At 60.9% G+C, this 57671-nt stretch carries 50 protein-coding genes and 4 tRNA genes (1 of these 54 cut by a window edge); 25 read left to right on the top strand and 29 right to left on the bottom strand.

Translation table 11 applies throughout. The features are described 5' to 3' along the window. Window positions 1-437 precede the first annotated feature (437 nt). Window positions 438-1250: a transposase gene (locus tag PMX60_RS00985; RefSeq protein WP_138375175.1), complete on the bottom strand. Its 813-nt coding sequence runs from the start codon at window positions 1248-1250 to the stop codon at window positions 438-440. Between the two features lie 403 nt (window positions 1251-1653). On the opposite strand from PMX60_RS00985, the gene PMX60_RS00980 reads away from it, so the two are divergent. The 5 genes from PMX60_RS00980 (at window position 1654) to PMX60_RS00960 (ending at window position 6215) form a co-directional block, all read left to right on the top strand. Next, entirely contained in the window at window positions 1654-2388 is a 735-nt protein-coding gene (locus PMX60_RS00980) for an iron-sulfur cluster assembly scaffold protein (protein ID WP_006235554.1), read from the top strand. 18 nt (window positions 2389-2406) lie between these two features. After that, window positions 2407-3411, top strand: coding sequence for a GGGtGRT protein (locus tag PMX60_RS00975; protein WP_006235553.1), 1005 nt, complete (start codon window positions 2407-2409; stop codon window positions 3409-3411). A gap of 256 nt (window positions 3412-3667) precedes the next feature. Beyond that, the gene (locus PMX60_RS00970) at window positions 3668-5194 is read left to right on the top strand and encodes an FAD-binding protein (protein WP_271746570.1); all 1527 of its coding nucleotides are present in this window, start codon (window positions 3668-3670) and stop codon (window positions 5192-5194) included. 160 nt (window positions 5195-5354) lie between these two features. Continuing rightward, on the top strand, window positions 5355-5609 hold the full coding sequence (locus PMX60_RS00965) for a BRO family protein (protein WP_271746569.1): 255 nt from the start codon (window positions 5355-5357) through the stop codon (window positions 5607-5609). Between the two features lie 279 nt (window positions 5610-5888). Next, window positions 5889-6215 (top strand): hypothetical protein, encoded by a 327-nt coding sequence (locus PMX60_RS00960; protein ID WP_271746568.1) that lies wholly within the window; start codon window positions 5889-5891, stop codon window positions 6213-6215. A 264-nt stretch (window positions 6216-6479) separates the two neighbouring features. On the opposite strand, the gene PMX60_RS00955 is transcribed toward PMX60_RS00960, so the two are convergent. From PMX60_RS00955 to PMX60_RS00945, 3 genes are all read right to left on the bottom strand, one after another. Beyond that, window positions 6480-6552 (bottom strand) — tRNA-Lys (locus PMX60_RS00955). Window positions 6553-6595: 43 nt separating this feature from the next. Beyond that, window positions 6596-6671 (bottom strand) — tRNA-Lys (locus tag PMX60_RS00950). 22 nt (window positions 6672-6693) lie between these two features. Further along, a tRNA-His gene (locus PMX60_RS00945) sits at window positions 6694-6770 on the bottom strand. Between the two features lie 166 nt (window positions 6771-6936). On the opposite strand from PMX60_RS00945, the gene PMX60_RS00940 reads away from it, so the two are divergent. Both PMX60_RS00940 and PMX60_RS00935 read left to right on the top strand, forming a co-directional pair. Beyond that, a complete protein-coding gene (locus tag PMX60_RS00940; RefSeq protein WP_271746567.1) occupies window positions 6937-8118 on the top strand; it encodes a pyridoxal phosphate-dependent aminotransferase in 1182 nt (393 codons plus the stop codon). 141 nt (window positions 8119-8259) lie between these two features. Further along, a complete protein-coding gene (locus PMX60_RS00935) occupies window positions 8260-9150 on the top strand; it encodes an ROK family protein (protein ID WP_117770214.1) in 891 nt (296 codons plus the stop codon). A gap of 114 nt (window positions 9151-9264) precedes the next feature. Here PMX60_RS00935 and PMX60_RS00930 read toward each other — a convergent pair whose 3' ends face one another. The 4 genes from PMX60_RS00930 to argS form a co-directional block, all read right to left on the bottom strand. Beyond that, window positions 9265-9714 (bottom strand): VanZ family protein, encoded by a 450-nt coding sequence (locus tag PMX60_RS00930; protein WP_271746566.1) that lies wholly within the window; start codon window positions 9712-9714, stop codon window positions 9265-9267. Between the two features lie 7 nt (window positions 9715-9721). Beyond that, the gene (locus tag PMX60_RS00925) at window positions 9722-11122 is read right to left on the bottom strand and encodes a hypothetical protein (RefSeq protein WP_271746565.1); all 1401 of its coding nucleotides are present in this window, start codon (window positions 11120-11122) and stop codon (window positions 9722-9724) included. Window positions 11123-11435: 313 nt separating this feature from the next. Beyond that, window positions 11436-13991: a transcription termination factor Rho gene (gene rho, locus PMX60_RS00920; protein WP_271746564.1), complete on the bottom strand. Its 2556-nt coding sequence runs from the start codon at window positions 13989-13991 to the stop codon at window positions 11436-11438. A gap of 528 nt (window positions 13992-14519) precedes the next feature. Further along, window positions 14520-16373 carry an arginine--tRNA ligase gene (argS, locus tag PMX60_RS00915; protein WP_006235481.1) on the bottom strand — a complete coding sequence of 618 codons (1854 nt, stop codon included), beginning with the start codon at window positions 16371-16373 and terminating at the stop codon, window positions 14520-14522. 342 nt (window positions 16374-16715) lie between these two features. Between argS and PMX60_RS00910 the strand changes: the two genes are divergently transcribed. Together PMX60_RS00910 and PMX60_RS00905 are read left to right on the top strand one after the other, a co-directional pair. Continuing rightward, a complete protein-coding gene (locus tag PMX60_RS00910; RefSeq protein WP_006235480.1) occupies window positions 16716-17201 on the top strand; it encodes a CarD family transcriptional regulator in 486 nt (161 codons plus the stop codon). 356 nt (window positions 17202-17557) lie between these two features. Next, a complete protein-coding gene (locus tag PMX60_RS00905) occupies window positions 17558-18316 on the top strand; it encodes a transposase (RefSeq protein ID WP_271746563.1) in 759 nt (252 codons plus the stop codon). Between the two features lie 169 nt (window positions 18317-18485). Here PMX60_RS00905 and PMX60_RS00900 read toward each other — a convergent pair whose 3' ends face one another. Then, the gene (locus PMX60_RS00900; protein ID WP_271746562.1) at window positions 18486-19085 is read right to left on the bottom strand and encodes an HD domain-containing protein; all 600 of its coding nucleotides are present in this window, start codon (window positions 19083-19085) and stop codon (window positions 18486-18488) included. Window positions 19086-19256: 171 nt separating this feature from the next. After that, a complete protein-coding gene (locus tag PMX60_RS00895) occupies window positions 19257-20543 on the bottom strand; it encodes a glutamate-5-semialdehyde dehydrogenase (RefSeq protein ID WP_271746561.1) in 1287 nt (428 codons plus the stop codon). 112 nt (window positions 20544-20655) lie between these two features. On the opposite strand from PMX60_RS00895, the gene PMX60_RS00890 reads away from it, so the two are divergent. Then, complete coding sequence (locus PMX60_RS00890) at window positions 20656-22074, top strand: alpha/beta fold hydrolase (protein WP_271746560.1); 1419 nt, start codon at window positions 20656-20658, stop codon at window positions 22072-22074. Window positions 22075-22336: 262 nt separating this feature from the next. Here the strand turns inward: PMX60_RS00890 and proB are convergent, their stop codons facing one another. From proB to PMX60_RS00865, 5 genes are all read right to left on the bottom strand, one after another. Beyond that, complete coding sequence (proB, locus tag PMX60_RS00885) at window positions 22337-23464, bottom strand: glutamate 5-kinase (RefSeq protein WP_117766921.1); 1128 nt, start codon at window positions 23462-23464, stop codon at window positions 22337-22339. A gap of 79 nt (window positions 23465-23543) precedes the next feature. After that, window positions 23544-25049: a nicotinate phosphoribosyltransferase gene (locus PMX60_RS00880; RefSeq protein ID WP_006235474.1), complete on the bottom strand. Its 1506-nt coding sequence runs from the start codon at window positions 25047-25049 to the stop codon at window positions 23544-23546. Window positions 25050-25133: 84 nt separating this feature from the next. Next, window positions 25134-25592 carry a hypothetical protein gene (locus PMX60_RS00875; protein WP_195622502.1) on the bottom strand — a complete coding sequence of 153 codons (459 nt, stop codon included), beginning with the start codon at window positions 25590-25592 and terminating at the stop codon, window positions 25134-25136. Window positions 25593-25656: 64 nt separating this feature from the next. Next, window positions 25657-25729, bottom strand: a tRNA-Ala gene (locus PMX60_RS00870). 151 nt (window positions 25730-25880) lie between these two features. Continuing rightward, complete coding sequence (locus PMX60_RS00865; protein ID WP_117776140.1) at window positions 25881-26819, bottom strand: radical SAM protein; 939 nt, start codon at window positions 26817-26819, stop codon at window positions 25881-25883. Window positions 26820-27344: 525 nt separating this feature from the next. Between PMX60_RS00865 and PMX60_RS00860 the strand changes: the two genes are divergently transcribed. Then, window positions 27345-28544, top strand: coding sequence for an MraY family glycosyltransferase (locus PMX60_RS00860; protein ID WP_271746559.1), 1200 nt, complete (start codon window positions 27345-27347; stop codon window positions 28542-28544). A 159-nt stretch (window positions 28545-28703) separates the two neighbouring features. Further along, window positions 28704-29753, top strand: a complete 1050-nt coding sequence (gene trpS, locus PMX60_RS00855) for a tryptophan--tRNA ligase (RefSeq protein WP_117776139.1) — start codon at window positions 28704-28706, stop codon at window positions 29751-29753. Window positions 29754-30146: 393 nt separating this feature from the next. Here the strand turns inward: trpS and PMX60_RS00850 are convergent, their stop codons facing one another. From PMX60_RS00850 to PMX60_RS00825, 6 genes are all read right to left on the bottom strand, one after another. After that, entirely contained in the window at window positions 30147-30467 is a 321-nt protein-coding gene (locus PMX60_RS00850; protein ID WP_161115864.1) for an MGMT family protein, read from the bottom strand. Between the two features lie 79 nt (window positions 30468-30546). Beyond that, complete coding sequence (locus tag PMX60_RS00845) at window positions 30547-31401, bottom strand: DegV family protein (protein WP_271746558.1); 855 nt, start codon at window positions 31399-31401, stop codon at window positions 30547-30549. A gap of 119 nt (window positions 31402-31520) precedes the next feature. Further along, window positions 31521-31970 carry a MarR family winged helix-turn-helix transcriptional regulator gene (locus PMX60_RS00840; RefSeq protein ID WP_217751042.1) on the bottom strand — a complete coding sequence of 150 codons (450 nt, stop codon included), beginning with the start codon at window positions 31968-31970 and terminating at the stop codon, window positions 31521-31523. A 169-nt stretch (window positions 31971-32139) separates the two neighbouring features. Beyond that, on the bottom strand, window positions 32140-32859 hold the full coding sequence (locus PMX60_RS00835) for a B3/B4 domain-containing protein (protein WP_271746557.1): 720 nt from the start codon (window positions 32857-32859) through the stop codon (window positions 32140-32142). Window positions 32860-33099: 240 nt separating this feature from the next. Beyond that, window positions 33100-34770 carry a phosphoenolpyruvate carboxykinase (ATP) gene (gene pckA / locus PMX60_RS00830; protein WP_271746556.1) on the bottom strand — a complete coding sequence of 557 codons (1671 nt, stop codon included), beginning with the start codon at window positions 34768-34770 and terminating at the stop codon, window positions 33100-33102. A gap of 251 nt (window positions 34771-35021) precedes the next feature. Next, a complete protein-coding gene (locus PMX60_RS00825; protein ID WP_271746555.1) occupies window positions 35022-36593 on the bottom strand; it encodes an L-lactate permease in 1572 nt (523 codons plus the stop codon). 178 nt (window positions 36594-36771) lie between these two features. On the opposite strand from PMX60_RS00825, the gene PMX60_RS00820 reads away from it, so the two are divergent. Then, the gene (locus tag PMX60_RS00820; RefSeq protein ID WP_271746553.1) at window positions 36772-38346 is read left to right on the top strand and encodes a lipopolysaccharide biosynthesis protein; all 1575 of its coding nucleotides are present in this window, start codon (window positions 36772-36774) and stop codon (window positions 38344-38346) included. A gap of 383 nt (window positions 38347-38729) precedes the next feature. Here PMX60_RS00820 and PMX60_RS00815 read toward each other — a convergent pair whose 3' ends face one another. The 4 genes from PMX60_RS00815 to PMX60_RS00800 form a co-directional block, all read right to left on the bottom strand. Further along, window positions 38730-38927, bottom strand: a complete 198-nt coding sequence (locus PMX60_RS00815; RefSeq protein WP_117744010.1) for a type II toxin-antitoxin system RelB/DinJ family antitoxin — start codon at window positions 38925-38927, stop codon at window positions 38730-38732. A 46-nt stretch (window positions 38928-38973) separates the two neighbouring features. Then, entirely contained in the window at window positions 38974-39183 is a 210-nt protein-coding gene (locus PMX60_RS00810) for a hypothetical protein (protein ID WP_271746550.1), read from the bottom strand. Between the two features lie 167 nt (window positions 39184-39350). Then, window positions 39351-40028: an IS1/IS1595 family N-terminal zinc-binding domain-containing protein gene (locus PMX60_RS00805; RefSeq protein ID WP_271746548.1), complete on the bottom strand. Its 678-nt coding sequence runs from the start codon at window positions 40026-40028 to the stop codon at window positions 39351-39353. Between the two features lie 177 nt (window positions 40029-40205). Then, complete coding sequence (locus PMX60_RS00800) at window positions 40206-41045, bottom strand: metallophosphoesterase family protein (RefSeq protein WP_271746547.1); 840 nt, start codon at window positions 41043-41045, stop codon at window positions 40206-40208. Window positions 41046-41371: 326 nt separating this feature from the next. Between PMX60_RS00800 and PMX60_RS00795 the strand changes: the two genes are divergently transcribed. The 5 genes from PMX60_RS00795 to PMX60_RS00775 all read left to right on the top strand — a co-directional run bounded on the left by PMX60_RS00795 (window position 41372) and on the right by PMX60_RS00775 (window position 47677). After that, window positions 41372-42973, top strand: coding sequence for a potassium/proton antiporter (locus PMX60_RS00795; RefSeq protein ID WP_271746546.1), 1602 nt, complete (start codon window positions 41372-41374; stop codon window positions 42971-42973). Window positions 42974-43200: 227 nt separating this feature from the next. Beyond that, a complete protein-coding gene (serC, locus tag PMX60_RS00790) occupies window positions 43201-44325 on the top strand; it encodes a 3-phosphoserine/phosphohydroxythreonine transaminase (RefSeq protein ID WP_271746545.1) in 1125 nt (374 codons plus the stop codon). A gap of 72 nt (window positions 44326-44397) precedes the next feature. Beyond that, entirely contained in the window at window positions 44398-45561 is a 1164-nt protein-coding gene (locus PMX60_RS00785) for a phosphoglycerate dehydrogenase (RefSeq protein ID WP_271746544.1), read from the top strand. Window positions 45562-45736: 175 nt separating this feature from the next. Continuing rightward, window positions 45737-46957 (top strand): M20 family metallopeptidase, encoded by a 1221-nt coding sequence (locus tag PMX60_RS00780; protein ID WP_271746543.1) that lies wholly within the window; start codon window positions 45737-45739, stop codon window positions 46955-46957. A 39-nt stretch (window positions 46958-46996) separates the two neighbouring features. After that, on the top strand, window positions 46997-47677 hold the full coding sequence (locus tag PMX60_RS00775) for a DUF1015 family protein (RefSeq protein ID WP_271746542.1): 681 nt from the start codon (window positions 46997-46999) through the stop codon (window positions 47675-47677). A gap of 129 nt (window positions 47678-47806) precedes the next feature. On the opposite strand, the gene PMX60_RS00770 is transcribed toward PMX60_RS00775, so the two are convergent. The 3 genes from PMX60_RS00770 to PMX60_RS00760 form a co-directional block, all read right to left on the bottom strand. Continuing rightward, entirely contained in the window at window positions 47807-48442 is a 636-nt protein-coding gene (locus PMX60_RS00770) for a histidine phosphatase family protein (protein ID WP_271746541.1), read from the bottom strand. 17 nt (window positions 48443-48459) lie between these two features. Beyond that, window positions 48460-49002, bottom strand: coding sequence for a histidine phosphatase family protein (locus tag PMX60_RS00765; protein WP_271746540.1), 543 nt, complete (start codon window positions 49000-49002; stop codon window positions 48460-48462). An 82-nt stretch (window positions 49003-49084) separates the two neighbouring features. Beyond that, entirely contained in the window at window positions 49085-49756 is a 672-nt protein-coding gene (locus PMX60_RS00760; RefSeq protein WP_117746718.1) for a nitroreductase family protein, read from the bottom strand. A gap of 235 nt (window positions 49757-49991) precedes the next feature. On the opposite strand from PMX60_RS00760, the gene PMX60_RS00755 reads away from it, so the two are divergent. Further along, entirely contained in the window at window positions 49992-50594 is a 603-nt protein-coding gene (locus tag PMX60_RS00755) for an HdeD family acid-resistance protein (RefSeq protein ID WP_271746539.1), read from the top strand. Then, window positions 50595-51077 carry a YaiI/YqxD family protein gene (locus PMX60_RS00750; protein ID WP_271746538.1) on the top strand — a complete coding sequence of 161 codons (483 nt, stop codon included), beginning with the start codon at window positions 50595-50597 and terminating at the stop codon, window positions 51075-51077. Window positions 51078-51245: 168 nt separating this feature from the next. Here PMX60_RS00750 and PMX60_RS00745 read toward each other — a convergent pair whose 3' ends face one another. Further along, the gene (locus PMX60_RS00745) at window positions 51246-52346 is read right to left on the bottom strand and encodes a putative manganese transporter (RefSeq protein WP_271746537.1); all 1101 of its coding nucleotides are present in this window, start codon (window positions 52344-52346) and stop codon (window positions 51246-51248) included. A 172-nt stretch (window positions 52347-52518) separates the two neighbouring features. On the opposite strand from PMX60_RS00745, the gene PMX60_RS00740 reads away from it, so the two are divergent. The 5 genes from PMX60_RS00740 to PMX60_RS00720 form a co-directional block, all read left to right on the top strand. Continuing rightward, complete coding sequence (locus tag PMX60_RS00740) at window positions 52519-53487, top strand: 3'-5' exonuclease (protein WP_006235437.1); 969 nt, start codon at window positions 52519-52521, stop codon at window positions 53485-53487. A 638-nt stretch (window positions 53488-54125) separates the two neighbouring features. Further along, window positions 54126-55247 (top strand): hypothetical protein, encoded by a 1122-nt coding sequence (locus PMX60_RS00735; protein WP_271746536.1) that lies wholly within the window; start codon window positions 54126-54128, stop codon window positions 55245-55247. A gap of 389 nt (window positions 55248-55636) precedes the next feature. Then, window positions 55637-56002: an ArsR/SmtB family transcription factor gene (locus tag PMX60_RS00730; RefSeq protein WP_055285819.1), complete on the top strand. Its 366-nt coding sequence runs from the start codon at window positions 55637-55639 to the stop codon at window positions 56000-56002. Window positions 56003-56065: 63 nt separating this feature from the next. After that, window positions 56066-56284, top strand: coding sequence for a cation transporter (locus PMX60_RS00725; RefSeq protein ID WP_006235433.1), 219 nt, complete (start codon window positions 56066-56068; stop codon window positions 56282-56284). Window positions 56285-56384: 100 nt separating this feature from the next. Further along, window positions 56385-57671, top strand: partial view of a heavy metal translocating P-type ATPase gene (locus PMX60_RS00720; protein ID WP_271746535.1) — the 5' portion only. The gene runs 666 nt beyond the window's last position; only the first 1287 of its 1953 coding nucleotides appear in the window; the start codon lies at window positions 56385-56387; its stop codon lies off the right edge, out of view.

Raw genomic sequence — 57671 nt, 5'->3', positions numbered from 1 at the left:
CGGCTCGCTTCGCGCCTGCCGCAGACGGGTCCCATAGGGAGCGGCGTGCATTTTTGCGAGTATTCAGCACGCCAAGCTGTGTGTATACGCATCGAAAGCGTTAATCAACATCTTCAGGCGCATATATATTGTGTTTAGAACAAGCATCGCGGTCTGACGGGACGCAGACACGTGCTTCGGGGGCGCAACGGCAGGGATCAATAGCTTCGGGGTCCGCATGTTGCAAGATTGCGTCGGTGCCGACAGCACCACGATGCTGAAAACTCCGTTTTTTGCACGACGCAGACGGGGGTAGGCACGGGCAAACCCGGACTGAGCCGTTATTTTATGCAAGATGGCGATTGTTCTATGCATATTAAGAAGTGCAGTTACCTCACCAAGCTTTTGAACGCTGGTTGCGGCGTATGGACGACCCCAGCTGCGGTGAAAAGGCGACCTTACATCACGTTTCCGCCAGCCCGCATCGCCGTTCGCGCGCGGGCGCGCACGATACGAGAGACGGTACTTTTGCCAATCCCGGTATACCGCTCAATCTGGCGCACCGTAAAGCCGGCATTGTTCAATCCAACAATAACAGTATCGCGCTGCGCCGGCGGTGCAGTTTTAACCCCGTTGAGCGGAACCCCGAGACTCTTCGCCAACTTGCCGGCAAAGGCATTGCGTTCCCACTCTGTCTCTTTCATATCGCACAGCGCTGGCTTGCTGCCGTCGGGCGTCGAAAGCGAATAGGCAATAAAGCCCTCGGCAGAACCAAAAAGCTCAAGCACGCAAGAAGGATCAGAAAATCCCCTCGCGACATCAGCCGCGTCACCGTCGTAAGCGCACAAATGCTCCGCAAAGCTACTCCAGGGATAACGCTCGATTAGGCTAACGCCCGCCTCCTGCGGATCGGCGTGTACGGAGCGAATAGCCTCCATCACCTGCCAGTCGGTATCGAGCGAGCGCCGGTCAAAACGGTTCTGGAACAGATGGCCTGTGCGCCTCGTGCGTTTATTGAACCGCCGCGCGTACGTCAAAAGCAGCCGGTGCATCGCCGCGCTCATCCTGTCCTCGTAATCTGCAAGCACCAAATGCACGTGATTGCCCATAAGGCACCAAGCGATAACCGTCACACCCTCCTCGCGGCAGCACTCGCGCATCAGCTCCAAAAACTCCCACCGGTCCTCATCGCCCTCAAAGATGAGCTGCTTGCCCGTACCGCGGGCACAGACATGGTAAAAGCCGGTAACCGTTCTCCAAACGCGCTGCATGGCGCTCCCTTCGCCGGGATCTGCTTGCCATCCAATACAGCACGATTGAAGCGTGCCATCAAAACATTCACGCAAAACAATACACTCGCGCGGCCAAAGGCAGTAATCAGGCGGCGAACGGCATCGTTGCAACAGGTCAACCCCCGCAATGCTTACAAGAGCTGACCAATAGCTTGCCCAAGACGGACCCCCTCTACGGAAGTTCACGACCACAGAACATAGAGTTAAACCGTTTCAATTAAAACTTCCGGACTTCTCGCTACGAAAACTGAGCCGTTCGCCGAATATTCCGTGCATTTCGCGGTATTATAGGGGCTGCATGTCATGTCCCTTTCGAAGGGTCGCCCGGCAATCGCCAGCCACGACCCCCAGACGGGACGCCAACACGATAGAGAGGAGAGGCATGCAGTACTCACAGGAAGTGGAGAACATGTGCCCCGTTGCCAAGGGTGCATACCACGGCCCCGCACCCATCCCCGAGGAGGGCAAGTGGGTCCAGGCTAAGGAGATTTCCGACATCTCCGGTCTTACGCACGGTGTGGGTTGGTGCGCACCTCAGCAGGGCGCCTGCAAGCTCACGCTGAACGTCAAGGACGGCATCATCGAGGAGGCCCTCGTTGAGACCATCGGCTGCTCGGGCATGACCCACTCTGCCGCCATGGCTTCCGAGATCCTTCCCGGTAAGACCATCCTCGAGGCCCTCAACACCGACCTCGTCTGCGACGCCATCAACGTTGCTATGCGCGAGATCTTCCTGCAGATCGTTTACGGCCGCAGCCAGACCGCGTTCTCCGAGGGCGGCCTGCCCGTGGGCGCCTCCCTCGACGACCTCGGCAAGGGCCTTCGCTCTCAGGTCGGCACCATGTTCGGCACCAAGGCCAAGGGCGCTCGTTACCTCGAGCTCGCTCAGGGCTACGTCACCCGCATGGCTCTCAACGACAAGAACGAGATCATCGCATTCGAGTTCCTGAACCTCGGCAAGTTCACCGACGCCGTCAAGGCCGGCAAGACCCCCGAGGAGGCCATCGCTGGCGCTATGGGCCACTATGGTCAGTGGGAGAACGCTGCCAAGTACATCGACCCGCGCACCGACGAGGAGACTCACTCCGTCGCCAGCGTGTTCCCGGTTCACGAGTAGAAAGGGAGGGAAATAACTATGACTGTTACGTTCGAAGGTTACGAGCGCCGCGCTGACAAGATCAACAAGTGCCTCGCCGACAACGGCATCGCCTCCCTCGAGGAAGCTCTGCAGATCTGCACCGACAAGGGCTTCAACCCGCGTGAGATCGTCAACAACACCCAGTCCATCGCCTTCCAGAACGCCGAGTGGGCCTACACCCTCGGTTGCGCTCTCGCTGTCAAGCGTGGCGCCAAGTCCGCTTCTGAGGCTGCCGCCATCATCGGCGAGGGCATCCAGGCCTTCACCGTTCCCGGCTCCGTCGCCGAGGACCGCAAGGTCGGTCTGGGCCACGGCAACCTGGGCGCTATGCTGCTCTCCGACGACACCGAGTGCTTCGCCTTCCTGGCCGGTCACGAGTCCTTCGCTGCCGCTGAGGGCGCTATCGGCCTGGCTCTGAACGCCAACAAGGCTCGTAAGAAGCCGCTGCGCGTTATTCTCAACGGTCTGGGCAAGGACGCTGCTCAGATCATCGCCCGCATCAACGGCTTCACCTATGTGAAGACCCAGTTCGACTACTTCACGGGCGAGCTCAAGGTCGTCGAGACCATCCCCTACTCCGATGGTCCCCGCGCCGCCGTCAACTGCTACGGCGCCGACGACGTCCGCGAGGGCGTTGCCATCATGTGGCACGAGAACGTCGACATCTCGATCACCGGTAACTCCACCAACCCCACGCGCTTCCAGCACCCCGTCGCTGGCACCTACAAGAAGGAGCGCCTCGAGGCTGGCAAGAAGTACTTCTCCGTCGCTTCTGGTGGCGGCACTGGCCGTACCCTGCACCCGGACAACATGGGCGCCGGCCCTGCCTCTTACGGCATGACCGACACCATGGGCCGCATGCACTCCGACGCCCAGTTCGCCGGTTCTTCCTCCGTGCCTGCGCACGTCGACATGATGGGTCTCATCGGCATGGGCAACAACCCCATGGTCGGTGCCACCGTCGCCTGCGCTGTCGCCGTCGAGGAGGCCCTCAAGGCCTAATCGCGCCCGCGCGATGCTCATATAGTTGAGCTTTGGAGTCGCTACCTTTCGAGGTAGCGGCTCTTTTTGTTTGCGCTGGCGCAGGGTAGCTAATGCCGGTATATCAGCTGGGGCGAAATACGAGATGTGAAGAGATGGAGCGTCAGAGCGTCCATGACGCCCACCTGCCATATTTACCCTTTACCGATTTGCCGGGTCTTTGCGGCCCCATTGCCGATCACCCGTGCGACAATGCGCCGGACGAGAAAGGAATCCGATGGAATCGACTGATGTACTGGTAATTGGATCTGGCATTGCGGGCCTTTGTGCCGCCATCGAAGCGGCACGCACGGGCACAACCGTCGCTGTGGCAAGCGCCGGCAAGACTATGAGTGGATCGAGCTTCTTCCCGGGTACCTGGGGCCTCGGCCTCATCGGTCCCGTCGACGAAGACGACGAGCAGGACCTCATCGACACCATCCAGACCGTCGGTGGCGGCGTCGCCGACCCCGAGCTTGTCCAGACATTTGTCCACGGCATTCCCCAGGCAATTGAATGGCTCGAGCAAGACCTGGGCGTTGAGCTCCAGCGTCCGCAAAGCGCTGAGAGCGCTCAGCAAAAGCAGTTTATCCCCTGCTTTGACCACAAGACGCGCATGTGGCGCGGCCTCACCCGCAAGTCGCTTGAGGACGCTCTGACGACCCGGATCGAGTCGCTCGGTATTCGCCTGCTCCCCCGCCATGAGCTTATCGACCTTGTTGAGGACACGAACGGCAGAATCATCGGAACCGTGCTCTACGACCTCACCGAAGATCGAATCGTGCCCTTTGCTGCCAAGGCCACGATCATCGCAGCCGGTGGCACAGGCGGCCTGTTCGAGCGCAGCCTTACGTCGGCTGATGTACTCAGCTCCTCGCAGGCCATCGCACTGGCGCACGGCGCATCGCTTACCAATATAGAGTTCATGCAAATGATGCCCGGCTTCATCGAGCCCAAGCGCAACCTGGTCTTCAACGAGAAAACCTGGCGCTATGTCAAGTTCGACCAGCCGGCAGATATTGCCGATGACAAGCTAGACGACCTGCTCGAGCAACGCTCTGGATATGGTCCCTTCACGTCACGCTTAGCCTCCCGGGCTATCGATCTCGTCATCGATCAGGCTGGTGCCGAAGGCCTGGCACTCCACTACGACTTCCCCCGCGAGGATGTCCCAGAGTTTGTGCAGACCTTTGCCACCTGGCTGCAAGACGAGCACGGCATCGCCCCGACTGACGAGATGCGCGTTGCGATGTATGCCCACGCCGCTAACGGAGGCATCAAGATCGATAAGACCGCGCACACGGGCGTTGAGGGCCTCTACGCTTGCGGCGAGGCGACAGGCGGCATGCACGGCGCCGACCGCATTGGTGGCTTGTCAAGCGCCAACGGCATCGTATTCGGACGCATCGCGGGCGCATCGGCAGCCCTTGCAGCGCAGAAAGAGCCTGAGGCGGCCCTGAAGGCGGATATCACCCTCCCCCAGTACGGCATTGCCACAACAGACGCCGAACACCTGACACGCAGCCTTAAACACACGATGAGCACCTATTGCATGATCAACCGCACCGAGACGGGCCTATCCGAGGCACTACACGAGCTTGAGGGCTTGAAGACAGAGGCAACGACCTTGAGCACACAGAAAGCCCAGGACAGCGAAGTCGCAGCCCTCGCCCGCCTGCAATCGCAGATTCAACTAGCACAGGAAATGGTCAAAGCCATGCGTAAGCGAACCGAAAGTCTCGGATCGCACTATCGAGCGAATTAAACTGACACCCATCTAAAGCAGAACACAACTAATCGATATCTATGGGCCCCGCGAGCTCGAAGTGGCGCAGAGCCCATTCGTGTCCACACGGCAGCGTATCCTTATTCTGAATACAGAGTGGGCAAAGCCCGCATAGACAATAGACCAGCGAGGAGGCGATATGGACAGTAGAGATATCGAGAAGTGGCGTGTCGAACTTGATAGCTACGCCAATGTGGAAGACGGCGTTGAATATTGGCTCGCACGCGATTTAATGGAACCCATGGGGTACACTCGATGGGAGAACTTCGCCGAAGTTGTTAAGAGGGCAAAAGTCTCGTGCGAAACAAACAAAACTCCAGTTGATTCCCATTTTCGTGACACCACGAAAATGGTAACTGCCGGTGTCGCCGCTCGCGCGGTTAAAGACTACTAACTTACGCGCTACGCATGCTATTTAATCACCCAAAACGGAGATCCAAACAAGCCGGAGATCGCGCTCGCGCAGGCATACTTTGCCGTGCAGACGCGCCGCCAAGAGCTCATAGAGCAGCGCTTCGCAGAGATTCAGCGCTTGCAGGCGCGCCACTCGCTATCCGATTCAGAGAAACAGCTCTCGGGTAATGCGTTCAAACGCGGCGTAGACTCCAAAGGATTCGCGATCATCAAGTCGAAGGGCGATGAAGCGTTATTCGGCGGCAGAAGCACGGCGGAAATGAAGCAGCAGCTCGGCGTACCCAAGAGCGCGGCATTGGCGGACAGGTTAGCCGATGTCTTCATCAAAGCAAAGGACCTTACGAACTCGATGACGGCCTTCAACGCCGAGGAACACGACCTGTACGGTCTGGACCAGATCAAGCAAGAGCACGTCGAGAACAATACAAGCGTGCGTGGCAGCCTCATCGACCGCGGAATTGTCCCCGAGAACCTACCGCCTGCCGAGGATACAAAAAAGCTCGAGCGTCGTGTGAAGGCAGACGAGAAGAAACTCAAGGAGGGTACTGACGGTTTTACCGATCCCCAGGGTAGGTTCGATCTGTGAAAGCGGCCGCGCCCTTTCGGGTTCGACCCCATGCGTGGTCAACAAAAAAGACGGCCAACTTTCGTTGACCGTCTTAACTTGCTTTGGCGGGCCCTCAGGGGGTCAGCCTGCTTTGCAGGCGGCCGCTACGGCGCTTTGCGCCTTGCGCGCTACGCTGGTAAATGCTTACGCATTTCCTCAGCTCCGCGCCCCGACGGGTTCGACCCCATGCGAGGTTAACAAAAAAGCGACCAGCCTAAGCCAGTCGCTTTACCATGCTTTGGGTGGGCCGTCAGGGGGTCGAACCCTGGACCTTGGGATTAAGAGTCCCCTGCTCTACCAACTGAGCTAACGACCCAAAGCTAAAGTCCGTTATGGCGGACTTTAGAGGAGATATCGTGTGGTGGGCCGTCAGGGGGTCGAACCCTGGACCTTGGGATTAAGAGTCCCCTGCTCTACCAACTGAGCTAACGACCCGATATCAACACGAAGCAAGAACTGGGGTGGGTAAAGGGACTCGAACCCTCGACCTACGGGACCACAACCCGTCGCTCTAGCCAACTGAGCTACACCCACCGTGTCCTGTGCGCTTCGCGCTCGACTATTATTGCAAGGAACGCCACGCGATGCAAGCCCCAATTTTCAAGAATTTTGAAAAGAGTTTTTCGAGACCATTTCGAGCAAATCCCACCGGTTTCATAGGAGTAAACTTGCCCCACTGCAAATGCTCGAAAGGACCGGCATGAAAGAACTCTCCAACCGCACGGCAACGTTTACCGATTCCGTCATCCGCCGTATGACGCGCATCTCCAACAAGTATGGCGCCGTCAACCTGTCGCAGGGCTTCCCCGACTTCGATCCCCCGGCGCAGCTGCTCGATAGCCTGAGCACCGTTGCCGCCGACCCCAAGCCGCTCTATCACCAGTACTCCATCACCTGGGGCTCCCAGGCCATGCGCGAGGCGCTCGCCGCCAAACAGGAGCACTTTATGGGCATGCCGGTGAACCCCAACGAGAATATCGTAGTCACCTGCGGCTCCACCGAGGCCATGATGGCCGCCATGATGACGGTCACGAACCCCGGCGACAAGGTTGTCACTTTCTCGCCGTTCTACGAGAACTACGGCGCAGACACCATTCTCTCGGGGGCCGAGCCCATCTATGTGCCGCTCAACCCGCCCAACTTTGACTTCGACCGTGAGGTCCTCGAGGCGGCCTTCCGCGACAACGACCCCAAGGCAATCGTCCTGTGCAACCCTTCCAACCCCTGCGGCAAGGTCTTCACGCGCGAGGAGCTCACCTTTATCGCCGACCTCTGCAAAAAGTACGACACCTACTGCATCACCGACGAGGTCTACGAGCACATCGTCTACGCGCCCCACGAGCACGTCTATATGGCCACGCTGCCCGGCATGTTTGAGCGCACCATCAGCTGCAGCTCGCTGTCCAAGACCTACTCCATCACTGGCTGGCGTCTGGGCTACACTATCACCCCGGCCGAGATTACCGAGCGCATCAAGAAGGTCCACGACTTCCTCACCGTGGGCGCCGCCGCTCCCCTGCAAGAGGCCGTCGTTACCGCCCTTAATTTCGACGACAGCTATTACGATGAGGTCCTTGACCTCTATACCGCCAAACGCGACCTGTTCTGCCAGGGACTCGACAGCATCGGTCTTGAGCATAACGTGCCGCAGGGCGCCTACTACGTCATGCTGGACATCTCTGAGTTTGGCTATGACAGCGACCTCGAATTCTGCGAGGACCTCGCGTCTAAGGTGAGCGTGGGCGCTGTTCCCGGATCGAGCTTCTTCCGTGAGCCCGTCAACCATCTGATTCGTTTCCACTTTGCCAAGCGAGACGAGACGCTTAACGCGGCGCTGGAGAACCTCAAGTCGCTGCGTGATAAAATCAAGCCGCGCGGGTAAGGACGGCCGGGCAGCTAAAGTAACCAAAGAGGCCTCGCACCGCTCGCCGCGTTGCGAGGCCTCTTTTTATAGCGCTTTCTTAAATGGTTTAGAGCGCTATACTTTAGTCACGGAGTAACTCGTCCCAGAGAGAGGAACACTATGGCAGAGCAGCAGCTTATCGGAGCGCTCGAGGCCGGCGGCACCAAGATGGTCTGCGCCACGGGCTATGCAGACGGTACGGTCCTGGAACGTGAGCAGATCGCGACCACGACCCCGCAGGAGACCGTTGAGGCCGTCAACGCGTGGTTTGCGAACAAGGGCATCGCCGCGCTGGGCATCGGCGCGTTTGGCCCCACCGCAGTCAACCCCGCTTCGCCCCAATACGGCAAGATCCTAGAGACGCCCAAAACGGCATGGCGCTACTTTGACCTGCTGGGCACTATCCAAAACGAGCTCAATATCCCTTGCGGCTACGATACCGACGTCAACGTCGCCTGCCTGGGCGAGGTCACCTTTGGTTGCGCCCAGGGCCTCACTGACGTTGTGTATCTGACCATCGGTACCGGCGTGGGCGCCGGCGTGCTCTCGGGCGGTAAGCTCGTGCACGGCATGATGCATCCCGAGGCTGGCCACATCCTGGTCACGCGCGACCCGCGCGACACCATTGGCGAGCACAGCGCCTGCCCCTTCCACGACAACTGTCTCGAGGGCCTCATCGCCGGCCCCGGCGTAAAAAAGCGCTGGGATGGCAAGAGCGCCGGAGACATGGCCGATGACCCGGAGGCCATGGACCTGCTCGCCGGCTATCTGGCACAGGCACTCATGACCTACACGCTGTGCTACGCGCCGCAAAAGATCATCATCGGCGGCGGCGTGGCCGACCACACCCCCATCGTCCCGCTCGCACGCAAGAAGTGCGCCGAAATGCTCAACGGCTATATCGTCACGCCCGAGGTCAACGACATCGATAACTACATCGTCAACAACAGCCTCGAGGGCAAGCAGGGCATCATGGGCTGTCTGGCCCTGGGCGCACAGGCGCTTCAGTAGCAGACGCACCCACAGGGCGTGGCGCGCCCGGGAAATCTGACCTACGGAACGACGCCACCACACCTCATATAAGCCCTCAAATAAAAAAGGCCGCCTAGGACCAAACAGTACGTCCTAGGCGGCTTTTTTGGCGTACATCAGCGACCGTAAGAGATATCGGAGCACAACGCCCGTTGCCGCTCCACAGCAGTCGATCATCACATCGGTGATCATGCCGGCGCGTCCCGGCACAAAGAGCTGAATCGTCTCGTCAATCGAGGGAATCAGCAGCAGGAACACCGCCGTGGGCAGCAGCACGTCAAAGGTGCGCCGGCCCTCAAAATCAAAGGCGTGCGTTGCCAGGATGCCAAGCACCATATACTCGGTAAAATGCGCGCACTTGCGAACAACAAAATTGGTCACCCATTCATATGGAAGTCCCACGCCGTGCAGGAAACCGCGGATAGCTTCCATGACCGTTAGGCTCAGCGAGCCCGACCCCGAGCCGGGGACCAGCGAATTGCCCCAGATCAAGAGCGCCATCAGGCAGGTCGCGACCGCCCATTTTCGATTGATCTTAACCATGCAGAAGTTATGCCTCCGCGCGGAGCGGCGCAAAGCTGGCGGTACCGCCCTCGATAACGCTCAGATAGGCACGGCCCGTACGCTTGGCGGTAGAGGACTGCAGGCGCTCGATCTCTTCCTCGAGGATCTGATTGACGCGCTCGTGACGACGATTTTCCATAATACCGGCGGCAATAGCCTCGGCCCGCTCGATGCTCTCGCGCGAGATACGGGCGGTATCCTCGGGGAACACAGCGCTGTGACGGCCGACATAGGCGGGGGCAGCAGGCTGAGGGGCAGCGACGGGAGCGGGGGCTGCAACAGGAGCAGGCTCGTCAATCTCATCCAGAATCGCGGTGGCGGCGGCCCACATGTCCTCGTGGCCTGAGTAATCGGCCATGGGAACATCAACCTCGAGCGAGGCGTCCGGAAGGTCGCCGGTGTCGATGCGATCTTGGGCATCAATCGATGCGGTGATGGCTGCAGGCTCATCGAGGTCATCGAGATCGATGTCCGCGGCACCGGAGATGATAGGCATGCTGGCGAGGTTTGCATTGTACGGCGCAGCCTCAGCCGCCTGCTGCTGGGCAGTAGCGCCCCAAAGCGAGCTCTCGGCGGCACGGCGGGCGGCAACGGCCTCCTCGTCCGCGGTCATGGCTTCATCAACGTACGAATTGTCGACAGAAGCGTTCGCGTCCGCCGAGTTAGCGCTGTAGGCGTTATTGGATGCCGCGTTGGCAACGAGTGCCACGAAAGCCGCCGTGCTGCCCGCAGGGGCGGCCTGGGAGCCCGACACGGCACGCGCCGCGGCGGCGATGTCGTCGCGATTGAGGGAGCCGGTCTGCCCGCCGTTGGTGAGCTCGTCGATGGCGACTTGATAGACGTCGCGCGAGTGTGCAGGGTCGCAGCTCACCGGCGAATCGTCGTCGAGCATACTGTCGATCATGGACCAAGCCTCGTCCTCGTCCATAGCATCTGCGGCTCGAGCGATGGTAGGGACACCATCATCGGCATGACGGCGCTGGAACGCACCAGTCAGGCCGGAAAGGAATGCCGAGGTAGACTGCTCCGACTGAGTCTGAGAAGCAGAAGCCACAGTGTAAGGAGTCGCATCCTGCTGCTGGGCTGGAATCGAGGCTGTCTTGAACTCGCTTTGATGCTGATTGAGATTGGCGGCACCGCCCATGGCATCGGGCTGGAACAGACGCTCTTCACGCTGCGCACGGTACTCGGAAATACCCAGCGAGGCGGCATAGATACCCACGCCCGCCACCGCGCCCACGGCGAAGGGAACCGCACCCGCCACGACCGTCTCGTTCACCGACGAAAACGGCAGCGTCGCGGCATACATAACCACGGGAGCGGCAAGGCCTATCCCGCACGAAAGTCCGGCAAGGACTGCTCGTTGTGTTGCATCAGAAGAAGCCATGAGCTCTCCCCATCTTCCAGCACCCAAATCGCATCATTTAGTTGGCTGCGCGAGAGAAGATGAAGCGGGGCTATGCCCCAAAGCAACGGTATATGGTTCGTTTCATCTGCGTTTTCCGTCGCGAAGCTTAAAAGCTATTATGCGAAACCGCCCAGTCGATTGCAAGCGACGATGTCGGATTGAAACGGGAAACCTGCTGCTCGTCGGTCTTATGGTCAAAAAATGGTGACGAACGGCGATATGGAAAAGGGCCGAGGCTCAAAGCCCCGACCCTTTATTGCATTGATGACTATCGCTGCGTGTGGATGACAACCTAGAACGTCTGCTCGTAGTCGCTGTGTTTTTTGGCCGAACGCACCAGGAACTCCTGGTTGGTGTTGGTGCCCTTAAGACCCTTGATAAACGACGCGGCTGCGCGCTCGGTGTTGTTCATGCCGGCAAGAATGCGACGCAGACCAAAGACAAACGGACGCATCTGCTCGTCGACCAACAGGTCCTCGTTACGCGTACCGGAGGCAACGGGGTCGATAGCCGGGAAGATACGGCGGTCGGCCAGGTCGCGGTCGAGCTTAAGCTCCATGTTGCCGGTGCCCTTGAACTCCTCAAAGATAACCTCGTCCATCTTGGAACCGGTGTCGATGAGGGCAGAGGCCAGGATGGTGAGCGAGCCACCGTTCTCGATATTACGGGCTGCGCCCAGGAAGCGCTTGGGAGGATACAGGGCCGCCGAATCGACGCCGCCCGAAAGGATGCGGCCTGAGGCGGGCGCCGCCAAGTTGTAGGCGCGGGCAAGACGCGTGATGGAGTCGAGCACCACCACGACATCGCCACCCAGCTCCACGATGCGCTTGGCACGCTCGATGACGAGCTCTGCCACGCGAGTGTGGTTGTCGGCGGGCATATCGAAGGTCGACGCCACAACCTCGCCCTTAATGGAACGCTGCATATCGGTGACCTCTTCGGGGCGCTCGTCGACGAGCAGACAGATGAGGTGCACCTCGGGGTTGTTAATCGAGATAGACTGGCAGATCTTCTTGAGGATCGTGGTCTTGCCGGCCTTGGGCGGGGACACGATCAGGCCACGCTGACCTTTGCCGATCGGCGACACGATGTCGATGGCGCGACCGGTAATGGAGTCCTTGCCGTGCTCCATGCGCAGCGGCTCATTGGGATAGACCGGGGTGAGGTCGCCGAATTTGGGACGGTTGCGAATCTGCTCGGGGTCCAGACCGTTGACGGTCGTGATTTTGGCGAGGCCGGCGCGCTTGTCGCCGCCGCGCGAAGGACGCAGCGAGCCCTCGATGACGTCGCCCGTGCGCAGGCGCGCGGAGCGGATGAGATAGGCGGGCACGAAGGCGTCGTCGTTGGACTTCATGTAGCCATGGGCGTGGATGATGCCGGAGCTGTCCGGGCGAATCTGCAGAATGCCCTTGATGTCGCGGAAGCCCTCGGCCTTCGCGGCGGTGGTGTAGATCTCCTCGACGAGCTCGGATTTCTTCTTGCCGGTCGTCTCGATCTCGAACTCCTTGGCCTTCTCGCGCAGTTCGGCGACCTTCATGGCAGCGAGCTCCTCACGCGAAAGCGTGGGTTCGGTGGGGGCGGCGTTGCGCTCCTTGTTGCGCTGTTTGCGATCGCGCTGGCGGTTGCGACGGTCGTTGTTGCGCTCGTCCTTGCGCTCATTGCGCTCGTCGTTGCGCTTGTGCTGGCGACGGTTGGGACGAGTGCCGTCTTCGCCCTCGGCGGGCGCGGCACCATCGGTTGCGGCGGCGTCGGCATTGGCCGCAGTGGTTTCATTGGCCTCGGCGCCAGAACCGACCTCCGCTTCGACATCAGCCTGCTGCTCGGAAGCCTTGGCCTTAACGGACTTCTTACGACCTCGCTTGGGCTTCTCGGACGCAGGCTGTTCGACGTCCTGGGGCTCGACGGCATCAATCGATGCATCGGCGGTCGTCTCGTCGGAATCCTCGGACGTACCCTTCTTGGCAGCCTTAGCCTTGGACGTGCGCTTAGCAGCAGTGCGACGGCTGCGACCGGGGCGGACGTCGGCGGGCTCGGCATCGGCGGGAGCGGCCTCGGAAGTCGTAGCATCCTGAACGGGTGCATCGGCAGCAGTTGCAGACTCGGCGGTCGCCGCAGCATCCCGAGCAGCTGCGGCTGCGGCTGCGGCCTTCTCTGCCTCGACGAAGGCTTTCGGCTTGCGACCGCGACGGTGCGGGCGCAAAGCCGGATCGACAACGGGAACTTCGCTGGCCTCGACAGGCGCAGCGGGCTCAGCAGGCGATGCGCCCTCCCCTGCCGTGGAACGGACCGAAGCCTCAGTGAGCTCAGGGGTTACCTGTTCAGCAACCTGCTCGGCCTTAACAGCCGTGCGACGGCGCGTGCGCGGTACCGGCTTCTCGGTCGGCTGGTCGGCGGCAGGGGTCTCGGGCACAGACGGAGCTGCAAGCTCGGTCAGAGCCGCGGCCTCGCGCTCGGCAGCACGACGCCGGGCGCGCACCACCTGAGCCTCGCTAATCTGCGCCAACGCACGTGCCTGCGCGACCTCATCGGAAATCGGCGCCGAGGAGTCAGCTGCAACGGTGCGCTTGGCGCGCGTCGTGCGCGTAGTACGGCGCTTGGGCTTGGTGACCTCCTCGCCGTCAGCGTCAGGCTTGGCCGTGCGGCGCGTGCGCTTGGGCTTTGTCGGAGCAGCCTCCTCACCAGTTGCAGGCACGGCCTTCTCAGCCGCTACAGGCGTAGGCGTCGAAGCAGCCTTAGGCGTCTCAGGAGCCGAGGCTTGCGCGGGCGCCGCGACCTGGTCCGACGCAACCGGTGCAGCGGGAGCGGCCTGCGTCGTCGTTATTTCGTTTTCTTGCTGTTGATCAGACACAGTGTTTGCTCAACTTTCTTTTCAAGCCCTGTGATCACATGCTCCCTGCATAAACCTTCAGGGCGGCTAAACAGTCTAGTTCCGTTCAAGACGACGGACATCATTGATCTGTATCGAGATGATTGCGTCAATTACGCAGCGTAAGTGTAACACAACCGCCGCCACCTGCAACTTAGTCATTGGGGACGTTCTTAAACGACTAGTCAAAAGGGACACTCTTTGGTTTAACACCCACAAATCTGACTGCCTCCGCCAAAACTATGGCGGTTTACTACGATGAATCGCTCAACCGCGACCACTCCGAAACTTGTTGAACTAAAACCGCAGGTAGATGCCTTGCACTTTTTAGCGAAAAGCCGGCGTGGTTGGAATATCTCAATTCATCGTAGTAAACCCGCATAGTTTCGTATTTCCAGCAGTTCCAAATTCGTCAATACGTCGGCGTTTGCAAAAAAGCCCGACCTCCGTAGGAGATCGGGCTTTCAAGGCTTAGTTAAACCAAGTCTGTACGGTCAAATGACTCGCAGATTACATCTGCTCGGGCGCAGAAACGCCAACGAGGGTGAGCACCAAGGCGAGCGTCACGCGGACGGCGTCGCATGCGGCCAGACGGGCACGCGAAAGCTCGGGGTCGACGGGACGGCCCTCGCTCGGCAGCACCTGGCAGGCAGCGTAGAAGCTGTGGAAGTCGCCGGCGAGCTCCTCGGCAAAGTGCGTCAGACGGAACGGGGCGCGGTCGCGAGCGCAGCTGGCGATGAGGTCGGTGAGCTCGTTGAGCTTACGCGAAAGGGCGAGCTCGGTAGGGTCAGTCAGCAGCGAGTAATCGACGTTCTCACCGATGGCCTTGGCGGCAACGGCCTTCATGCCCATCTCGTCAGCCTGCTCAGGCGTTACGTCAGCGGCACGGCGCAGGATGGAGCAGACGCGAGCGTGAGCATACTGCACGTAGTACACCGGATTGGAGTTGTCGCGCTTCTTAACGGCCTCGATGTCGAAGTCGACCATCTGGTTAGAGCTCTTGGAGATGAGCGTGTAACGAGCGGCGTCGGAGCCAACCTCGTCGACGAGCTCCTGCAGGGTCACCATGGTGCCCTTGCGCTTGGACATACGGACGGGCTTGCCGTTGCGCAGCAGGTTGACGAGCTGGCCCAGCAGAACCTCAAACTTGCCGGGGTAACCCAGAGCGTCGCAGACGCAGCGGACGCGCTCGATGTAGCCGTGGTGGTCGGCGCCCCAGATGTCGATGACGTGGTCGACGCGCTGGAACTTATCCCAGTGATAGGCAACGTCGGAGGCGAAGTAGGTGTACTCGCCGTCGGACTTGATCAGGACGCGGTCCTTGTCATCGCCCAGGTCGGTGGAGCGGAACCACAGGGCACCGTCCTTGGTGTAGAGGTAGCCCATCTTGTCGAGCTTCTCAAAAGCGCGGTCGACGGCAGAGGTGCCGGCGGTCTCGCCCTCGGTGTCCTTCACGTACAGCGAACGCTCGGAGTACCAACGATCGAAGTCGCAATTGACGGCGTGGCAGAGGTCGCGCATGTTGTCGACCATCTTCACATAGCCGCGCTCGCGGAAGCTCTCCATGCGCTCCTGAGGATCGGCGTTGACCCACTTATCGCCGTCGGTGCGCCAGAACTCGGCGGCCTCGTCGATAATGTAGTCGCCGCCATAGGAGTCCTTGCCAAGGGTCTCGGCAAAGTTATCCTGGTACGGATGGGTCTCGGGATGCTCGTCGTTCTCGTCGGCAACGAAGGCGTCGCGGTCGGCGATCAGCAGCTTGTGAGCCTCATCGATATCCACGCCCTGCTTGGCGATGATGTCGGCAAGCTGCATATAGCGCGTGCTGATGGAGTTGCCGAAGGTGTTCATCTGAGAGCCGTGGTCGTTGATGTAGAACTCACGCTGGATGTCGTAACCGGCGTGGTCCATAACGCGGCAAAGGGAGTCGCCCAGAGCGGCCCAGCGGCCATGGCCGATGTGCATGGGGCCGACGGGGTTGGCGGAGACGAACTCGACCTGGGTCTTCAGGCCGCCACCGACGTTGGACTTAGCGAAGTCCATACCCTTCTCGCGAGCCTCGCCAAAGATGGCATTCTTGACGGCAACGGAGAGGTAGAAGTTGATGAAGCCGGGGCCTGCGATCTCGACCTTCTCGATCGCGGGGTCCTCGGGCATATGGGCAACGATGGCCTCGGCGATCTTGCGCGGGGCGCAATGGGCCAGCTTGGCGGACTTCAGGGCCATGGTGGAGGTCCACTCGCCATGAGAAGTGTCAGCCGGTCGCTCGATGGCGCAATCGTCAAGTTCAAATGCGGAAAGGTCGCCGGCCTCCTGGGCCGCAGCAAGCGCAGCGCGTACCAGCTCTTCAATCTTCTCGGGCATAGATCCTCCTTGTGTTAAAGCCCCCGAGCTCTTGGTCACTCGTAGGGCAAAAGCCAGAGTTTGTAGCACTCTATCACAAGCGACGGGCACTGTCGCAGGGTAAAGCCAATCGATATTGCATATGCACAAAATTGACTACAGCTTGTATGGAGTCACTCAAAGATGCCAGTCTGCCTGCAGATTATGCAGGCGACGAAAATGCATAAAGGTGTGAATGAGCTGCGCCTGTTATCGAATACTCTTACCTATCGGAGTTGTGTGCTTTTCCTGCATAAAGTAAGGGTTTGCGCACGTCAGCGTGTTATTCTAGACATACGTAAATTCGTATAAGTTGGAGGTAGCATGTTCTCAATCGGTCAACACGTCATTCATCCGGGTCAGGGAGTCTGCACCGTCGTCGGTTTTAGGGACGACACACCGCAGCCCATGCTACTGCTCGAGACCAAGCAGGGACATGCGCAGACGATCCTCATGTACCCCGTGGCGCAGGCCGACCGTTTGCACGCCGCCATCTCGCAGCAAGATGCCGAGCACCTGCTGAGCCACTATGACGAGCTGGAGTGCGACACTTTTACCGAGCGCAACAGTTCACTTGAGGAGACGCACTTTAAGCAGCAGCTCAAGCTGGGCGCGCCCGAGACGGTCCGTGTGGCAAAGACCATGATGCACCGCATTCGCCAGGCCGAGGAAGCTGATAAAAAACCCAGCTCCTACTACATGCGCGTACTCAAGGAGGCCAAACGCCGCTCCATCGAGGAGTTCGCCGTAGCCCTTGGTGTCACCGAGGAGGCCGCCGAAGCCCGTCTAGCTCAAGCCGCCCTCAATTAACCTGCCAAAAAGGGACAGGTTTATTTTGGCAGGTTTTATCTGGCCAAACATCAACAAACAATCAGTAAATGGTCGGGTGCTCCGTTTTGTTTAAGAGCGCCCGACCATTTTTCTATCGCCGTAAAAATGCGTGAAGCCCATTTGCGATGACATCACGCAAGGGCCGTCCAGATCGACGTAACCAACGCCCGCATCCACAACAAGCGCGCCCGTCTTACTCAATTACCATTAAAAAGCATCAATTTGAAAACGCAATTATATTTCGGCAGGTAGCAGCTATAGTCGGTGAACTGAATCTCGACAACCGAAGCCCCCGAATGAGGTATCTTCAGCCCATCCAAGCTAAAGGAGGGGCCATGCCGAGAAAACCTCGTTCAAAGTCACCAACCGGTTATTTCCACGTCACGTTGCGTGGAAACGGAGGGCAATTGCTGTTTGACGATGCCGAGGACCGAATCGCCATGCTTCAGATCCTCGATGCGATCCTCCCCAAACACAATATCGAGCTTATCGCTTGGTGTCTTATGGGGAGCCACATTCATCTACTCATCGACGATCCGGACGACCGTAAGAGCGACGCGATGCACGCGGTAGCCGTATCGTATGCGGGCAGGTACAATGCGCGGACAGGGCATATCGGCCACGTGTTTCAGGAACGGTTTTGGGATTCGCCCATTAAGTCGGAAGTATATTTACTCGAAGCAATTCGATACATCCATCTGAATCCACAAAAAGCAGGACTGGCGGCATATGACGAATATCCCTGGAGCAGCCATCGCGAGTATCTAATGAGCGCCAGGTCACGGCCGCATGTCACCGGCAGCGTTGTCGGTGTTTTATTCCCAACACCTCGCTCATACCTTAAGCTCATGGAAAGCACGCCGTCGCTTCCCTATCGCCCCAGCGCAACAGCCAAGGTTCGCGAGGAAGATCTATGCGAATTTGGCACGGCAATCGTGCAGAGTGTCGCAGGATGTGCTCCGACGGAACTTAAATCCGTCTCCAAGCCACTTCGCAATGAGGCGATTCTCGCGCTTCGAAAACAAGGGCTAACGGTTAAGCAGGTTCAGCTGCTGACCGGACTGGGAACATGGATTATCAAGAACGCGTCCTAACGTCGCGTTTACCGAGTTACGGATACGGCGAAGCGCAACTGCCTGCCGCGAGGCACCGCATTCGCCAGCGTCTCCATGTCAAACAGAAAACGCTTCCGCTGAATAACGTCCAACGGAAGCGTTTTCCCAGATAAAATCTACCAAAATAAACCTGTCCCAATTTGGCAGGTTAGGCCTGGAAGGTGTCGCGGTCGGGCGCGAAGGACTGCATGGCCGCGATGGTGCGGTCAAAGAGCTCGGGGAGCTCCCAGCCGAGCATCTCGGCGCCCTGCGAAATCACGTCGCGCGAGCAGCCGGCGGCAAAGCGCTTGTCCTTGAACTTCTTCTTGAGCGACTTGGCCGTAAAGTCCATGACGCTCTTGCTCGGACGCATGATCACGGCAGCACCGATCAGGCCGGTGAGCTCGTCGCAAGCAAACAGGATCTTCTCCATCTGCAGCTCGGGCTTGGGCAGCGAGGTATTGAAATCGGACGTGTGCGTCTGAATAGCGCGAATGAGTTCGGGAGAGGCACCCTCGCCCTCAAGGATCTCGGCCGCATAGATGGTGTGGTTCACGGGATCGTCCTCATGCTCCTCCCAATCCAGGTCGTGCAGCAAACCGACGATGCCCCAAAACTCCTCGTTCTCGGGGTCGAACTCGCGCGCAAAGTAGCGCATGGTGCCCTCGACCGTTTCGCCGTGGTTGATGTGGAACGGGTCCTTGTTGTGCTCGTTGAGCAATTCGAACGCACGGTCGCGGGTGATTCCGGCGGAAAGCGTCTGGGACATGGCAATACCTCCAGGTGAGTCGGTGCTAAGACACGGTGTCACTATCGTATATCGCCGAGGCTCAAGCCGAAAGGCAGAAAAAGCATGCGGAGGAAAAAGCCGGGCGAACGCGTCGCCCGGCAAAACCGCAGATAAAACCTGCCAAAATAAACCTGTCCCTTTTTGGTAGGTTTAGGGGCGGACCTGGCCGGTGCCGCGGAGCTTGTATTTGTAGGTGGTGAGGGCCTCGGCGGCAAAGGGGCCACGGGCGTGGAGCTTTTGGGTCGAGATGCCGATCTCGGCGCCCAGGCCAAACTCGCCGCCGTCGGTGAAGCGCGTGCTGGCGTTGGCGTACACGGCCGAGGCATCGACCGCATCCAGGAAGCGCTCGCAAGCATCCGTGTCCTCGGCAACGATGGCCTCGGAGTGCATCGTGCCGTAGCGGTTGATGTGTGCGATGGCCTCGTCCTCGTTTGCCACGACCTTCACGCTCATCTCGAGCGCCAGGTACTCGCGACCCCAGTCCTCCTCAGTCGCGGCGACGTAGTCATCGCCCTCCACAAAGCCGGCGTCGGCGCACGCGGCGCACGTGGCCTCGTCGCCGTGAATGAGCACGCCGTGGTCGTGCAGCACGGCAACGACCGCAGGCAAAAACGCATTGACCACAGCATGGTCGACCAGCAGCGACTCGGCAGCATTGCACACGCCTACGCGCTGGGTCTTGGCATTAACGATAATGTTGAGCGCCTTATCAAAGTCGGCGGATTCATGCACGTAGATGTGGCAGTTGCCCGTGCCCGTCTCGATCACCGGCACAAGCGACTCGCGCACGCAGCGCTGGATCAGGCCTGCACCGCCGCGCGGAATGAGTACGTCGACAATACCGCGGAGCTTCATGAGCTCGCCGGTGGCCTCGCGGTCGGTGGACTCGATCATCGACACGGCCTCGCGCGGGAAGCCCTTGGCCTCGAGCGCATCGGCCAGCAGCTCAGAAATCATGGCACACGAGTGATAGGCCAGCGAGCCGCCGCGCAGAATGCAGGCGTTGCCGGTACGGATGCAGATGCCTGCGGCGTCGGCCGTCACGTTGGGGCGCGCCTCGTAGACCATAGCGACCAGGCCCAGCGGCACACTCACACGGGTCAGGTCCACGCCACTTGCAAGCACGCGGTGGTCGAGCACGCGGCCCACGGGATCGGGCAGCTCGGCGAGCTTTTCCAGGCCGGCGGCCATGCCCTCGACGCGCTCGGGCGTCAGCAGCAGGCGATCGAGCAGTCCGGCCGAGGTGCCCGCATCGCGCGCGGCGGACATATCGAGCTCGTTGGCGGCGACGATGGAGTCGACACCGTTGCGCAGTGCTGCGGCCATGGCGCGCACGGCCTCCTGGCGCTGCTCATCGCTCGCCGTGGCAAGCGAGGCCGACGCTGCCTTGGCGGCAACGGCAAGATCGTGGACATACGTGGCTATATCGACCGACATGGGCGGCCCTTTCTCCTAGAAGTTTGCAACCATGGTAGCCGATTTGCGCATGGCCTCGCCCGCGGCGGTAGAATTGGTCAACCCGAAACACCGCAACGAACGGAAGACTCACATGGCCCTCATCACTTCGTACCACGTCCCCGGCCTTTACGTCGAGGACCACAGCATCGACGTCCCCCTTGACTGGCGCGGCCTGGAGCCGATGCTCCTGGCCGTCGGCAGTACCATGCGCCGCGGCGCCATGCCGGCACCCATCGCCGGCGCGCCCGAGAGCATCAAGCTCTTCTACCGCGTGGTTAGCGCGCCCGACCGCATCAACGACGATCTGCCGCTGCTCCTGTTTTTGCAGGGCGGCCCCGGCGGCGAGAGCCCACGTCCGCTGTCGCCCACAAGCGACGGCTGGATCAAGGAGGCCGTCAAGCACTTCCGCGTGGTCCTTCCCGACCAGCGCGGCACCGGACGCAGTAGCTGCGTGGACGGACGCACGATCAAGGCACTGGGTGATCGCGCAACGGCCGCCGGCGCCGATACAGCACGCTCGCAGGCGGACTTCCTCAAGCGCCACCTCGCCAGCTCCATCGTGCGCGATTTTGAGTACCTGCGCCTAGTGGGCTTTGGCGGCAAGCCGTGGGTCACGCTCGGCCAAAGCTACGGCGGTTTTTTGACGCTGAGCTACCTGTCGCTCTTCCCCGAGGGCGTGGCGGCGAGCTTTACCTGCGGCGGCATCCCCCACGTACCGGCGAGCGCAAGCGAGGTCTACGCGCACACCTTCCCGCGCATGGCCGCCAAGACGCAGCAGTATTATGACCGCTATCCCGCTGACGTCGAGCGCGTGGCAGCCCTGGCCGATGCGCTCGAGGCTCAGAAGCCCGTGCTGCCCGACGGCTCGCCGATGACGGTCGAGCGCCTACAGCTCATGGGCAGCGACTTTGGCATGAAGCCGAGCTTTGAGCGCATGCATTGGACTATCGATCACGCTTTTGTTACTGGCGACGGTACGCTGAGCTGCGGCTCCTCGGTATCCGACAGCTTTTTGATGCGCGCCTTCGAGCGCACCAACACACGCACGAACCCGCTGTACTGGACACTGCAGGAGTTTATCTACGCCGACGGCGACACCATGCCCATTCGCTGGGCCGCAGCAGAGGAGAAGGCCCATCGTGCCGAGTTCGACACACTCGCGCGCCCGCTCATGTTTACCGGCGAGGCCATGTTCCCGTGGATGTTCGAGCAGATGCCCGAGCTCAAGCCTTTCAAGCCCGCCATGGACCTGCTGATGGAAGACACCAGCTGGGACAAGATCTACGACCCGCAGCGACTGGCGTGCAACGAGGTGCCCCTGCAGGCCGCGGTGTATTTCGACGACATGTACGTGGATTCGGGCCTGCAGCTTGATGCGCTCAGCCGCGTGGGCAACTCGCATGCCTGGGTGACCAACGAGTTCGAGCACGACGGCCTGCACGGCAGCGTGGTATTCAAGCACCTCTTCGACGAAGCCCTCAACCGCGGAGACCTGCGCCAGATCTTCTAGCAAAGGAGTGTCCCAAAGTGCCGGCACATAAGGAACGTCCCCAAGTGACGGATAAGTGCCGACAACGACAATGCCGCAGGTAGAGGACGGAAAGCGAAAACGCCCCTAAGCGAGTGGCTGTAAATCGTAGGTCGAACAAAAGAAGCGAGCGCCGCCCAGAGCGAACAAGTTGGCATGAAAAAGGTGAGGCATAGACCTGATGGTCATGCCTCACCTTTTGAATGACAAATTGTCGCTCTGGGCGGCGCGCAGCGTCGACCCGTTAGGCGAAGACGATCAAATTATCTCGATGGATCGCCGGCTTCTCGGCCAGGTCTGCCAGCAGGCGGTTGCTGGCGATCTGGTCCTGGCGGCGACCGGCAGCAAGTTCCAGCACGTCCGAATCGGCCTCGGCGATACCGCGGGCGACAACCATACCGCTCGGGTCGCACACGTCGAGCACATCGCCCTCGGCAAACTGGCCATCGACCTCGCGAATACCCACCGCAAGCAGGGAAGAGCCACGGCTGACCAGCGCCTTCGCAGCACCATCATCGACCGTCACCGAGCCATGCGCCTTGTCGCCCAGTGCGATCCACAGCTTGCGGGGTGCGATGTCCAGACGCTCCGCCGGCGGATCGAACAGCGTGCCCACGCTCTCGCCGCGGGCGAGGCGCACGAGCGCATCGGGCTCCTCGCCCGAGCAAATCACGCTCTGAATGCCCGCCGTCATCAGGATGCGGCTCGCGCGGATCTTGGTAATCATGCCGCCCGTGCCCACCGATGTGGAAGAATCACCCGCCGAGGCAATAATCTTGGCATCGATCTTATGCACGACAGGAACAAACTCGGCCGTGGGGTCCTCGTGCGGATTGGCGGTATAGAGGCCATCGATGTCCGAGAGCGTCACGCACAGATCGGCAGAAACCAGGCAGCTCACAAGCGCCGCCAGCGTGTCGTTGTCGCCAAACTTGATCTCGTCGACGGTGACGGTATCGTTCTCGTTGACGACCGGCACCACGCCCAGCTCCACCAGGCGCAGCAGGGCGTCGCGTGCGTGCAGGTAGGACGTGCGGCGGGCCGTGTCGTGGCGCGTGAGCAGTACGAGTGAGGTGAGCAGGTCGCGCGCATGGAACTCCTCGTCGTAGGCCGACGAGATGATGCACTGACCAGCCGAGGCGCAGGCCTGCAGGCTCGGAAGGTCGCCGACCGGCTTGCGGTCGAAGCCCAACACGGGATAGCCACAGGCAATAGCGCCCGAGCTCACCACGACCAGACGCCAGCCGAGCTTGCGCAGCGCTGCGGCTTGATCGGCAAGTCCGCCGATAAAGGCGCGGTTGACCTTGCCATCGGCGCCCACCACCGTGGACGAACCGATCTTTACCACCATCGTTTTATAAGAAGTCGTCATACGTCAAACCAATCAACTGTTCAGCGAACGGCCGAGCTGGCGGCCAAGGGAGCGTGACTCGCCCCTACCGCCCAAGGAATTAGTGAGCCCAGGGAAAGGCAGAAGCCGCGGCCATGTTCTTGCGCACGAGCTCGTCGCGCACCTGAGCCAGGCCCTGCTCCATGCCCACCACATAGGTCTGCGGGTACAGGAAGCGCTTGAAAGCTGCGTCCAGATGATCGAGCGCCCAAGCACAGCGCTCGCGCGCGTCCTGGATGCTCTCACGCGGAGCCACCGCACTGCCATCGCGCACGATCGGCACCAGCAGCTCGCGATACTCAAGTTCGGACACGTCGGTCACCAAGGCGGCATCATTCACGGCCACGAGGGTATTGCCGCGCGCGGCGCCCTCCCCCGCCAGATGGTCCTCGTCGTAGATCATGTCGCAGACCGGGCCGCCAAAGCCGTCGTAATAACGGCGCACGCGTTGCACACCCGGGATCGTGCGCTTGTAGGGCTGCTCGGAGAGCTTGACCACCGGCGTCCATGGATCTGCCTCGCTCGCACGGCGGGCGGAAAGCTTGTACACGCCGCCCAGCGCCGGCTGGTCATAGCAGGTCGCAAGCTTGGTACCCACGCCAAAGCTGTCGATGGGCGCGCCCTGGTCGAGCAGCGACTGAATCGTGTACTCATCCAGATCGTTAGAAACCGAGATCCCCACATAGGGCAGGCCCTCGGCATCAAAACGGCCGCGAACATACTTGGAGAGCTTGGCGAGGTCGCCGGAGTCAATGCGAATGGCCGACAAGCGCTCGCCCACCGCTTCCATCTCCTTGGCAACCGTAATGGCATGTTCACAGCCCTCGCGCACGTCATAGGTGTCGATGAGCAGCGTGCAGTTCTTGGGGCTCGATTTGGCAAAGGCACGGAAGGCCTCGAGCTCGGAATCGAAGCTCATCACCCAGCTGTGAGCATGCGTGCCAAAGACGGGAATACCGTAGCGGCGGCCGGCGAGCACATTGGACGTAGAGGAGCAGCCGGCAACGTAGCTCGCGCGCGCAACGGCCAGGCCGCCATCGGGACCCTGGGCTCGGCGCAGGCCAAACTCCGCCACGGGGCGACCGTCGGCGGCGAGCACCACGCGCGCCGTCTTGGTGGCGACAAGCGTCTGGAACCCGACGATGTTGAGCAGCGCCGTCTCGAGCAGCTGGCACTCCAGCGCGGGGCCGGTGACGCGCACCATGGGCTCGCGCGGAAAGACGAGCTCGCCCTCGGGCACGGCGTCGATGTTTACATGCGCACGAAAATCGCGCAGGTAGTCGAGGAATCCAGACTTGAACATCGCACCGCCAGCAGGGGCCTGGAGCGAGGCGAGGTAGTCGATGTCCTCGGGCGTAAAACGCAGATTCTCGACCAGCTCGGGCAGCTCGGCGGTGCCGCACATGACGGCATAGGCGCTGCCAAAGGGATGGTCGCGGTAAAACGCGGTAAAACAACCCTGCTCATTGGCCTTGCCGCTCTCCCACAGGCCCTGGGCCATAGTGAGCTCGTACAGATCGGTGAGCATTGCGATGTCGGTGGGATGAGAGATGTCGGTCAAAGCCATGGGGCGACCTTTCGGATGTGTGGTGCAGAATTTGAGGGTTGGACGAGAGCAGAGCATGCGGACATGACGCCCGATGCAAATCGGTTAGAGCAGGCCCATGCTGGTCAGGATCGTGTAGCCCATAAAGATAACAAACGCGATGAGGGCAAGGACAATGATGATTTTTTGAGCCGGCGCCATGCCAGGGATCTCGTTCTCGCCCGTAGGCTCCTTGGAGGTAACCATGCGCTGGGCAAAGGTCATCTCGTCACGACTCGGCTTAGGCTCGACGGACTTGGGACGAGCGGCCTTTTTAGGCTGAGGTTTGGGCGCGGCAGGTGCAGGCTTCGCAGCAGCGGGCTTGGGTGCGGGCGCGGGCGCCGATGCGGATGCGGCGTTCGCGGCGATCTCCTCGGCCTTCGCACGCTCGGCACGCAGGACAGCCAGCTCCTCACGCTCGCGACGGGCCTCTTCACGAGCCTCGCGGCGGGCCTTCTCGGCGCGGAGCTCTTCCAACTCAGCGCGCTCCTCGTCGGACAATGGTTGGGACTCAAGCTCGGCCATGGTACAGCCCTTTCTTTTAAAAAAAGCCGCCGACACAATGTCAGCGGCTTATCAAATCCAAGGGTGGAGACGAAGGGAGTCGAACCCTCGGCCTCTGCCATGCGACGGCAGCGCTCTCCCAACTGAGCTACGTCCCCAGGACAAGTTGATATTTTACCTACGGCTCGCCAACTGTCAACGCCCAATAACCAGTCTTTTTGGGGCGCGGGTATTTTGACAACTTTTCGGACAGGCGATCCTCTCGATGATTATTTAATCCCCGTCCCAGAAAAATCATCGACGAACGCCCTACTTTGCGCTGGTGAGGACGCCGGTGGTGTCGAAGACCGGGGTGAAGCTCTCGTCTACCGCGCCGCCCTCTTGCCAGAACATCGTCGTAAAGCCCAGGTCGTCGGCATGGTCGAGCACCTGCTCGTACTCCTCGCGCGTCACGGCGCGTGCCAAGTCGCTGCCCTGCTCGCGCATAAGCGCATTGGGCGTGTACTGGTTCATGACCGAGATCGGTACATCGCCCACCGTCTGCCACACTAGGTCCAGTACGCGACACGAATCGTCCGCATGCCCCGGAAGCACCAGGTGGCGCACGATCATACCGCGCTTCATAAGTCCGTCCTCGTCCACCAACTCTCCCCCGCGGCGATCGATCTCGCGCGCCATCTGGGCCAGACCCGACACGGCCACGCGCGGGTAGTCCTTAATATGAGAAAGCGACTGCGCAAGCCCGGCATCGGCATATTTAAAGTCGGTGAGCCACACATCGACCAGGTCGCCCAGCGCCGCCACGGCACTCGCACGCTCGTAACCACTCGTGTTGTAGACGATCGGGATGACCAGCCCGCGCGCCCGTGCCGCGGCAATCGCGGCAGGCAACAGGTGCGCATAGTGCGTCGCCGTCACCAAATTGATGTTGTTGGCACCCTGGTCCTGCAGTTCCAGCATAATCTCGACCAGACGCTCAGACGAAATCTCAAGGCCAAAATTGCCGGTCGAGATCTCGTGGTTCTGGCAGTAGATACATTTAAGCGAGCAACCGCTAAAGAAGATCGTGCCCGAACCGGCCTCGCCCGAGATAGGCGGCTCCTCCCACATATGAAGCGCCGCGCGGGCCACCCTGAGCGTGTCGTTAGCACCGCATACGCCGCGCGCGCCCTCATCGCGCGCCGCACCGCAACGGCGCGGACACAAATGGCAGGCGGGCGAAAAAAGTTCGGTCAACGACGTCGGCATAAAAACATGCTCCAAAACAACGATTCAGCAGCTCAAACGTAAAGGGCCAGACCGCGTAGACGGCTCCGTCCCTAAGGCGCCGTAATCGTCCGACACGATTTTTGTAATGTCAAGACTGGAATCGATAAAGTGCCGCTTTATGATGTAGGTATTCCGCCCCCCGCGGAGCAACTGGGTGAACCGTCGCGTTTATTTAGGGAGCCCACACAGTCGTACCTAGTACAGGTATCCTTCGTTGTTAAGGACGCTGGAACAGTCGATGAGGGCACCCACCTGTTTTAGGTGGGTTCATTTTCGTAACGTGGGGGGTGGTTTTCTTTTGCCGAAAATCACCATACAGTCCATATGGATCCCCGCCGGCATCCCGACAAGCCATCGGCAACATCCCAATATCTGGTAAGCGCGTGATTATCGCTGCGTGCAATTACATGCACCCCCCTTGGTCGAGTATTATGGTTCGGCTATGCCCTTTGCGCATGGCGTTCTTCTGACCTTTTCCTTCGACGCTTGGCGGTTTTTAGATTCATGGCTTCATCCCCGAGCTACATACCGTACCTATGCGTGGCAGCGGCGGCTTTTATCACGACCTTCCTCGCGGTGCCCCTGGTCAAGCGCTTGGCAATTAAGCTCGATGCCGTCGACTATCCTTCTAAGCGCCGCATCAACACCAAGCCCATCCCGCGTTTGGGCGGAACGGCGGTGTTTTTGGGCCTGGTCGTTGCCTGCATTGTGCAAATCCTAGGCACCTGGTACCTAGGCTGGCCACCCGTCCTGGTACCGCACCCGCGCCTTCACATTAGCTATCCCATGCTGGCGCTCTCCTTTACCGTCATCTTTGCGACCGGCGCTATCGACGACGTCTTCCAGCTCACGCCCAAGCAAAAGCTGGCCGGACAGGTCCTCGCCGCGCTTATCGCCTGCATGGGCGGCCTAAAAATCGGCGTCATCGTCAACCCGTTTGCCCCCGGCGAGATCATGCTCGGATGGCTCGCCTACCCCATCACCGTGATCTATCTGGTGGCATTCACCAACATCATTAACCTCATCGACGGCCTCGACGGCTTGGCCACGGGCATCTGCGGCATCGCGTCGTTCACCATGTTTTCGATGGCCGTTCTCTCGGGCCGCATCGACGCCGCCGCGCTCTCCATTGCGCTCTTTGGCGCCTGTCTGGCCTTTTTGCGCTACAACTTCAACCCCGCAAGCATCTTCTTGGGCGACTCGGGGTCGCTGCTTCTGGGCTTTGCGCTGGGCTCCATCTCGCTGCTCAACGTGAGCCGCACCGCCGCGCTCACCTCGCTTATCATCCCGCTCATCGTTGCCGGCGTGCCCATCATCGACACGTTTAGCGCCATTGTGCGCCGCAAGCGCGCCCACATTAGCATCGGGCAGGCCGACAAGGGCCACATCCACCACCGCCTGATCCAAGAAGGCTACAACCAAAAACAGGCCGTGCTGCTCATCTATGCCTGGTGCATCATGCTTTCGGCCGGCGCCGCCGCGATTAACCAGGTCGAGGTGCCCATGCGCGTGCTCATCTTTACCGTGCTCGCCATTGGCTCGGCTGCCTTCGCCAAGCACCTGCACCTGTTTGAACCCGTGCTGCGCCACCATTACAACAAGCGCACGCACGAGGACGAGCTGGTCACCCCCGACGACCCCGCTTTTAAGCAGGAGGAGCAGGCAGCCGAGGAGCACAAAGAAGAGCGCCACCACAAGCTCTAGGGCAAGCTGCCGAGGATGTGCCAAGGCACCGTTGGCCAAGCGCGGCCGCGCCGCGCCCATCGCACAAGCCACCCCTCTCCCGCCCCTCGCCTACTTACGCCCCACCCCTCCAATAAACGCGTTATCATCTTGACCCATGAACATACGTAAGGAGCAATCATGCCAAACGAGAACAGCTACGAAGTCGCGCTGCAAAAGAGCAACGCCATTCGCGAGGGCCTGGCCAAGACGCCCGAGAAGTTCACCATGCTCACCGGCGACCGCCCCACCGGCCGTCTGCACCTGGGCCACTACTTTGGCACCCTCAAGGGCCGCGTCGAGCTGCAGAACATGGGCGCCAAGACCAACGTGCTCATTGCCGACTACCAGGTCATCACCGACCGCGACACCACCGAGCACATCCAGGACAACGTGTACAACATGGTCATGGACTACCTTGCCTGCGGCATCGACCCCGACAAGACCATGATCTACGCACACTCCGCCGTGCCCGCTGCCAACCAGCTCATGCTGCCGTTCCTGTCGCTGGTGTCCGAGGCAGAGCTGGCGCGCAACCCCACCGTCAAGGCCGAGATGGAGGCCTCGGGCCACGAGCTTACCGGCCTTCTGCTCACCTACCCGGTGCACCAGGCCTGCGACATCCTGTTCTGCAAGGGCAACGTGGTGCCGGTCGGTCGCGACCAGCTGCCGCACATCGAGCTCACCCGCACCATCGCCCGCCGCTTTAACAACCGCTACGGCAAGGTGTTCCCCGAGGTCGAGGCGCTGCTGTCCGAGACCCCGCTGCTGCCCGGCCTGGACGGCCGCAAGATGAGCAAGAGCTACGGCAACGCCATCAATATCTCGATGACCGCCGAGGAGACGGCCAAGCGCATCAAGAAGAGCCAGACCGACTCCGAGCGCATGATCACGTTCGACCCCGAGAACCGCCCCGGCGTGTCCGGCCTGCTTTCGACGGCTGCCATCTGCACCGGCCGATCCGAGGTCGAGATTGCCGAGGAGATTGGCATGGGCGGCTCCGGCCAGCTCAAGAAGTACGTGACCGAGGCCGTCAACGAGTACTTTGCGCCGATCCGCGAGCGTCGCCAGCGCTACGAGAACGATCTGGACTATGTGAAGGACGTGCTGCACGAGGGCAACCGTCGTGCCAACGAGATCGCCGAGCAGACCCTGGCCGAGGTTCGGGACGCCATGGGCATGGTGTACTAGACCGATCTGCTGGCTTGAGCTTTCGATTGTTATGGGGCGGGCGCTACGGCGTCCGCCTTTTTTGGAGCCCGACCAGCTCGGCTCCGTCCATTGCACTCCCCCGATAAACGGGAACGGGCCCGCCGGCAGTCAGTTGCCAGCGGGCCCGTTCCCGAAGTACACCGTTGAATCGCACAGAGGGGAGGAATGCGAATCAAACTCAACAGGGCAGGCTTTTTCATCGCCTATTGCCTACTCCGTTGCTGAATACAATATAGTTCACCGTGGTTTACTTTCTGACGGCAAAGTGCGCCGCCACACCTTCTCCATAAGTTAGCCCCGGTAAACCTGCAACGGAAAACCACCGCAAAGGGGACAGGCACCTTTGTGGTGGTTTTGGCCACGGCAGAGCTGTTAGAGTCCGGCAGGCCAGCGACAGGCGGCCAAGTCGACGTGCATGGGATCGGTAAACGTCACGCCCTCCCCCATTAAGAGCTCACGCTGGGCATCGGGGCCGCCAAAGGCAAAGCCCTCACAGATACGGCCGTCGGCAAACACCACGCGATGACAGGGAATTTGGCCGGGGCGCGGGTTGCTGTGCAGCGCATAGCCCACATAGCGCGCGCTCCGCGGACGACCGGCAAGCAGCGCCACCTGACCGTAGGTGGCAACCATCCCCTCGGGAATCTGCTCGACCACCTCATACACCCGCTCAAAAAAGCCCTCAGACGCCATCGCATGCTCCTTTCAACCGAAACAAGCATAAACCACCAAAAAGGTGCCTGTCCCCTTTGTGGTGGTTTTGACCGGAAAGCTAGTTGGCGGGGCGGAAGAAAGCTACGGCTACGGCGCCGGGGCCCACGTGGGTGCCGATGGTGGCGCCAATGGTGTGGATGGGCAGCTCGTTCTCGGTGTGTCCAGCCCACAGTGCCGCGCTGTCCTCGATATACTTCTTGAGCACGGCGTCCGAAAGGCCCGTATAGCCCAGCGCCAGCGGCATGGAAAAGTCGACGCCGCCTGACTTTTCGACCTTTTGGTTCAGCAGGTTGCGGCCGTTCTTGGAACCGCGCGCCTTGCCCAACTGCACGATAAGGCCGTCCTCGGCGGCCACCACGGGCTTAACGTTGAGCAGCGTGCCCACAGCGCCCGCAGCAGCAGACAGGCGACCGCCACGCACCAAGTACTCCAGCGTCTCGAGCAGACCGATAACCACCACACGGTCGCGCACGGCCTCGACGGCCGCCGCGATCTGGGCCGCGCTACGGCCCTCGTCCACCAAGCGCAGCGCATACTCGACCAGCACGCGCTCGCCCAGGGTGACGTTGTTGCTATCTACCACGAACACGTCGCCGCCCGGTGCCTCGGCAAGTGCCGTACGAGCACTCTGGTTGGTGCCCGAAAGCTTGGCGCCAACGGTAATAATCACTGCCTCGTCGCCGGCCTCACGCGCTTCGGCAATCGCCTGCGAAAACGCGTACGGGTTGACCTGACCGGTCTTGGGCAGCTCATCGCGCTCTACGAGCATCTCGTAAAAGCGCTGGTGATCGATGTCGACGCCATCCATGTACACATCGGTGCCAAAGGTGACGGACAGCGGCAAAACGGCCAGTGCTGGGTGCTCGGCCGGCGACATATCGCTTGCGGAATCGGTAATAATGCGGACGGACATAGCGAATCCTTTCTTGCGCAGGTCCCGCGCAGGGAATTTTGACAGCAATGCCCCGGCACGGTATACGCGCTCAAACGGGACTATGCAGTTATTAATTGGAAGCAGATGCCTTGGCGGCCTTAGATCTCGCGCAAGGTGTTGAGAATCGTACGCAGCGACGCATACATCTGCTCGCGCTGCTCCACACCCATGGCCTTGCCGGTGGTGTCGAGCACTTCGCGAATGATGCGATCGGCCTCGCTCATGCTCTCACCGCCCAGGGCAGTCAGGCGCACCGGGGCACGGTACTTGACGGCCGCATCACCCGAATCATCGACCTCGACGTAGCCGCCCTCCTCCAGGTGTGCCAGTGTGCGCGAAACGGCGGCACGGGTAACGCCGGCCATGCGGGCGAGGTCGGCGCCAGTCAGGCCGTCCTTGCTGCGCTCGAGATAGTACAGGCACATGACGTCGGAGCCCTTGAGGCCCAGCCTTGCACCTTCGGACGTCTTGATGCGCTGAATCTCCTTGTAAAGACCGCTGATCAGTCCGACAAAGTCCTCAAAACGTGTCTCGTCGTTCCACTGCATGGTGACGACCACCTTTCGCTTACATGATGCTAACGGGTAAACATCTTAGCCGCATGTCCGAACCCCCGTACCCAAATATCCCAATTGTTAACCCATCAACATAAAAACCACCACAAAGGGGACAGGCACCTTTGTGGTGGCTTGGGGCATCAATAGATTCTAGGCGCCGCTATAGCTCCACGCAGGGATTGTCGCGGGTCACAAGCGTCTTAACGACGACCGTCGCTCCCAGATAGCGCTCGAGCAGCTCGGCCAAGCGATCGATCGCGGCCTGGCAGTCCCCCATCCGCTCGGGCTCCACGCATTCAATCGCCAGAAATGCGTCAGCCGAATCGTCGGACAGCGCCGTGCGAACGCCATCGCGCCAGTTCCAGCAACGGCACACGGCGCCCGCATCATCGATATAGGCAAGCTCACCGGGCAACGTCGGATCATCTGCCTCCTCGCCAAGTGGCAAGAACGCGTCGCCGCCGTCGGTCACCGCCAGGCGCAGATTGCCCTCAATAGCATGCAAATCTTCACCGCCAACGGGCAACGCATAAGTCAACGAAATCGTATTGTAGATATCCACCGCCGGCGTGATGTGGCCGACCGGCTTGCCTTTGAGCACGCGCTTGAGCAGGTTCTCAACTGAGCAACGCGCGCCCTTCTTGGTCTTGAACAGGCGATACGCCTCGCGCCATGCCTTAACCGGCGCGTTTTCGCTAATGGTATCGCTTGTCAGGTGGCGCTCCGCATCGATGTTGGCGCGGTCAAGTAGCGCGGCGATCGCATCCACGTCCTCCTGGGGAATCTGAGCCGCAGGCTTCATGCCCTTTACGACCACAACGCCGACCGCCGCCTGCGGAAACAGCTCCCAAAATGAATCCTCGGCAACAAAGCCCTTCATACGCTCTCCCTTCATTGTGCACGCCCGAGCGAGGGCGCCTAAACAAAAAGCGCCCTCACAGCGGCCACCTTCAAAGTCCTACGGTGCCGCCACAAGAGCGCTTACGCTGTCCCCATCCGGAGAAGGGGACGATATGTCAAGCGTATTGTAACCCGAGTCTTCCGCGCGAGCAAAACCACCACAAAGGTGCCTGTCCCCTTTGTGGTGGACCTTTGTGGTGGATATGGACTCGCGGCGACGCTAGTGGCGGAGTCCCAGCAGGCCGCGGCCGCGATGACGGGCCTCGGCGGGCACCTGAGCGTGCGGACCGGCGGCCTTGACGGAGTCGGGCAGGTGCGAGTACTTCTTCTCGAAGTTCTCCTCGAACATCACCGCCAGGTTGTGCGCGGCTTCGTCGTAGCGCGCGGTGCTCTGCCAGTACTGGCGCGGCACTAGGATGCCGTCGGGCACACCGTGGCACGTAGTGGGAATGTCAACGTTAAAGATGTCGTCGTGCACAAACTCGCTGTCCTCGATGGTGCCGTCGAGGGCGCGAGCGACCAGCGAGCGCGTGTAGGCCAGCTCGATGCGATGACCCACGCCATAGCCGCCGCCGATCCAGCCGGTATTGACCAGGTAGACGCGCGTGCGGCCGTCGGTGATGCGCTCGCCGAGCATCTTGGCGTAGACCATGGGGTCGAGCGGCATAAACGGCTCGCCAAACAGCGAGGAGAACGTGGGCGTGGGCTCGGTGACGCCGACCTCGGTGCCGGGGATCTTGGCGGTGAAGCCCGTCACAAAGTGGTACATGGCGGCGTCGGCCGTCAGGCGCGAGATGGGCGGCAACACGCCAAAGGCGTCGCAGGTCAAAAACAGCACGACGCTCGGGGTGGTGCCCATGCCCTTGGTCCACGCGTTGGGGATATGCTCGACGGGGTAGGCCACGCGCGTATTGTGCGTGATCGAGACGTCGTCGTAGTTAGGCTTGCGATTCTCATCGAGTACCACGTTTTCACAGATGGCGCCAAAGCGAACGGCGTTGAAAATCTCGGGCTCGTGGAACGCATCCAGGCCCTCGCACTTGGCGTAGCAGCCGCCCTCGACGTTAAAGATGCCCATGTCGGACCAGCCGTGCTCGTCGTCGCCGATCAGCAGGCGCGTGGGGTTGGCCGAAAGCGTGGTCTTGCCGGTGCCGGACAGGCCAAAGAACACCGCGGTCTCGTGCGTGACGGGATCCATGCTGGCCGAGCAATGCATGGGCAGTACGTCGTCCTCGACGGGCAGCAGGTAATTCATGACGCTGAAGATGGACTTTTTGATCTCGCCGGAGTAGCCGGTACCCGCGACCAGAATCACACGCTCCTGAAAATTGATGACCACTGCGGCGCTGGAATTAAGGCCTTTGATGGCGGCATCGCACTGGTAGCCCGGCGCGGCGAGCACGCAGAAGTCCGGCTCGCCGGTGCGCGCGATTTCGCGGGCGAGCGGGCGGGCGAGCATCTGCTTAATGAAGAGCGCTTGGCTGGCACGCTCGCAGGCGACGAGCAGACGGCGCGTGTGGTTGCGGTCGGCGCCGGCCATGCCGCGGGTGACGAACACATCGCGCTCGTTGAGATAGTCGACGATGCCGGCTTTGATAACCTCGTAGCTTTCGACAGACAGCGGGCGGTTGACGGCGCCCCAGGCAATCTTGTCGTGGACATCGGGGGTGTCTACGATAAAGCGGTCGTTGGGCGAACGTCCGGTACGCTCCCCCGTCTCGATCACGAGTGCGCCGTTGGAGGCCATGCGGCCTTCGTTGCGGCGGATGGCATGCTCGACGAGCTCGGCTGCCGGCAGGTCAACCAGCAGGCGGGGCTGGTTCTCGGCGGGATCTTCGACCAGCGTAATGCCAAAGTTGGATAGAACTTCTGCAGGGGTAACACCAGGCATGGAGCCTCCTTTAAAAGCGCGACACGTGGACGCGGCACGCACTTTACTCACGTAAAGCCCGTTGTACCCGATATGCAAAAACGTTTTTGCGGCAACGGCGAAGCGCCCGCTCAACGGTCAAAAATCGCACGCAAGCGGCCTAGTCATTGGGGACGTTCTTAAACGACTAGTCGTTGGGGACACTCTTGAACAGGCAACAGCCAAGGAGTGTCCCCAGCTGCCGGCACTTAGGGACGTTCCCAAAGTGCCGGCTACAGCGGCAGGCCTTGGCCGAGCATGGCGATGACGCTCATGAGGACCAGCATGCCGGCGGCGTAGGGCAGCACCGCGCCCAAGAGTTCGGCATCCTTACCGCGCACGTGCACGGCGGCAAGACCAATAGCGAGGGTCTGCGGCGAGATCATCTTACCGGCGGCGACGCCAAGCGCGTTGAGCGCGACCATCCAGTAGTCGCTCACACCCAGCGCCGAAGCGGCCTGGCTCTGGATGGGACCAAACAGCATGCCCGAGGACGTGCCCGAACCGGTCACGAACGCACCGACGGCACCGATCCACGGGGCCAGAATCGGGTACAGACCACCGGCGACGGCGATGCAGAACGCGCTAATCGAAGAAATCATGCCCGCATAGCCCATCACCCTGGCGCAGCCCAGCACCGAAAGCATGGTAATGACCGTCGGCATCATCTGCTTGACGGTCGCGGCCAGTACCTCGCCCATCAGACGCGGCGAAGCTCCTTGGATGGCACCGCCGATAAACGCGGCTAGGAAGATCCAAACACCCGGCGTGTTAATCCACGAAAACGTAAGCGTACCGGGGTTCTCGCCGCAATACACCTGCACGTGGCTCGCAAACGGCGCAAGCGCAGCATGCACGGCGGGCACCAAGTTGGACGTACCCAGCAGCAATACAAAAATCAAGATGAAGCACGACCAGGCCGAAAGCGCCGATTTAACGGTGAGCTGTTCGCCGGAATCGATATTCATATGGAAGCGCGCGTCCAAATGCCCCGACTTCTCGGCGCGCATGGCGAGCACGGCAGTCAGCGCAAGTGACACGATGGAACCCACGACTACGGCAAGCTCGGGACCCACAAACATGGCAACGACCAGGGCCGCACCTACAAAGGACACACCGGAAAGCAGTGCCACGCCGGCAACGCCGTGCAGACGCTCGGCAACGCTTGCAACATTGCCCTGGTCATCGGCAACACGACCCGCAACCAGCACGATAAGCAGCGGCATCGCCACAAAGAAGGGCGCGAGCTGCACCAGCTGAACGGTAGCCAAATGCAGGGAATCCAGACCCACCAGATCGGCAACGGACACCGTAGGAATGCCGATAGAGCCGTAGGGCGTGGGCACACCGTTGGCTAGCAGGCAGATCAGCACGGCAGGCACGGCCTCAAAACCAAGGCCCGCGAGCATGCCGGCGGGAATGGCAACGGCGGTACCAAAGCCGGCCATGCCCTCCATAAAGCCGCCGAAGCACCAGGCCACGAGCAGTGCCAGCAGACGACGATCGCTGCTGATGGAGGTGATCATACTGCCGATCACGTCCATGGCACCCGTGCGCACGCACAGGTTATACGTGAACACCGCGGCGATAATTACGAGCACGATAGGCCACAGGGCCATCAAAAAGCCCTCGAGCGAGGCCGTGGCTATCTGCGCCGCCGGCAAATGCCACCACGCAAAGGCGAGCACGCACGAAAGGGCGAACGAGCCAATGGCGGCCTTCCAAGCCGGCCATTTAAAGCACAGCAGCATCACGACGAGCCAGATGATCGGCACAAGAGCCAGCAAAAACGCAGCGACATCCATGGGTAAAAACTCCTTGGTACCGCGCAAGCGGCATCGGGGGGTCACAAAACTTCAACAGGATACCGCACGTTTACCGACAAATTACAGCCGCCCGCCGAAATTATTGAACAACCTGTTCAAAAACACGAATGGACGCCACCGCGACTATACTAGAGCGCAGCAAGAGAAAGGAATCGCCTTGAGCATCACGCCCCTCGATAGCATCCGCCGCGCCATCGCCCGCCGCAATGGCGTCGCCAACCCCACCGTATCGGGCGGGGCGCACGGACAGGGCGGACGCATCGAGAACGGCCTGTTCCCCGCATCGCACACCGCCGAGGAGCTCGCACGAATCCAAGAGCTGAGCCAGCGTAACGCCGGCGGTCCCGACAGCAGCCAGACCACACGCCGTCGCCGCGAGCGCGATCGCCAGCCCGGCCCCATCCACCGCATGGTCAATGCCTGGTGGAACCGCCTGCTCGGAGCCGTCTACGGCGGCGGCTTCTCCACGCAAGAAGCCGAATACGAAGATCACGCCACCCGTCGCGACTACCTTTGGAATACCCTGGGCACCGCCGTATGGGGCATGGCGTTTCCCCTGCTCACCATTGTGTCGACGCAGCTCGTAGGCGCCGAGGAGGCCGGCAAGTTCTCCATCGCCTTTGTCACCGGCACGCTCATCATGATCGCGTGCAACTACGGCGTGCGCAACTTTCAGGTCTCAGACATCGACGAAAAAACCTCCTTCGCCTCCTACCAGCTCAACCGCTGGCTCTGCGGAGCGCTCGCGCTGGCATGCGGCCTGGTATACAGCAGCGCCCGCGGCTACGATGCGCAGATGGCCACGATCGGCCTGGGCGTCTACCTCTATAAGGTGATCGACGGCATCGCCGACGTGTACGAGGGCCGCCTGCAGCAGGCCGACAAGCTCTATTTGGCCGGCATGAGCCAAACGCTGCGTTCCGCCGGCGTCATCGCGGTCTTTAGCGTGGCACTGTTCCTCACACGCAGTATGCCCATCGCGGCCATGGCCATGGGTGTCACCGCCATTGCCTCACTCGTGCTGGTCACCGCCCCGCTCGCCCTGCTCGAGACCGAAAAATCACGCCGCATGAGCCTGCGCGAGGTCGTCCACCTGTTTATCCAGTGCGCCCCGCTCTTTGGCGCGCTGTTCCTGTTCAACCTTATCGAGAGCATGCCCAAGTTTGTGATGGAGGGCACACTGGCCTACAAGTATCAGCTGTACTTTAATGCCCTGTTCTTTCCGGCGCAGGCTATTCTGTTGAGCATTGGATTTATCTATAAACCGCAGCTCCTGCGTCTGTCGAGCATTTGGGCGAATCCGCGCAAGCGACGCCGCTTTGACCTGATTATTGTTGCCGTTATGGCACTGATCGTAGTCATTACCGGAGCATGCGCCGCATTTATGGCAGGCCCCGGCATCCCCATCATGAGCTTTATGTACGGCCTTAACTTTGAGCGCTACCGCACGCTGGCGCTGCTAATGGTCGTCGCCGGCGGCGTCACCGCGGCAATCGACTTTATCTACGCCATCATCACGGTGCTGCGCCACGCCGGCGACGTCACCAAGATCTACCTGATTTGCTTCGCCGTAAGCGTGGTGCTGCCGGTGATCCTGATTAAGCTGCTGAGTCTGATGGGCGCTGTGGTGAGCTACCTAGCCATCATGGCCCTACTCCTGGTGCTGCTGATTATCGAGTACGCCCACATCCGCCAACGCATCGAGCGCGACCGCAACCCATACGGCGCCTAATTTGCTGCCCGGTCACCGGAATTTGCGATGGAATCACCCCAGCCGGGGTCTCGTTGCGGACAATATGCATCACGCAAAACTAAGTGAGTAGACTTTTACCGAATCCCCGACCACACCGACAAACCACAAATCTGTGACCTGCGGTTTTATTGAGGCAAATATGTTAGGTGCTCGGCATTTCCAAAAAAGTCTACTCACTTAGCCAGCGGGCAGCCAAATGATTATTTAAGGCTCTGTTAGACCAGGATTGACATTCCGCCCCGTCATCTTCTTGCGATTGCACAATGGTCGCCCCTTGTCGAATCTGAATCCGGCAAGGGGCGATGCGCCCGAGACCGGACGAGTTGCTCGCCTGGCCCTGCCGTTTCATGCCGACCTGCCGGCTAACTCGCCGTCTCCTCGTCGGGCGCCGGCGTCTTGACCCTCATCTCGAACGGCATCCCGCCCTCTCGGACGAGCGCCCTGAGGAACGCGTTGACGGCGGTGGACATGGACAGGCCGAGCTCGTCCAGGATGGCCGTGGCCTCCCTCTTGACCTCCGGGTCGATGCGGATCGTCGTGGCCGGTATGTTCGACGGCATGGCCTCACCCCTCCTCGTGTATCGCGGTGCGACCATTCTACCGCCTCTATGCGGCGGGCGCGGCCCAGTAGTCCATGTAGGGCGGCTCCACGTTGAACATGTCGCGGACGCGGCTCCTGCAGACGCCGTGCGCGAGCTGCCGCGCGACCGTGCGCCCGGCCGCGCCGGAATCGGTCGCCATGAAGGTCCGGCACCACCTGAACCAGGCGAGGTAGGCGTCGAGGTGCTTCGTCGACACGCCCCTGAACGGCTCCATGAAGGCGCCGAGGAGCGAGTGGACGGTGTTGACCCGGTTGATGGTCCCCCCGGAGCGGTCCTTGGGGTCGTAGGCCGCGTGCGCGGCGACCTCGAGCTCGTCGAGGACGCCGACGTAGGCGGCCGCCCTGTCGGTCGCGACGACCGAGCCGGCCGCGATGCGGCCCCTCAGCGCACCATGGCGCGCTCCCTCGAAAGGGCGCCCCGCCCCGTGACCTCGAGGAACGTCTCGTTCGAGTCGTTCACTCCGGTCACGACGCAGATCCGCTCGCGCGACAGCCCGCGTCTGTGCACCTGCTTGCCGCGGTGCCGGGAGGGGCGCGGCATCGTGAACGACCCCTTCGCGTGGTTGCCCTTGAACGACTCGGGGAAATAGGTCTCGTCGAGCTCGCAGCCGCAGCCCCGCTCGACCCTGAACGAGGGGGAGTAGGCCGAGAGGCACTCGATCAGCCTGTGGCGCATGGTGTAGGCGGTCTTGAGGCAGACGCGGCAGCGCCTCGCGCATTCGCGCAGGGGCAGCATGAGCACGAAGCACTCGGCGTAGGCCATCCAGGTCTCCTTCGGGAGCTTGCTCGTCCCCAGGATGCGCTCGCTGCCCATGCCGAAGGTCCTGCCGCAGCCCCGGCAGAGGTAGCGCTGCTCGCCGTTCTTCGATTTGCCCTTCTTCACGACCGCGGCGGACCCGCAGCGCGGGCAGCGTTCGATTTCGTAGGCGGAGCCGGCCGCGTCGTCGAACGCCGCCGCGCGGATCACGTCCCTGACGGACTCGATAGCGCGGCGGCGCTCGGTCTTGCTGAGGTTCGCCATGCCCTTCTTGAAGTTGAGGACCAGGTCTTCGGCGTTCATGCTGCCCCCATCATCGCGGTCTATGGGGTCAACGATATGGCACCGTGGGGACACATGTATGTCAATCCTGGTCTAACAGAGCCTTATTTAATCCCCGTCCCAGAAAAATCAATTAGCGGACAGAAGGGCAAAAGTAGTCAAAAAAGCCCCGTCCCAAATTAGCTACCTCTTGCGTAATCACTCGCCAGGAAGAATGTTTGCGTAGAACTCGGCCCCGTCGTCCAGGCGCAGGATCCCGACGCGGCCGAACTCGGAGCCAGTGGCGGCGGCGCAGTCGATGTCGATGCGGTCGGGCACGCCGGCGGTGTCCTCGCCGCCCAGGCGCACGATCCGCCCGCGGCCCGACTCCTCATCGAGCCCCGCCAGACCGCCCACCTCGCAATAACGCCCGAGCGACACCGTGGGCGTGTGGCCGCTCACCACGACCGGACCCTTGCCCTCGGCAGAAAGCAGCCCCGTCGGCGCATCCCAATAGCCGTGACGAATCCACAGCAGGTCATCGGACGACTGCACGGCAAGCATCTGCTTCAGCAGTTCGCGATCGGCATCCACCGCCCCCGTACCATCGGCACAATCAACCCCATGTTCAAACAAAAACGCCCGGGCCGCCTCGGTCTGGATGCCGGCATGTACCAGCAGGTACGGACGCTCGTCAGTCTCGACCACCGCGTAGAGCGGCAGCGTCGCCATCCAACGCACGAGCTCCTCGTACGCCTCAAATTCCATATCGTTGAGCTGCTGACGGGTAGTCCAACCGCCGTTGATATCCCAGGTCTCGGCATCGAGAGGATCTTGGCCAATGATGGCGTCGAGCATGATCTGCTCGTGATTGCCCTTGAGCACGCGAGCGTTGGGTAGCGAGCGCACGAGTTTAATAACGCCAACCGGATCGGGCCCGCGATCGATCATGTCGCCCAGCACGTACAGCGTATCGTCGGACGCCAGCGAAATCTTGGACAGGGCCTCGTCAAGCGCACGCACGTGCCCGTGAGCATCGGATGTCACATAGATCGCCATGGAACGCCTCTCTTTGCATTGCGGCCGAAGCCCGACGTCGCAACTAAAACTTCAAGTTGAACTTAAACGTTACCCATTGTACTCCGTTGCAATAAAGCTGGAAAGGGTTGCATACCGTCAACGGTCGCCAACGCACGCCTGCCAACCCGCATGCGCCCACGCCAAGCCATCTGGCCCGGCACCCCAACCAGCGCCGCCCGCGCCTCCGCTTCGTGTCGAAAATGCGCGTGCCCGCAATCCAACCCCATAAACCCACCATCTTTGGGTACAAATAACCGCAGACAACTAACCGTGCCACGCCAACCACCCAGGAGCGGACACCATCCATGAACCAGATCCTTCTTTTTATCGGCCTCGTCATCATTTTGTGCCTGACCATCAAACCCGTCGGCAAAAAGCTCCCCTTCCCCACCCTGCTTATCTTTATCGCGCTCGGCATGCTGTTGGGCGTCAACGGCCCGGCGCATATCGACTTTAGCGACTACGCACTCACCGAAACCGTCTGCAGCACGGCGCTATTGTTCATCATGTTCTACGGCGGCTTTAACACCAACATAGACCGCGCCAAGCCCGTCGCCGCGCCGGCGGTGCTGCTGAGCACGCTCGGCGTCGTCATCACCGCAGGCATCACCGGCGTGTTCGCCCACTTTGTGCTGGGCTTCGACTGGATCGGCGGCCTGCTGCTGGGATCGGTCGTGGCGTCCACCGACGCGGCCAGCGTCTTTAGCGTTCTGCGCGAGCACAGCCTTTCGCTGAGGGGCGGCACCGACTCGCTGCTCGAGGTCGAATCGGGCTCCAACGACCCCGTCGCCTACATGCTCACCGCCGTGCTCGCGACCCTCGCGGCGGGCGGCAATATCGACATTCCCGTGCTGCTGACCAAGCAGATCATCCTGGGCGTGGGGTTGGGCCTTGCCATCGGCTGGACATCCAGCCGTCTGATTGAGCGCGCACACGCAACGGCCGAAGGCGCGCAGACCATCTTCTTGTTCGCCGTGGCCATCGTCGCCTACGCGCTGCCGAGCTACCTGGGCGGCAACGGCTTTTTGGCCGTATACCTTGTAGGCATTGTGCTGGGCGCAAGCGACATCACCGGTAAGGTCGAGATGGCGCACTTCTTCGACACCCTCACCGAGATGGCAGAGATGACCATCTTCTTCTTGCTCGGCCTGCTCGTAACGCCCGCACGCCTGCCGCAGATGCTGCTGCCGGGCCTGGCGCTCATGGCGTTCATGCTCTTCGTGAGCCGCCCCATCGCCGTCGGCGTGCTCCTAGCGCCCTTTAAGACGAATCCCAGCCAGGTCGCGCTCGTAAGCTGGGCGGGCCTGCGCGGAGCAGCTTCGGTCGTCTTTAGTCTCTTTGCCGTGGTGGCCGGCGTTCCCGGCGGACACGACCTATTTGACCTGGTGTTTGTGATTGCCGCGTCGAGCATCGTGGTGCAGGGCTCGCTGCTTCCGGCGGTGGCGAAGAAGCTCGATATGATCGATGCGACCGGCGACGTGCGCCGCACCTTTAACGACTACCGCGACGAGGACGGCATGTCGTTTGTAAAGCTCAAGGTGTGCGCTGGACATCCGTTTGCCGGACTCTCGCTCGCGGACATTGGCAGCGCCACAAATATGCTCGTGGTCCTGGTGCTGCGCGACGGGGCGCACCCGGTACTGCCCAATGGCGACACCGTGATCCAGGAAGGCGATCTGCTGGTGATGGCCGCGCCGACGTTCGAAGAGCGTACCGAAGTTACGCTGCGCGAGGTCACCGTGACTCCCCACGGTCGCCTGGCCGGCCAGCGCCTGTGCGATGTGCCGCAAGGCAAACATCCGTTTATTGTGGTGATGCTCAAGCGCGAAGGCCAAACGATCATCCCCGACGGCAACACCCTAATATACGCCGGCGACGAAGCCGTCATCGCCACGCTAGCATCGTAGTGACTAGGAGGTAGCTACTTTAGGACGAAGAGATCAAGCGCCTAGGAACCTCATGTCTTCGCTCGCAGATTTGGATTTGCCTGAGGAGTAAAGCACCCCCTCCCCCATGTAACCATCCTGTAAATCATAGCGACGCACTCGAGTTTTACCGTGATGCGGTCGCGCCTGGCGCTCCACTGTGCTAAAGTAACCCGAACGTCCAAACGACTACAAGGGGGAACTAGAAGATGGCACGTGTGCACAACTTCTCAGCTGGCCCGGCAGCGCTGCCCACAAGCGTGCTCGCCGAGATCGCCGACGAGATGATGGACTACCGCGGTTGCGGCATGTCCGTGCTCGAGATGAGCCATCGATCTAGCATGTACCAGCAGATCATCGACGACGCCGAGGCAACCCTGCGTCGCCTGCTGAGCATCCCCAACAACTACCGCGTCCTGTTTTTGCAGGGCGGCGCCACGCTGCAGTTTGCGGGCATCCCCATGAACCTCATGCGCCGCGGCCGCGCCGGCTACATCGTGACGGGCAACTTTGCCAACAAGGCATACAAAGAAGCCGACAAGTACGGCGAGGCCGTGCTGCTCGCGAGCTCCGAGGACACCAACTTCGACCGCATCCCCGACATGGCCGACATCAACGCGCGCATTGCCGCCGAGGCCGCGGGCGACGGGCTCGACTACGTTTACATCTGCCAGAACAACACCATCTTTGGCACCATGTACCACGAGCTGCCCGCTTGCGGCGACGTACCGCTGGTCGCCGATGTCTCGAGCTGCTTTCTGTCGCAGCCGCTCGATGTTGAGCGCTACGGGCTCATCTACGCCGGCGCGCAGAAAAACGCCGGCGCCGCGGGCGTGACCGTGGTTATCGTGCGCGACGACCTCATCGCCGACGGCCCCGCCTTTGCGCAGACGCCGCAGTACATGGACCTTAAGACCCAGGCCGCCAAGGGCTCCATGCTCAACACGCCCAACACCTTTGGCATCTACGTGTGCGGCAAGGTGTTCCGGTGGGTCGAGGAGACCGGCGGACTTGCCGCCATGGCCGAGCGCAACTGGGCCAAGGCCAACCTGCTCTACAACCTGCTCGAGAACAGCGAGCTGTTCCACGGCACCACGCAGGAGGACAGCCGCTCCATCGCCAACGTCACCTTCCGCACCGGCGATGCCGACCTCGACGCCGCCTTTGTCGCAGGCGCGGCCGAGCATCAGATTCAAAACGTCAAGGGCCATCGCCTGGTGGGCGGCATGCGCGCCAGCGTCTACAACGCTGTGACCATGGAAGACGTGCAGGCACTGGCCTCGTACATGAAGGACTTCGAAGCGCAGCACGGTTTGAGTCCGCGATCTAACTAGCCCGCAACGCGCGGGCCGACCAGCCATCTCAAACCACCCTGTTTAGATCAAAACCTGCTAAGGAGTTTTTCTATGCGTAAGATTAAGACCATCGACGACATCACCAAGGACGGCAAAGTCGAGTTTGGCGAGGGCTACGAGTTTGTAAGCACCGCCGAAGAGGCCGACGCCATCCTGATGCGCTCGACCGACCTGCACGGCTACGAGCTGCCCGAGGGCATCCGCGCCATCGCCCGCTGCGGCGCCGGCGTCAACAACATCCCCGTCGAGGAGTACGCCAAGAAGGGCGTCGTCGTCTTTAACTCCCCCGGCGCCAACAGCAACGCCGTCAAGGAGCTCGTCCTGGGCATGCTGGTGCTTTCGAGCCGCGGCGTGGTGCAATCGATGAACTGGGTGCGTGACAACGCCGACGACCCCGAGATTCAGGTCGATGCTGAGAAGGCCAAGAAAGCCTTTGTGGGCCGCGAGCTCAAGGGCAAGCGCATCGGCGTCATCGGTCTGGGCAACGTGGGCTCCAAGGTCGCCAACGCCTGCGTCGATCTGGGCATGGACGTCTACGGCTACGACCCGTTCATTTCCGTTGAGCACGCGTGGGTGCTGAGCCGCGAGGTGCAGCGTGTGGGCACGCTCGAGGACCTGTGCCGCGGTTGCGACTACCTCACCGTGCACGTGCCCAGCAAGGCCGACACCATCGGCATGATCAGCACCGAGCAGATCGACCTGCTGGCCCCGGGCGCCGTGCTCATCAACTACGCGCGCGAGACCATCATTGACGAGGACGCCGTCGACGCCGCCCTGCGCGAGGGTAAGCTCAGCTGGTTTAGCTGCGACTTTGCCACGCCCAAGACCGTCAAGATGCCGAACACGTTTATCACCACGCACTCGGGCGCCGGCACCGGCGAGGCCGAGGCCAACTGCGCCGATATGGCCATCAGCGAGCTCAAGGATTACCTGGAGAACGGCAATATCGCGCACAGCGTCAACTATCCCGCCTGCAGCATGGGCAAGGCGCGCGCCGCGAGCCGCATCGCCTGTCTGCACGCCAACGTGCCCAACATGATCGGCCAGATCACGGCAATTCTTGCCAAGGACAACGCCAACGTGCAGCGTATGACCAACGAGTCCGCCGGCGAGAACGCCTACACCATGTTCGACACCGACGAGCATCTAGACACCAGCACTATCGAGGCGCTCAAGCAGATTCCGTCGATGTATCGCGTGCGCGTGATCAAATAGCGTCGGCTGATCTGACGGGCAGTTCCCCATGTGGCCTGCCCGTCACCGACATTGAATGCCCGCGGGGCGCCTTTCGCACGAGAGGCGCCCCGTTTTTGTGAGCGCTCCATTAAATGCACCGAGCCGCTTCTTGGCATACAATCTGTATGTTGACCTAACTATCTGTGAGGTGCCTATGGTTGATACAGATTTTGCTTGGCGGCTTACGCAAGGACTCGTGCGGATCGACAGCTCAGACCCGGGTGCGTATGAGGACGAGATTGAGCGCTATATCAAAGCGTTGGTTGAGGAACGGTTGGCGCAGCTGAGCCATCCGGTACTCCATGCCGTGCAGGTTGAGGAACTCGAGGTGCTGCCCGGGCGCCGCAACCTTATGGTCACCGTGCCGGGACTGAGCGACGAGCCACGGCTCGTCTATATCTGCCATATGGATACCGTTACGCTGGGCGATGGCTGGGACGCGGACACTCCGCCGCTCGGAGCGATCGTGCGCAACGATAAACTCTATGGCCGCGGTGCCTGCGATATGAAGGGTGGCCTGGCCTGCGCCATTGCCGCACTGGTCCATACGCTCGAGCGCGTGGCGGCAGAAGGCGAGCTGCCCCGCCATGGCTTCTCACTCATTTGCTCGGTCGACGAGGAGGACTTTATGCGCGGCTCAGAGGCCGCGATCGATGCCGGCTGGGTCGGCTCGCGTGAATGGGTGCTGGACACCGAACCCACAGACGGACAGATCCAGGTGGCGCACAAGGGGCGCACGTGGTTCGAGATTGAAATGGCTGGCGTAACGGCGCATGCGAGCCAGCCGTGGAAGGGCGCGGATGCCGTCGCCGCCATGGCCGAGGTCGTGTGTTCGCTCCGTCGCGCGTTTGTGGCGCTGCCCGCGCACGATGAGCTGGGGTCTTCGACCATCACGTTTGGCCAAATCGAGGGCGGATATCGCCCCTACGTCGTACCCGACCGCGCCAAAGCCTGGGTCGACATGCGCCTGACCCCGCCGACCGATACGGCCGCCGCGACGCGCATGGTAGAGCAGGCCATCGCCGTCGCCGAAGCCGCCGTTCCCGGTTGCCATGGCAGCTACACCGTGACGGGCGACCGCCCCGTCATCGAGCGCGACCCGAACTCTCCCCTTCTAGCAGCGCTCAAGCGTGCCGCCGATGACGTGACGGACGCGGACACGACCGTCGGCTTCTTTACCGGCTACACCGACACCGCCGTCATTGCCGGCAAGACAGGTAACCGCAATTGCATGAGCTACGGTCCCGGGTCGCTCGCGCTCGCGCACAAGCCCAACGAATATGTGCCCCACGCCGACATCGTTCGCTGCCAGAGCGTGCTCATCGCGCTCGCCGACAACACGCTCTGGGGCGCGGATGGCCAAGTTGGGGCATAATAAGCCGCGAACAAACCAACTCGTGCGTTAGGACCGCCCATGAAAGCACTTCCGTTTCCCTGCATCCGCCCGGCTCAGGACCGCGTGCTCGAGGCGTTGCCCGCAATGGGCAGCATCCTGAGCGGCAACGATGCTCTGCGCGGAGCCATTGCCGATGGCCTGATGCTCAAGGACCCGGGTGCGGCGTATTACGTGTACGAATGCTCGGGGGAGCCGGGGCGCGTGACGGGCGTTGTGGCGATCTGCCCGGTTGGTGCGCTGGCGGGCGGCGACGCGGTTGCCGCCGATACGGCCGCCGCTGCGCGCGCATTCGCCGACCTCAAGGTACAGCCCCGTCCCGTAACGCTCGCCTACGAGGCCTCGCCCGTCATGGATATCATCCTGGGCGCCGCCAAAGAGGGCGCCTCGCTCTACGCCGTCACCGATCCTGCGGGCATTACACACCGCGTGTGGGAGGTTAAGCGCGAGGACGCCGTCGGCGCCATCCGTGCCATGCTCGACCAGGCGCCGGAGCCGGTACTGGCCGACGACCCTGCCTACGCTGGCGCACTAGTCGGGGTATCACAGCTCCTGGCCGATGAGGCCCGTGCCGCCGGAACGTACACCGGCAAGGAGCCGTTCAACTTTACCGTTGCCGCACTCTTCCCCGCCGCGCAGGTCAGCGGCGCCGCGCCGCAAGTTCCGACAGGTCTGCTCACGCACCAGGTCGCGCGGTTCTAGCAAGACCAGACCGCCCAGCACAAAAATCGGCAGCTCAACAAACAGGGGGGCGGAGATGCAGCAGGTACATGCATCTCCGCCCCTTTTGCGTCGAGAAGTATGCCGGCGACCCGTGCCGTCGCGCTCGCGTTATCCGCGCTGCGGACCCGCAGTAGCCACGAGCGGTTCAAGCCCCAGCTCGCGCGCGTAATCCTCCTGCGTAAAGACTTCGACCAGCTCAAACGTGTCGGATTCGTCGTCAAACGCAAAGTGTAGCACCGAGCAGTTGCCCGGAACGCGATCGCGTTCATCGGCCGCCGCGCCCTTGGTATGGTCCATGAACTCCTTGATGGCCGAGCCGTGGCTCACCGCGAGCACGCGCTCGTGGTCCGGGCGACGCATAAGATCGGTCAACGTCGCCACCATGCGCTCTCGCACCTGCATCTGGCCCTCGCCGCCAAACTGGCGATAGAAGTCGCGCCACGGGCGCTCGGGCATGAGCATCACGCGCTCGGCCTCAAAGTCACCAAAGAACCACTCACGCAGGCCGTCCAGGCGCTCGTACGCCAAGCCCGGCCACAAGTTGGCGATAGTCTGCTCGGTGCGATGAAGCGTGGAGGTGTAGGCATGATCAGGCTCAATGCCGCGCGCACGTAAAAACATGCCGGCGCGCGCCGCCTGGTCGCAGCCCAACTGCGTAAGCGGCGAGTCACTCCACCCCTGAATGATACGCTTGAGGTTGAATATCGTCTGTCCATGACGGACCAGATACAGATCTTTATTCATAGGGGTCCTTTCGTTCGTTACCAATCAAGGAGCGAAAACGCCCCGTCGCAATAGCCAAAATGAAGCACGGCGCCGTTGTCGGGTAGCTCCCCCTCGCCAGTCACATACTCAAGAAACTCCTGGCAGGCTGAGCCGTGGGAAACCGCCAGCACGCAGTCGTGCTGCGGCCTGGCCATGATGCGGGACAGCGCCGCGACCATGCGCGACTGGAGCTCGCCTTCAGACTCGCCACCAAAGGCCACCGGATAATCGCCCCAGGGCTGCGGCGGCATCTCGCGATTTGATGTACCCTCCAGCGAGCCCAAATGCCACTCGCGCAGGTCATCGACCAGCTCTATCGAGCGGCCCTCACCAGCAATTAGCTCAGCCGTATGCCGCGCCCGGCCCAACGGCGAGGAATACACACGGTCAAAGGTCACGCCACGCGCCTCAAACGCCGCGCGCGTCGCCAGCGCCTGCTCGCGCCCGCGCGCCGTAAGCGGCGAATCGTGCCCACCCTGCAAAATGTTCTGCACATTGAGCTCAGTCTGCCCATGCCGCACCAAATACAAATCTGCCACACGTCCTCCCCTCGCACCACCGCAAAGGGGACAGGTACCTTTGTGGTGGTTTACCGCCGGATCACACCGCGGTGACGCTCAGCTACACCAGTACGTCGGCAAGCGGGCGCTTGGGTACGTGGTGCACCTGCGCCTCGTCGCGCCAGTAATTAATTGAGCCGTCGGGGTTGGAATCGATCGCATCAATCACCTGCGTCTCGGCCGGAACGCCAAACGCCATGATCAGCTTGAGCTCATACTTGTCGCTATCGAGCCCCATGGCATCGATCGCGTGGGGCGTAAAGGCCTTGAACATGCAGGCAGCCACCTCGGGCGTGGCGCTGCGGGCGGCGAGCATCATCGTCTGCGCGGCAATGCCCGTGTCGACCTCGGTAATAGGAGCGGCGGGCTTGCCCGGAACGGCGCGCTCGGCAAGAATCGCGATGTAGCCGGTCGGGCGCTCGCCCTCGGCAGGACCCGACCAGTCCTTAAGCGCGCCGGCCCATGCAAGCTCGTCAAACACGCGAGCGCAGTCCTCGGAACCGCTTACCACATGAAAACGCAGACGCTGAGCATTGGCGCCGCAGGGAGCCAGGTGCGCCAGTTCCGCCAGCTCGAGCAAAAACTCGCGCGGCACGCGCATGGACTCGTCAAAGCGACGGCACGTACGGGCGCGGCGGACCAGCGCGTCAAACGTGTCCAGGCCGAGCTTTTCGCAACCTTGCTTTGCCATCGACTCCGCGCTAGACGGCGCCGCGGGAACTGTTTCGTTCATAGGGACCCCCAATTTCGGGCAATTGTTCTTAGGAGAATCTAACCTAAAACGTAGGCAATAACGAACAGGGCTGCAATGTTCCACACTTGTTGAATAGAAAATCGCGACGTGGGGAACAGCGGAAACAATTCGGGGCCTTTGGGTTACGTTTCGCCCTCCCCGACCCATACGCCAGCGCCTTTAGGCGATACTGGTTGTAACGATCAAGGCTTACGCCGCACGGAAAGGAGACATTATGGGCATCTTTAAGAACGATGACCAAAAATCGAGCCAGTTTGGATTTGACGAGAAAAGCATGGCGGGCAAAGCCGTCAAGGCCGTACGTTGGATCTACGCCATCACGGGCGTCTTAGCGCTCATTGCTGGTATCGCGCTGCTTTTTGCACCCGCCAAGTCCCTCGTCTTTTTGACGACTGTCCTGGGTTTTTACTTTGTAATCACTGCTGCCATCAGGCTGTTCACTGCCATTTTTGAGCCGCTGCTGCCCACCGGCTGGCGCGTGACGAGCATCATCTCCAACCTACTCATTATCTTGGGCGGCGTCATAATCCTGCGCAACCAGGCCTTCTCGACCGCGACGCTCACCACGATGGTGGTTATCGTGGCCGGCTTTGGCTGGATTGTCGAAGGTGTCATGTCCATTCTGGAGTCCGAGCTTTCGTCCAACCGTGCCCTCGCCATCCTGAGCGGCACACTCTCCATCATCGCCGGCATGTTCGTGTTTATCTATCCGCTGTGGTCGGCCAAGATGCTCGTTATCTTTAGCGGCGCCGCGCTGCTGGTGTTTGGCGTTACGCTGATTGTTCGCGCTATTCAATTTGGCAAACTGGTGCACTAGATGCCGCGAACGCTCTTTATTGATGCCGACGCCTGCCCGGTCACGCGCGAGTCGATTGATTGCGCGCGGCGGGCGGGCGTCGCCGTTGTTATCGCCGGCAACAGCACGCAAAACCTGGAACGGCACATTCGCCGCGACGACCCGCGTGATACCGAGCACGCGCGACGCGGCTTTTGGGTCACGACGCTCGATGTGAGCGTGGGCGCCGACAGCGCCGACTTTGCCATTGTCGAACGCCTGCAGGCGGGCGACGTGGTCGTGACGCAGGACATTGGCTTGGCGAGCATGGTGCTCGGGCGCGATGCCGCCGCCATCGGTGTGAGCGGGCGCGTCTACGACAAAGCGACCATCGACATGCAGTTGTTTATTCGCCACGAGGAAAAGAAGGTGCGCCGCGCCGGCGGACGCACTCGCGGACCGGCGGCATTTACCAGCGAAGACCGCGCTCGCTTTATGCGCAACCTCACCGAGCTGCTGCGCTAACCAAGGTAGATTTTTGGGACATGTCCGAAAATCTGCTTTTTTGTTTTGGGCGGTGTGAGCGCTCAGGATCCATGGCTCAACAAAAAAACGAGCTTCAAAATGCCATGCGTCGCCGCATTGTGCAAGCGCCGTGCATGGCTATTTTGAAGCCCGTTTTGTTAGGCCTACTTAGAGGCCAAAGGCAGATAGGACGAGGCCCCAGCCAGCGCCGATGACGTACATCATGACCAGGAACACGGCGTTTTCGCGAGCGCTGCGGTTGGTGCGGAACAGCACCAGGTAGCCCACACCGGCAGAGATGAGCGTGCCGGCGAGCATCGGCGCCAGCTGCAGCGCGCCTTCCAGGTACAGTTGTGTGATGACGACGCTGGCCGAGCAGTTGGGAATCAGGCCGACAAGCGCCGAACCCAGGACGGCGAGCGTCTCGTTGCCACGCAGGAACTGCTCGATCGCGGACTCGCCGAAGGTCTCGAGCACGGCGACCAGAATCAGCGTCACCAGGAAAATAAAAACCGAAACCTGCACGGTGTGCGAGATCGCGCTGCGGATAATCGACAGGACGGGCGCACCTTCGTGGGAGTGACCGTGGTCGTGCCCATGGCCGTGGTGGTGCTCATGCTCGCCTGCGTGACCGTGGTCATGGCTGTGTCCGTGGTCGCGCTCGTGTTCATCTTCATCATCATCGCAACCGCAATGGTCGCGCTCGCACAACTCGTGGATGTGGTCGGCGCTCACGCCCGCCTCGGCCACTTCATCAATGATGTCGCCCCCGGTATGGTCGTCGTGCGCGCAGTTCACATGAGCCGGATTGGCAGCGGTCCCCAGCACGGTACGGCGAATCGCCGCATGCGCGCGGGCATTACGACGAAGGCCGCGGATAGCCGCGTCCACGATAAAGCCCGTGACCAGCGCGATCAGTGCCTTCGAAGCCAAAAGCATCGCCATGGTCTGCACGGGCACCTGCTCGGCGAGCAACAGCGGCAGCATCTCATCGGAGGTCGAGAGGAACACGGCGACCAGCGTGCCCAGCGTCACGACACGGCCGGCGTACAGCGTTGCTGCCATGGCCGAAAATCCGCACTGCGGCACAATGCCCAGCAGCGAGCCAGCCACGGGACCCGCAGCGCCGGCGCGCTTGATAGCGCCGTTGACGCGGTCGCCCGCAACGTGCTCAAGTGTCTCGAGAGCAAGATACGTCACCAACAAAAACGGCGCCAGCGAGAGCGTGTCCTTGCCGGCGTCGAGCAGAATATCAATCAGCAAATCCATGACGGATGGAACCTTTCATGTCTTTCGGCAGCATTGTAAAAGTCCTAGCGGTCAACTAGGGTATTGTAGTTGTCCTAGGCGCGATGCCAATAGTTGCCCATGGTAAACTATCATCTCGCCATAACTCAATGCCACCGAGCCGCGCGACACGGCCCGTCCAAGGAGCAGTTATATGAACGTTTCACAAGCACTCGAATACGAGCGCCAGCCGTTTATTCCCATGTTTATCTATGGCGATCACGGCGCCATGGAGTCCGAGCGCCAGAAGGGCGAGGAGGCCCTTAAGGTGCTCGAAACCGAGTACTTTACCGCCGAGGGCGACCCCAGCTTCGACTTTGCCACCGTGCGCGACCTGGCTGACCGCAACCGCGACCTGTGCGACCAGATTGGCGAGGCGCGCCTGCGCAACGTGACGCCCGCGACGCTTTCGCGCGGCCTGTCCGATGCCGACACCTGCGCCGCCATCGGCAAGATGCAAAAGCGCACCGCCGCGTCCGTTATGCGCGAAATCCGCGGCGACCGCGACGCGCTCGGCGTGGCCTACGCCCGCAAGCCCATCCAGGGCACCGTGCTCGGTATCGACATCGAGACCACCGGCCGTGCACCCGAGCGCGGCTATATCATCAACGTGGGCTGGGAGATCATGGAGCTCACCAGCGACGCCGTCCCGCATGACGCCGAGGCACACTACTGCGGCCTGCCCGACATCTACCGCGGCGAGGATGTGCCGCTATCGAACATCCATCACATTACCTGGGACGACATCGACGGCAAAAAACCATTCCGCGAGAACAAGGAACTGCAGAAGCAGCTGCTCAAACTTATGAAGAAGTACCCGTACATGGCGCATAACGCCGCGTTCGAAGACAGTTGGTTCAAGATCCACCTGGACGGTTACGCCGAGGCACGCCGCGCCGGCAAGATCATCGTCATCGACTCGCGCCAGATCTGCCGCAGCCTGGATGCCGACGTCCGCTCGCTCCCCCGCGAGTCCGCGCCCGCCGCGCTCGAGAACTGGGCGCGCCGCCGTGGCACCCTCGCCGCCGACGCCAACGAGCAGCACCTGGGCCTCGACGACACCGACCTCATGCTCCGCACGGTTCAGGCCGAGTTCAACCTCAAGAACCTATTCGCGAAATAACCGATCCATCTGCGGGAGCGCCTGCCAGGCACAGCGCAATCCGTCTGGGCACACCGACACGCAGTAAACTAGGGCGCAGCCTTATGGCTGCACCCTAGTTTTCATCAAAACGAGCAAATACGCGTGCTTCACATAGTCGGCAGGTTGGCCCACCTACATTTTTCGAGTTGTTCGGCCAGCTGAACCACTAGTCAAGGCCCCTTGAACCGCAATCGAAGCTAAAATCGCCTTAATTTCGCAACCAAGCCCCATAAATCTACCTGAATCAATTCGAATAGGACGTTGCGATCGCACCATTTGTATAGGATAAGGCCGAATAACTCAAATTATGTTGGTGAGGCATCTGAGCGGTCGGCAAAAACGCTTAGAAGCTACGAATCCGCAACTAAAGTTCACCAAAAAAGGCGCAGCTGGCAGAAACCTCCCCAGCCGAAGCTGCTCCCTCGATACGACAGCTCAAAAGCCCACCGTTTGCAGAAGATAAGCCGCGCCCCAATACCGTTGCCCGAAGTTTCGAGCGTATGTGGCGTCTGCTATGCCATCATGCGCGTATGGGAATCGTTCTGTCACATACCACGGCACGCGCTGTATACCAAACAGCCAACTCGCTCGCAAGCTACGCGATCGATCCCTTACCTATGGAAAAGATCAGGGTGTCTGCGCCGACCACGTCCGACCTGGAAGCGGCGCGAGCATGGCTCAACAGAAAGAATGTCGATTCTGAAAGCATCCATGTGCTGACGTTTTCCAATAATGCTAAAAGGCACCGTAGGGGCTGCATCTGCCACTGCTCGCGCTATACGTTTGATGCAGAAAGCTACCTAGAACTCGAGCCGAACGTCTACATCGTCGATATCAAGCTGTGCGCGTTAGAAGCAACAGCCGACCTCAACCTTACTGAGCTCGTTGAGTATTACTTTGAAATCTGCGGCTCCTACGCGCTTGAAACGTCCGACGAAACTCAATATCGCGAGCGCCCAGCCCTAACCAGCGTTGAAGAACTCAGAGCCTTCTTTTCAGAGGCATCAGGGTATCGTGGGTCCAATAAAGCCCTTAAGGCACTTTCTTATGTACACGAAGGCTGTCGCTCCCCACTCGAAACGGCGTTTGTCATGATGCTGACAATGCCCAAGTCAATGGGTGGCTTAGCCATACGCGCTATCAAAACGGATTATCCGATCCCAGTCCCCAAAAGATACGCCGCCCTAACGCGATGGACGGTTTTCTACCTCGACGCGCTGCTCGAAAATTCGATGACCGATATCGAATACAACGGCTTTTACCACGACGAACCCGAGCAGCAATCAATTGACGAGGAGCGCCGAAACACGCTGCGAAACATGGGATATGCCGTTATCACGGTTAATCGTCATTCGTTTTTCAAGCAGTCCGCTTTTAAACGGGTCATGGAAGCGATTCGCATTCGCGAGAAGATATGGCCCGGTCGACTCCCGGATAACTTCGCCATCCTGCAAGAAACTCTTCGTCAATTTGTCTTGCGGCGCTACTTCGAATACGGTCGCCGCGTCCTGGAGACACTCAAAGAAGAAGAGGCCGCCAAGCGCGAAATTGCAAGCCAATATCCGCAAGCTGATGACCCGAGCATCAACGATGTGCCCGAACCCGACGACATGCAACACGTCGGGGCCCTTGCTGAGGAAATCAATGGGGCTTGGGAATGCGACATGTTCGCAAAAATCGATGAAAACCGCACGGAAGACGACACGATTATTGATCTAATTGAGAATTCGCTCTTCTAAAGGCGATCTCTGCGGATGTCCACCTACATTTTTCGACTTATTCGGCCACCGATGTGCCAGATTGGCTGCAGCAATGCTCAATATAACTTTAGATAAAACTGATTCTGCAGAAACTCCCGTAGAGTAAGAACTGATTCTCACGGTATTTAACAAGATAAAGTACAAATATGAACAGCTCTAATGCTTCTCAAGGTGGCTTTCTTAGCATGCTAGCCGAACATCTCGAAATATGTTGGCGAGCATTGCGTCGATGTCTCCCAACCCACAGAAAATCGCAGAGGCGGCAAGCAGTCATCGAAATTAACGCAAATTGTATTGACATATGAACATACACTCATATAATCGAAAGCAAGTTATATGAGCGCATGTTCATATGAAAGGATATTGCAATGAGCATCCGCGTTGATGAAACGAAACCCGACATCGAGGCCACCGAACCCGCGATCCCCACCACCTGCTCGCCCGAGGACCTTCCCGACGAGGAACTTCTCTACGACCTCGCCGACCTGTTCAAGGTCTTCAGCGACACCACGCGTATCAAGATCCTTTACGCCCTCATGGGCCGCGAGCTCTGCGTGGCAGACATCGCCGAAGCGACCGAAACCTCGCAGTCGGCAGTATCGCACCAGCTGCGCACACTCAAGCAGTCGCACCTGGTTAAATTCCGGCGCGACGGGCGCAATATCCTCTACTCGCTCGCCGACGACCACGTCTACACCATGCTCAACCAGGGCATGAGCCACATCTGCGAATAGCAGCCAACCACGGTACCAGCGCGGCCTGCACCCAAGCCGCAAATACAGGGAAAGGAACCCACCATGAAAAAGCAGTTTAAGCTCGATGAGATCGACTGCGCCAACTGTGCGCGCGAGCTTCAGGACGAGCTGGCCAAGCTCGATGGCGTCAAGTCCGTTTCGGTCAACTTTATGACCCAGAAGTTGACGCTCGAGGCCGATGACGCCGAGTTCGACGAGGTCCTCGACCGCGTTGTGGAGTTCACCGCCGACGCCGAGCCGGACTGCGAGATTATTCTCTAGCCCAGGTTTACGCCAACCTGCAAGGCCGCGCTTGCTGCGGCCTTTGCTCGCGAAATTATATGAGCGAATGTTCATACATTCAAATGGGAGGATACGAGTCATGGCCACCGCCGACCCCAAAAAGAAAAAGAAGAAGCGCAAGAAAAAAGAATCACTCGAGCATAAGCGCAACCGCATCCTGGTAGCGCTGGGCATTTTTGCCGTGGTGTACGCCCTCGATGAGTTCGGCACCCTTACCGCCGCATTCGGCACCCCGGGCGACATCTACGCCAGCTTTGTGCTGTTCCTCGTGCCGTTTTTGATTGCCGGCTACGACGTGCTCCAAAAGGCATACAACAACATCCGCCGCGGCAAGGCGTTCGACGAGAGCTTCCTCATGGCCGTCGCGACCATCGGCGCGTTTGCCATGGTGCTCTTCCCCGACACCGATCCGCACATGGCCGAAGGCGCCGCCGTCATGCTGTTCTACCAGGTCGGCGAGCTGTTCCAGGCATACGCCGTGGGCAAGAGCCATAAATCGATCAGCGCCATGATGGACATCGCACCCGACTACGCCAACGTCGAGCAACCCGACGGCACACTCGAACAGGTCTTCCCCGATGACATCGCCGTGGGCACCGTCATCGTCGTCAAGCCCGGCGAGCGCGTGCCTATCGACGGCGTCATCGTCGAGGGCGAAACCCAGCTCGACACCGCCGCGCTCACGGGCGAATCAGTCCCCCGCCCCGCCAAGTCCGGCGACGACATCATCAGCGGCTGCATCAACATGACGGGCCTCATCCACGTACGCACCACCAAGCCCTTTGGCGAGTCCACCGTCGCACGCGTCCTGGAGCTCGTGGAAAATGCCAGCGAAAAGAAGGCGCGCACTGAGAACTTCATCACGCGCTTTGCTCGCGTCTACACCCCCGCTGTCACCGGCGCGGCCGCGGTGCTCGCGCTCGGCGGCGGCCTGGTCACCGGCGCCTGGTCTGACTGGATTCTGCGAGGCCTGACCTTCCTGGTCGTCAGCTGCCCGTGCGCGCTCGTGATCAGCGTACCGCTGAGCTTCTTTGGCGGCATCGGCGGCGCCTCCAAGCTGGGCGTTCTCATCAAGGGTTCTAACTACCTCGAGACGCTCGCCGACGTGGATACCGTCGTCTTCGACAAGACCGGCACGCTCACCAACGGCACGTTCTCGGTCGTGGCAGTACACCCCGAAGCCGGCTATACCGAGCAATCGCTGCTTGAGGTCGCAGCCCTCGCTGAGTCATTCTCCGATCACCCCATCGCGCAGTCCGTGCGCGTCGCCTACCATGGCGAGGTCGACCCCAAGCGCGTAAGCGACTCCACCAACGACGCGGGCCATGGCGTGACGGCAACCATCGACGGCAAGCACGTCGTCGTT

Origin of the sequence: Collinsella aerofaciens (assembly GCF_028206995.1) — a bacterium.
Lineage (GTDB): Bacteria > Actinomycetota > Coriobacteriia > Coriobacteriales > Coriobacteriaceae > Collinsella > Collinsella aerofaciens_AQ.
Note: the sequence above shows the minus strand (reverse complement) of the source record. Positions and strands in the feature narration are given on the sequence as shown.

Bases quoted from the DNA above. Each gene is read 5' to 3' on its own strand.
- PMX60_RS00965 (WP_271746569.1), top strand. From the start codon at position 5,355: ATGGACAGTAGAGATATCGAGAAGTGGCGTGTCGAACTTGATAGCTAC.
- PMX60_RS00805 (WP_271746548.1), bottom strand. From the start codon at position 40,028: ATGAACGCCGAAGACCTGGTCCTCAACTTCAAGAAGGGCATGGCGAAC.
- PMX60_RS00905 (WP_271746563.1), top strand. From the start codon at position 17,558: ATGCCGAGAAAACCTCGTTCAAAGTCACCAACCGGTTATTTCCACGTC.
- PMX60_RS00810 (WP_271746550.1), bottom strand. From the start codon at position 39,183: ATGGAGCCGTTCAGGGGCGTGTCGACGAAGCACCTCGACGCCTACCTC.
- PMX60_RS00865 (WP_117776140.1), bottom strand. From the start codon at position 26,819: ATGCCGACGTCGTTGACCGAACTTTTTTCGCCCGCCTGCCATTTGTGT.
- PMX60_RS00780 (WP_271746543.1), top strand. From the start codon at position 45,737: ATGGTTGATACAGATTTTGCTTGGCGGCTTACGCAAGGACTCGTGCGG.
- PMX60_RS00900 (WP_271746562.1), bottom strand. From the start codon at position 19,085: ATGTCCCAGACGCTTTCCGCCGGAATCACCCGCGACCGTGCGTTCGAA.
- PMX60_RS00735 (WP_271746536.1), top strand. From the start codon at position 54,126: ATGGAAAAGATCAGGGTGTCTGCGCCGACCACGTCCGACCTGGAAGCG.
- trpS (WP_117776139.1), top strand. From the start codon at position 28,704: ATGCCAAACGAGAACAGCTACGAAGTCGCGCTGCAAAAGAGCAACGCC.
- PMX60_RS00930 (WP_271746566.1), bottom strand. From the start codon at position 9,714: ATGGTTAAGATCAATCGAAAATGGGCGGTCGCGACCTGCCTGATGGCG.
- PMX60_RS00775 (WP_271746542.1), top strand. From the start codon at position 46,997: ATGAAAGCACTTCCGTTTCCCTGCATCCGCCCGGCTCAGGACCGCGTG.
- PMX60_RS00740 (WP_006235437.1), top strand. From the start codon at position 52,519: ATGAACGTTTCACAAGCACTCGAATACGAGCGCCAGCCGTTTATTCCC.
- argS (WP_006235481.1), bottom strand. From the start codon at position 16,373: ATGCCCGAGAAGATTGAAGAGCTGGTACGCGCTGCGCTTGCTGCGGCC.
- PMX60_RS00910 (WP_006235480.1), top strand. From the start codon at position 16,716: ATGTTCTCAATCGGTCAACACGTCATTCATCCGGGTCAGGGAGTCTGC.
- PMX60_RS00890 (WP_271746560.1), top strand. From the start codon at position 20,656: ATGGCCCTCATCACTTCGTACCACGTCCCCGGCCTTTACGTCGAGGAC.
- PMX60_RS00960 (WP_271746568.1), top strand. From the start codon at position 5,889: ATGAAGCAGCAGCTCGGCGTACCCAAGAGCGCGGCATTGGCGGACAGG.
- PMX60_RS00800 (WP_271746547.1), bottom strand. From the start codon at position 41,045: ATGGCGATCTATGTGACATCCGATGCTCACGGGCACGTGCGTGCGCTT.
- PMX60_RS00970 (WP_271746570.1), top strand. From the start codon at position 3,668: ATGGAATCGACTGATGTACTGGTAATTGGATCTGGCATTGCGGGCCTT.
- pckA (WP_271746556.1), bottom strand. From the start codon at position 34,770: ATGCCTGGTGTTACCCCTGCAGAAGTTCTATCCAACTTTGGCATTACG.
- PMX60_RS00975 (WP_006235553.1), top strand. From the start codon at position 2,407: ATGACTGTTACGTTCGAAGGTTACGAGCGCCGCGCTGACAAGATCAAC.
- PMX60_RS00815 (WP_117744010.1), bottom strand. From the start codon at position 38,927: ATGCCGTCGAACATACCGGCCACGACGATCCGCATCGACCCGGAGGTC.
- PMX60_RS00980 (WP_006235554.1), top strand. From the start codon at position 1,654: ATGCAGTACTCACAGGAAGTGGAGAACATGTGCCCCGTTGCCAAGGGT.
- PMX60_RS00875 (WP_195622502.1), bottom strand. From the start codon at position 25,592: ATGGCCGAGCTTGAGTCCCAACCATTGTCCGACGAGGAGCGCGCTGAG.
- serC (WP_271746545.1), top strand. From the start codon at position 43,201: ATGGCACGTGTGCACAACTTCTCAGCTGGCCCGGCAGCGCTGCCCACA.
- PMX60_RS00730 (WP_055285819.1), top strand. From the start codon at position 55,637: ATGAGCATCCGCGTTGATGAAACGAAACCCGACATCGAGGCCACCGAA.
- PMX60_RS00750 (WP_271746538.1), top strand. From the start codon at position 50,595: ATGCCGCGAACGCTCTTTATTGATGCCGACGCCTGCCCGGTCACGCGC.
- PMX60_RS00860 (WP_271746559.1), top strand. From the start codon at position 27,345: ATGGCTTCATCCCCGAGCTACATACCGTACCTATGCGTGGCAGCGGCG.
- proB (WP_117766921.1), bottom strand. From the start codon at position 23,464: ATGACGACTTCTTATAAAACGATGGTGGTAAAGATCGGTTCGTCCACG.
- PMX60_RS00850 (WP_161115864.1), bottom strand. From the start codon at position 30,467: ATGGCGTCTGAGGGCTTTTTTGAGCGGGTGTATGAGGTGGTCGAGCAG.
- PMX60_RS00825 (WP_271746555.1), bottom strand. From the start codon at position 36,593: ATGGATGTCGCTGCGTTTTTGCTGGCTCTTGTGCCGATCATCTGGCTC.
- PMX60_RS00835 (WP_271746557.1), bottom strand. From the start codon at position 32,859: ATGAAGGGCTTTGTTGCCGAGGATTCATTTTGGGAGCTGTTTCCGCAG.
- PMX60_RS00785 (WP_271746544.1), top strand. From the start codon at position 44,398: ATGCGTAAGATTAAGACCATCGACGACATCACCAAGGACGGCAAAGTC.
- PMX60_RS00745 (WP_271746537.1), bottom strand. From the start codon at position 52,346: ATGGATTTGCTGATTGATATTCTGCTCGACGCCGGCAAGGACACGCTC.
- PMX60_RS00755 (WP_271746539.1), top strand. From the start codon at position 49,992: ATGGGCATCTTTAAGAACGATGACCAAAAATCGAGCCAGTTTGGATTT.
- PMX60_RS00985 (WP_138375175.1), bottom strand. From the start codon at position 1,250: ATGCAGCGCGTTTGGAGAACGGTTACCGGCTTTTACCATGTCTGTGCC.
- PMX60_RS00940 (WP_271746567.1), top strand. From the start codon at position 6,937: ATGAAAGAACTCTCCAACCGCACGGCAACGTTTACCGATTCCGTCATC.
- PMX60_RS00925 (WP_271746565.1), bottom strand. From the start codon at position 11,122: ATGGCTTCTTCTGATGCAACACAACGAGCAGTCCTTGCCGGACTTTCG.
- PMX60_RS00795 (WP_271746546.1), top strand. From the start codon at position 41,372: ATGAACCAGATCCTTCTTTTTATCGGCCTCGTCATCATTTTGTGCCTG.
- PMX60_RS00770 (WP_271746541.1), bottom strand. From the start codon at position 48,442: ATGAATAAAGATCTGTATCTGGTCCGTCATGGACAGACGATATTCAAC.
- PMX60_RS00725 (WP_006235433.1), top strand. From the start codon at position 56,066: ATGAAAAAGCAGTTTAAGCTCGATGAGATCGACTGCGCCAACTGTGCG.
- PMX60_RS00760 (WP_117746718.1), bottom strand. From the start codon at position 49,756: ATGAACGAAACAGTTCCCGCGGCGCCGTCTAGCGCGGAGTCGATGGCA.
- PMX60_RS00880 (WP_006235474.1), bottom strand. From the start codon at position 25,049: ATGGCTTTGACCGACATCTCTCATCCCACCGACATCGCAATGCTCACC.
- PMX60_RS00845 (WP_271746558.1), bottom strand. From the start codon at position 31,401: ATGTCCGTCCGCATTATTACCGATTCCGCAAGCGATATGTCGCCGGCC.
- PMX60_RS00895 (WP_271746561.1), bottom strand. From the start codon at position 20,543: ATGTCGGTCGATATAGCCACGTATGTCCACGATCTTGCCGTTGCCGCC.
- PMX60_RS00840 (WP_217751042.1), bottom strand. From the start codon at position 31,970: ATGCAGTGGAACGACGAGACACGTTTTGAGGACTTTGTCGGACTGATC.
- PMX60_RS00935 (WP_117770214.1), top strand. From the start codon at position 8,260: ATGGCAGAGCAGCAGCTTATCGGAGCGCTCGAGGCCGGCGGCACCAAG.